Below are 52,397 nucleotides of genomic sequence, written 5' to 3' on the forward strand. Positions count from 1 at the left end.
CCCGATTGCACTAGAAAAAACGACCTAACTATCGAAAAAATAAACCCCACTTAAAAAAGCAGGGTTTATCATCAATCTGAAAAGCCCCTAACGGGGCTTTTGAATTTGAGTTAGTAGTTATTTGATCTGTGGATCAAGTTCACCTGACAAATAACGTAAATACATATCATCTAAAGATAACGGCTTGATCTTGCTCGCTTGACCTGCGGTACCAAATGCTTCGTAACGCGCGATACAGATCTCAGTCATCGCCTTAGTCGCCTCAGCTAGGAACTTGCGTGGATCGAAGTTCGAAGGATTAAGCGCTAAATGACGGCGAATCGCACCAGTTGACGCTAAACGTAAGTCAGTGTCGATATTCACTTTACGCACACCGTGTTTGATCCCTTCCACGATTTGCTCCACTGGCACACCGTAAGTTTCTGGGATCTCGCCACCGTATTGGTTAATCACAGCCAACCACTCTTGTGGTACTGATGAAGAACCGTGCATTACTAAGTGCGTGTTTGGAATACGCGCATGAATTTCTTTAATGCGGTTAATCGCTAAGATATCGCCTGTTGGTGGACGTGTAAATTTGTATGCACCGTGTGAAGTACCACACGCAATCGCCAGTGCATCGACACCGGTTTTGCGTACGAAATCAGCCGCTTCTTCTGGGTCAGTTAGCAGTTGATCATGGCTTAGGATACCTTCTGCACCAATTCCGTCTTCTTCACCAGCTTGCCCCGTTTCTAATGAACCTAGTACACCCAGTTCACCTTCTACCGACACACCACAAGCGTGTGCCATTTCAACAGTGCGACGAGTAACATCAACGTTGTATTCATAGCTTGACGGTGTTTTACCATCATCAAGTAAAGAACCGTCCATCATCACTGAAGAGAAACCTAGCTGAATTGAACGCTGACAAACCGCTGGCGACGTACCATGATCCTGATGCATAACCACTGGAATATGCGGCCATTCTTCAACAGCTGCCAAGATCATGTGGCGGATAAACGCCGCCCCAGCATACTTACGAGCGCCAGCTGAACCTTGCACAATCACAGGACTGTTAGTGCGGTCAGCTGCTTCCATAATGGCACGCATTTGCTCTTGGTTGTTTACGTTGAAGGCAGGAACGCCGTAACCATGTTCGGCGGCATGGTCAAGTAACTGACGCATACTGATTAAAGCCATGTGTTTTTCTCCACAGTGCGATAACTTTCGTTATCTTATTTTGAACGGATAAATTTCATTTTGGCGTTTGCGAAACACCAGATCAGGCAAGTGGCTAGGTGAGAGAGCGCCACCTGCTTGATAATACGCTTATTTTGCGCGCGCTTGTAACATTGCTACTGCTGGTAACGTTTTGCCTTCGAGGAATTCCAAGAATGCACCGCCACCAGTAGAGATATAAGAGATCTTATCAGCTACGCCATACTTATCAATAGCCGCTAGCGTGTCGCCACCACCAGCAATAGAGAAAGCTTTAGAGTTGGCAATCGCTTTAGCAATGGCTTCTGTGCCATTACCAAACTGATCAAACTCAAACACCCCAACAGGGCCATTCCATACAATCGTGCCCGCATTAGCGATGATTTTTGCTAACGTATCAGCTGTGTTTGGACCAATGTCAAAAATCATGTCATCGGCTGTGACTTCGCTCACATCTTTAATGGTTGCTACTGCGCTATCTGAAAACTCATTGCCTACCACCACATCGGTCGGCACTGGAATATCACCGCCAGTTGCACGTGCAGCCGCTGTTAACTTATTCGCTTCAGGAATTAAGTCAGCTTCGTATAAAGACTTACCAACTGGGTTGCCTGCGGCTGCGATAAAGGTGTTAGCAATACCACCACCAGTTACTAACTGGTCAACAATCGTTGACAGTGACTCTAATACCGTCAGTTTAGTCGATACTTTAGAGCCACCCACAATCGCAACTAACGGACGCGCTGGGTTTGCCAGTGCTTTGCCTAACGCATCAAGCTCAGCGGCCAAAAGTGGTCCTGCGCACGCGATATCAGCATAAAGACCAACACCATGAGTAGAAGCTTGAGCACGGTGCGCCGTACCAAACGCATCCATGACATAAACATCACACAACGCCGCCATTTGCTTAGCTAGGGCTTCGTTGTCTTTGCCTTCACCAACATTAAAACGTACGTTTTCGAATACCACAACTTCATTGTCAGCAACCTCAACACCGTTTAGGTAATCAGACTCAAGGCGCACAGTTTGTGGTAACACCTCGTTTAAATAATCGACCACAGGCTGCATGGAATACTCAGGGTTAAACTCACCTTCTGTAGGGCGACCTAAGTGTGACATCACCATCACTTTTGCGCCTTTCTCAAGTGCTAACTGAATGGTTGGCAATGAAGCGCGAATACGCGCATCTGATGTGACTTTGCCATCTTTAACTGGAACGTTAAGATCTTGGCGGATCAATACACGTTTTCCTGCCAAATCTAAATCCGTCATCTTAATGACTGACATGGACTTCTCCTTAGTGAACGATACTTTACCCGCAACGGGCAATACTAACTCAATGATATTATTTATAATTTAGGTGCTACGGCCATAGCCGCGGCAGTGTCGAGCATACGATTGGCAAATCCCCACTCGTTATCGCACCACACCAATAATTTTACCAAGCGTTTGTGACTGACCCGTGTCTGCGTGCCGTCGATAATGCACGAATGCGGATCATGGTTAAAATCCACCGACACCAAAGGCTCTTCAGTGTAACTTAAGATCCCCAGCAAACGGCCACCCGCTGCGTTTTGCAAAGTCGCGTTGACCATCGCAATATTGACATCACTATTAAGCGTCACGCTCAAGTCCATCGCCGTCACGTTAATAGTCGGTACGCGCACCGCAATGGCTTCAAAGCGGCTATGGAATTTCGGTAAAATACGCTCAATACCGCGGGCAAGTTTAGTATCAACCGGAATAATCGACTGACTGGCCGCGCGAGTACGTCTTAAATCACTATGGTACGCATCAATAACCTGTTGGTCGTGCATAGAAGCATGAATGGTAGTAATGGCACCAGACTCAATGCCAAAAGCATCGTCCAACACTTTAATCACAGGTACGATACAATTGGTGGTACAAGAACCATTCGATACTAAAGTGTGCGAGGCTTGTAACTCATCATCATTAATACCATAGACGATAGTCGCATCAAGGTCATTGTCGGCTGGCTGAGAAAACAGCACTTTTTTCGCCCCAGCTTGCAAGTGCAAATCGCCATCGGCGCGGGAATGAAATACCCCAGTACACTCCAACACCACATCGACATCCAGCGCAGCCCACGGCAATTTGCTTGGGCAAGCCTCAGCAAACAGCGCAATAATGTCGCCTGCGACATTTAACGCTTTGTTTTCTAGACTAACTGGGAATTGAAAGCGACCGTGAGAAGTGTCGTATTTAAGCAGGTGGGCAATGCCTTCTGGTGCGGCAAGTTCATTAATGGCGACTAACTGGATCTCAGTCTGTCGGCCTGATTCATACAAGGCGCGCAGAATATTGCGACCAATGCGCCCAAATCCGTTAATTGCTACTCGAATTGCCATTAACCCTGTGGTTCCACCTTAAAATGCGGGAAGTTCCCGAAAAGATGGCGCTATTGTAATCGACCACAAGCAATTGTGTAAGAGATCCTAGTAACTTTTTACAACAATTTCGCCAAGCGCAGTGAATCCGCGCTGCCCATTGTTACGGTTTGCGCCAAAAACAACTCTGCTGTGGCAAGTGCATCACTAAGTGCATGATGTTCTTGATAGGGTGGTAATTGATAGCGGGCACGACAAGCTGCTAGAGTCAGATCATCTTGACCAATTTCCTTACCTTGTTGCAGCAATCGCCGGCGCTCCAGCCACATACTATCCAACACTAAACGAGGCTCAGCAATGCATTGCTGGCTACGCAGAAGATTGCGAATAAAACTTAAGTCCAAATGGGCATGATGGCATAACACAATGCGGTTATGCACAGCGCGCCGCAAGGCCTCTACAAACTCTTCCAGCGCGCAGCCCGCTGCTAAATGAGCATGCGACACCCCATGATAAACTGGACTTTGCGCCAACTGTTTCACATCTCGATTAAGCCAATGCTCGGCGCCACCAAGCTGAATGCGCCCTGCTTTAATTGGCACCCAAGCTGCTGACACGATTTCATGCTGGCGCGGATCTAACCCCGTAAGCTCGAGATCTAACACCAAGATCTCTACTTCGCTGAGCGTTTGCTGGGCACTCTGCCAACGCCGCCACTGGCGCTTTAAAAACCGCACACATTGGCTCACAAACTACCCCGCGCAAATTTAAACGCACAGGCTTGTTGGGCTTGTTTGATCAAGTAAAACGCTTCTTTAAGTTGATGTTTTTCAAGCGAACTCAGCTGTTCTGGATTGATACAGTTGCCAGGTAAACCTTCTTGATTGATCTGCGGACGTAAACGCAACTGAGTCAAAAAGCGCCAGCAATCTTTGAGATCAAACAAATCTTTCTTACTGATCAAATTAAATTTCGCCAAGGCCTCCAAACGTTCCATGGTATTAGCACGGCGGATCCCCGCCTTCAAAGCATAAAGACGTGCGATGTCGTTAATGATCACCACCCCACGTTTTTTCAGATCTAAATATTTGTGCTGAGCTTTATCTTTTTCTAATTTAAATTGATTAAATAAGCCAATCGGCACTGAGTTGTTACTGATATCCGTTGCCATCGCCGCATAAAAGAGATCATTACGGGAAATTTGCGTTAAGCCTTGTACTAAACGAGTATACAAGTGGCTAGATCCTTCAATAAAACGCAGATCAAAATAAATTTTGCAGTTCAGCATCGCCTCAGGTGTCGGCGCAGTGATCCAACGATTAAACCTCGCCACCCAATCGCCTAAGGTTGCGCGACAATCCGCATTGCTGGCCATGATATTCCCGGGGCACAGCGCAATGCCGCATTCATCAAGATGACGACACACGTACTCACCAAGCCCAGCAAAATACGCACGCGCAGACTCGTCAATGTTGTCGGGTAACACTAAGCCATTGTCTTGATCTGAATGTAAGGTTTGTTCTTCGCGCGCTTGCGAACCAAAACAGATCCACGCAAAAGCACTTGGCGCATCACCGTATTCTCTTTGATAGAGCTGGATCAAACGGCTAGTCAGCGCATCACTTAAGCCGCTAAGTAACTTTCCTATCAAGGAAATATCATCCATATTGTTGGCAAAACGTCGCAGTAGATCTGGGATCTCCGCTGCCAACAGCTTTAAACTCGAGACATTTTCAGCTTTATAAATTCGCCCGATCAATTGCACCGGATCGCTTTTTTGCTGGCGAAGTAAGTCTGTACTGGTGATCATACCAAGTGGCCGACGTTCTTCATCTAACACCGGTAAATGGTGAATATTGTGCTTTAACATCAAATGCAGTGCTGAAAACACCCGATTGTTTTCAAAGATAAACTTAGGTTGCGCTGACATGATCTCCGCTATCGGCTGTAACGGCGATATATCCGCAGCCAATACTCGGTTACGTAAGTCACGGTCGGTCACAACGCCCAGCAGCTGCTCATTGGCCGTCACCATCAGCGATGACACACCCGCTTCTGACATTTTCTTTGCCGCTTCGCGAATGCTCGCATCAGGAGGTAAAGTGACCGCACTACGGGTCATCAGCTCGGTAATTTTGCGTTCCGACCAACTGTCGTTGTTCTGCCGATAATGAGAAGACAGCAGACGATTGGCATGGGCACGGACAAAATACTGCTCAAACGCCTTGTACTCACGACGTAAAAAGTCAAAGTCGGCTTGGCTCAACACATAAACTAAACCTGGGGTTTGTACTTCAAGACGGTTTTGGATCTGATCGCCAGTTAGTAAAGAGGGATAACCAAAATAATCACCGGGCGCGAGCCGAGTGATAAGTTCACCTTTGGCCGAGATCAGATCAAAATGACCTGAGCGCACTAAATACAACTGCGGTGCTTGCGCTTGTAACCAACTTTGTTGGTTTTCTTGAGCAAGATAGATCACTTCTAAATGGCGGGCAAAATAGTGCGTGGCACTTTCTTGTAATTCATTAAAAGGCGGCAGTCCAGCCACAAACTGTACTACATCTTGAACCTCAGCTTGCATCACACTCTCCTTTACTCATCCATTGAGGTTTTGCAAAGACAAACAGCCCGGCGAAGCCGAGCTGTTTTATTTCACCTCACGCTTAGTGCGCGTGGGCAGTACCTGAACCTTTCGGGTTACGGATACTTTCAACCATAGCTTGTACATCAGCTGGGGTTTCTTTGGTTAGTTTCAACACAACCGCAGCGACCACAAAGTTCACTATCATACCAACAGTACCGATACCTTCAGGAGAGATCCCGAACAACCAGTTTGCCGGCGTATTAAGCTCTGGGCTAACAAACTTGAAGTAGATGATATAAGCCGCAGTGAACACAATACCTGCCACCATACCTGAAATCGCCCCTTCTTTGTTCATCCGCTTAGAGAAGATCCCCATGATGATCGCCGGGAAGAAGCTTGATGCCGCCAAACCGAAGGCAAAAGCCACCACCGACGCCACAAAACCGGGCGGGTTAATACCAAAGTAGGCCGAGATTGCGATTGCCACCATCGCGGCCAATCGGGCTGCGAACAGTTCTTGCTTATCACTAATATCAGGGTTAATGGTACGTTTTAACAAGTCATGGGATACCGAGGTTGAAATAACCAAGAGCAAGCCCGCTGTGGTTGATAACGCCGCGGCGATACCACCAGCTGCAACTAACGCCACCACCCAAGCTGGCAAATTAGCAATCTCAGGGTTTGCCAATACCATGATATCACGGTCAATATTCACTTCGTTTGCGCTTTTCGGGTCATTAATGTTACCCGCCGAGTAGAACATTTTGCCGTCGCCGTTTTTATCTTTGAACGTGATTAGGCCGGTTCTTTCCCAGTTTTTCACCCAAGCCGGCGCTTCTTCGTAAAGTGTGCCGTTGCCGTCTTTACCGTTGATAGTATCTATCATGTTTACTCGCGCAAAAGCAGCAACTGCTGGTGCGGTGGTGTATACGATAGCGATAAATACCAGCGTCCAAGCCGCTGAAATACGGGTATCTTTAACGCGTGGCACAGTGAAAAAACGCACGATTACGTGGGGTAAACCAGCAGTACCAACCATAAGTGCAGCAGTGATGGCGAACACGTCAATCATACTCTTGGAGCCTTCGGTATACTGCGCAAAACCAAGCTCAGTACTGAGTCCATCGAGTTTATCCATCAAATACATGCCTGAGCCGTCAGCTAAAGTGCCACCGAAACCAGTTTGAGGAAGAAGGTGACCTGTCATCATCAGGGAGATAAAGATAGCAGGCACCAAGTAAGCGAATACCAATACGCAATATTGTGCTACTTGCGTGTAAGTGATGCCTTTCATGCCGCCGAGTACAGCATAGAAGAATACAATCACCATGCCGATGTAAACACCGGTTTCAATATCTACTTCTAAGAAGCGCGAAAACACCACACCTACACCACGCATTTGGCCTGCAATGTATGTAAAGCAGATAAAGATTGCACACAGGATAGCCACTATCCGTGCTAATTGAGAATAATAACGGTCACCGATAAAATCAGGCACAGTAAACTTACCAAACTTACGTAAGTATGGCGCCAAACAGAGCGCTAACAATACGTAGCCACCTGTCCAACCCATTAAGTACACGCCACCATCGTAACCCGCAAACGAGATGATCCCTGCCATCGAAATAAACGAGGCCGCACTCATCCAGTCAGCCGCTGTTGCCATACCATTGGCCACTGGCGGTACGCCACCACCGGCAACATAGAACTCTTTAGTTGAGCCAGCTCTGGCCCAAATCGCAATGCCGATATAGAGCGCAAAGCTCAAACCGACTAATAAAAAGGTATAACCTTGAACATCCATTGCTGTGCTCCTTATTCGTCTACGCCGTATTTTTTATCAAGCGCATTCATTTTGTATGCGTAGACAAAAATCAAAGCCACAAAGGTGTAAATCGAACCTTGCTGGGAGAACCAGAAGCCCAATTTAAACCCAAAGAAACGGATCTCGTTGAGTACATCAACGAGCATTATTCCAAAGCCAAATGAAACCAAGAACCAGATTGCGAGTAGTTTAAATACTAGACTCAAGTTCTCGGACCAATATGCTTTTGCATCTTCTTCATTTTTAAAAGCCATTTATTGTCCCCTATCACGTTACCTAAAAAGGCTGTGTTGGTATGAGTTGTCATCATTGACTCTAGCAATCGAATAACAAGATGAAATTGAGACCTTAGTCGTAACGGAAAGTTAACGTTTACGTTAACTGCTTACCAAAACGCCAACAAAATATATTAAATTATTATTTTTCAAATAGTTAAATAAATAGCCAATTTACTTTGTGATGAGGTATGACCTCTTGAGGTAATATCAGACATTAGTCGCATAAGTGTTTGCCATTATGCGTAAGGCATTAATAATATTTGAATTATTTAAAAATCTTAGCCCCCTTTAGAAAATCCTCAGCTACAACTTGGACAATTTTTGATAAGGTATAGCTAGAGATAAAAAGAAGAATCGACCATGACCGCTGCCCTACTGTTTGTTGCGCTTAGTTACATTGGCTTATTGTTCTGGTTAGCTAACTGGGGCGATAAAACCACACCGCTTGCCAAAGCCATTAGCCACCATCCATTTGTTTATGCCTTTTCATTAGGTATTTATTGTACTTCATGGACTTATTACGGTTCAGTTGGTACCGCCGCAAGCAGCAGCTGGCATTACTTACCTATCCTCCTAGGACCGGCATTATTATTTGTATTTGGCCAAGGTTTTTTACGTAAATTGGTGTTGGTGAGTAAAAAGCAAAACATCACTACCATTGCCGACTTTATTTCCGCCCGCTATGGCAAACGGCAAACCACTGCGATTATGGTGACGCTCATCGCTCTACTTGCCACTATCCCTTATATCGCTTTACAACTGAAGGCTCTCAGCACCAGCTTTTTACTGCTACAAAAAAGCGACAGCGAGATCTCCGGTACTATGCTCGCGTTTTCTGGCACTGTGCTGATGGCATTATTTGCGATTTTTTTCGGCACCCGCAAAGTGGATGTCACCGAGTACCGTTCAGGCTTGATGTTAGCAGTCGCGTTTGAATCTATCGTCAAGCTAATTGCACTTAGTGCCGTAGCCATTGTCGCGGTTATTGCGCTTGCCAGAGTGGAATATCAAGACGTTTTTTTGCATTGGCAGGCGTTTGATTTCACCAACTTTAACTTTGTCGGCCAAACCTTGATGGCCGCAGCTGCAATTATCTGTTTACCACGGCAATTCCACGTGACAGTGGTCGATAATCAGGATATTCGCCATTTACGCACCGCTCGCTGGGCTTTTCCACTGTATTTGATGTTAATCGCCGCCATGATAGTACCGATTGCCTCGGCTGCTATTCACCCAGGGATTGGCCTTGGCATCACCGCCGACAGTTTTGTGCTAGCGCTTCCGCTAATGGAAGGGCACCCAATTCTCACCACTTTTGTATTTATTGGCGGGCTTTCTGCCGCCACAGCCATGATAGTCGTTGCGACTTTAACGCTCAGCACCATGATCTCCAACGACGTAGTATTGCCACTGTTGTTAAAACGCAAATTTCGCCGCAACCTCATCAATCGTGACTATAAAAGCCAAATTTTATTGGTAAGACGTTTTACTATCGCAGCGATTTTAGTTTTATCTTACTTCTATCAGCAGTGGTTTGGTCATGGCGAAGCCCTCGCTAGCATGGGGTTAGTGGCGTTTTCCTTGGTAACCCAATTACTACCTGCCATAGTAGGTGGACTGTATTGGCGTAAAGGTCATGCTTATGGTGTGTATGCCGGTCTCTTGGCTGGGTTTATTTGCTGGTTATTGTTTTTGCTCTTGCCTGTGGTTGAATCAAGCTACAGCCTTGATCCTGAAACTCGCCAAACCCTGATCACTCGCGGCACTTTAATTGCGCTCTTTGCCAACGCCGCCTGCTATATTAGTTTTTCACTCGGTGCCAGTGAGCGTTTGATTGACCGTATTCAAGCCGCAGCTTTTGTTAATCCTAAGGACCAAGGTGGGGTCAACAAACGTCTGACCAAACAAGTCAAAGCCACAGTGAATGATTTTGTGGTGCTCCTCCAAACTTTCCTTGGTGCCCAACGTAGTCAACAAGTGCTCGCGATGTACAGTAGCAATCACGAGCTTGCAAACAGTAACGCGCACCCTAACGCTGACTTTATCGCCTACTGTGAGCGGGCACTGGCTGGGGTGCTGGGTGCCTCTTCCGCACAAGCGCTAGTGCATACCGTATCATCGGGCAAACATATGGCGTTTGAAGAGGTTGTAAACTTCTTTGACGAAACCACTCAAGCACTACAGTTTAATCAAAACCTGTTGTTCACTTCTTTGGAAAATTTAAGCCATGGTATTTCGGTGGTTGATAAAGAGCTGCATTTGGTGGCATGGAATAAACGCTATAGCGAAATGTTCCATTATCCAGCCGGATTTTTACAAGTTGGTATGCCCATTGAGAGCGTGATCCGTTTTAATGCAGAGCGCGGTGAATGTGGTCCCGGCGAGCTCGAAAAACACGTCGACAAGCGTGTCCAACATTTAAAAAATGGTACACCTCATCACTTTATTCGCCACCGCCGTAATGGTCAGGTATTTGAAATGATTGGTAATCCTTTACCTGATGGCGGCTTTGTTACGAGCTTTTCTGATATTACAACTCATATCGCCACACAAAATGCGCTAGAAGAGATCAATATGGATCTTGAAAATCGCATTGAAGCGCGCACACAAGAGATCCGCAACATCAACCTAGATTTACAAGCCCAGATCTTAGGGCGGATCGAAACGGAAAAAGCCCTTACCGAAGCGAAGAAAGAAGCAGAGCGCGCCAACGCCAGTAAAACTCGCTTTTTGGCGCTCGCCAGTCATGATATTTTGCAACCACTCAATGCCGCCCGTCTCTATTTGGCTGCCATTGACGGCCGTAGGCTGGATGAGCAAAATCAGGATTCATTGCAAAAATTAGGTGATAGCCTAGATTCAACCGTACATTTGATGTCAGCCTTGTTGGATATTGCCAAGTTAGAACAAGGTGCAATGTCGCCTTCGCCACGGCATTTTTTAATCGCTGATATTTTGCAACCACTGGCCAATGAGTATGCCATCCTCTCTGAAGAAAAAGGCCTACAACTCAAAATTCGCTGCCAACCCGCTGTGGTGCATAGCGACAAAACCTATTTGCGGCGTATTATTCAAAACTTAGTTTCCAATGCCGTTAAATACACTGAACATGGTCAAGTGCTGGTTGCTTGTCGCAAGCGTCGTCATAGCCTACGCATTGAAGTGTGGGATACTGGCCCTGGGATCAGTGAATTTGAACAGCAAAAAATATTTCATGACTTTTATCGCATCCAAACGGGTGATAATAAAGGCGTGGGACTTGGCCTTGGGGTCGTAAAGCGATTGTGTGAACTGCTCAGCATTCCTCTTGAAGTCCACTCAGTACTTGGCAAAGGTAGCCGTTTTGCTATCGAAGTGCCTTTTGGTGATGCCGCACTAGTTCAGCAAAAAAATCAGTTGGCCAGCGTAGTTGACGCACATAAACAGCTGAATGTGATTGCTATTGATGACGACCCGAAAAACTTAGAAGCCATGGCAACCTTACTGCAAAAATGGCATAGCCAGTATCAGCTTTTTGCCAGCGCTGAAGACACCATAGCCCATGCCAAGAGCAATAAAGCCCCTGATGTATTGCTGGTTGACTATCAATTAGGTGGCCAGTGCGATGGCGTCACTTTGATCAAAACCTTGCGGGAGATTTGGCAAAGCAAAGTACCTGCGGTTTTAATCACCGCTGTGCGCGATGATGGACTGAAAATGCAACTCAAAACGCTGGATATTCACTATCTATCCAAACCCGTTAAGCCTGCAAAATTAAAAGCATTACTGAATTATAATGGCTAAATGGCTACCGTTTCGGTTAACTACTGACAAATGACCTCGTCTGTTGCTGTTCAGTCGTATTATAACTCAGTATATTATTTGACGACCCACTTGGGGTAACGACAATAGGAATGAGGAAATGTCGATAGTATTAACCGCAGAGTGCCCAGATGATGTTGGCTTAATTGCCAAAATCACCGGCTTATGTTTTGAACACCAGCTCAATATCACCCGCAATCAAGAATTTGTCGATAAAGAAGGGCAACGCTTTTTTATGCGTACTGAATTATCTTCAGAGCCAGCCCCACATTTTTTACATGAATTAGAGCGCCGCTTACCTGCAGGCAGTAAATTGACCTTACACCGCGGCGAAAAAACCAAAGCGGTACTGCTCGCCACTAAAGAAGCACATTGCTTAGGTGGGGTGCTACTTAAACAGTTCGAACAAGCAATGAACATTGAGATTTTGGCGGTTATCGCCAATTATCCCGATTTAGAGCCGCTGGTTTCAGGGTTTGGCGTACCTTTTCATGTGGTCTCCCATGAAGGCTTATCCCGTGCGGCGCATGACCAACTTGTGGGTGATTTAATCACTCAATATAATCCAGATATTATTGGCCTTGCCAAGTATATGCGGATCTTAAGCCCTGAGTTTGTCGCCAGATTCAGCAACCGTATTATCAATATTCACCATTCATTCTTACCCGCGTTTATTGGTGCTAGACCTTATCATCAAGCGTTTACTCGTGGCGTTAAAATCATTGGTGCAACGGCGCATTTCGTCAACGATGAGCTAGATGAAGGGCCAATCATTTTGCAAGATGTGACCCAAGTCACTCACGCCGACAGCGCGGAAGAAATGGCCAAAATTGGCCGAGATATTGAAAAAACCGTATTTTGCAAAGCACTGCATTTAGCTTGCGAGCAAAAGCTGTTTATTAATGGCAATAAGACCGTAGTGTTCGCTTAATCACGTAATTGCGAAGAGTACGCTTAGGTACTCTTTGTTACTTTGCAGGTTCGATAGGTTCAAGTTGCAGTTTCGACGCAATCAACACCGCTTGGGTGCGGTTATAGACCCCAAGTTTGCGAAATATCGCCGTAATGTGCGCTTTTACTGTCGCTTCGGAAATATTGAGCTCATAGGCGATTTGCTTATTGAGCAAACCTTCGTGCAAATATTGCAGTACTTTGTACTGTTGCGGTGTGAGTGACGCTACTTGCTGCGCCAATTCTTTATCTTCTCCGGTAATCGTAGCTACTTTGTCTTTTAAATTTTCTGGTAACCAGTTTTCACCGTCTAAGATAAGGCCAATGGCACTGGCAATCGCATCCGACGAGGAGGCTTTAGGGATAAATCCCATTGCCCCATAACCCATTACTTTAGAAACCACACTGAGGTCTTCACTGCCTGACACAACAGCGATAGGTAAGCTTGGATAATCTTCGCGAATACGAATAAGGCCGTATAAATCGCCATTACCAGGCATATGCAAATCGAGTAACAACAAATCTAATTCTTCTTGTTGCGCGAGCACCGTCAAGGTACTGTCAAAGTCACTCGCTTCAAATACCTTTAAATCGGGGATCCGCGCTAGCAACGCTCCCTTTAAAGCTTCGCGAAATAGAGGATGGTCGTCCGCAATTAAAAACTGACTCATGGTTTACTCCTAAAAAATCGGCTGCCCTTGGGAGCAAGGACAGCCGCTACATACCCGCTCCACTTGAAGTTACTGAGTGATGGTCTGATATATGCCGCGTGCCCTAATTAGCTAAGCTTGGCATAAATATCACGACCAGCCACCACTTCGTTCCTTCAAGTGATAAGCTATAGTACGTTTATAACTCAATGAGAATCAAGTTTTTAACGCTAAATTAACGGTTAAGGCGATGCTCAATAAGCTCCTCAACCACACTTGGATCGGCAAGTGTTGAAGTATCACCTAACTGTTGATGCTCGTTAGCCGCAATCTTACGTAAGATCCGACGCATGATTTTGCCTGAACGCGTTTTCGGTAAACCCGGTGTCCACTGAATAAGATCCGGTGAAGCAATTGGGCTCAGTTCTTTACGCACCCAGTTACGTACCGCTTTGGTCAATTCCTCAGTTACTACCACACCTTCATTTGGGGTGATGTAAACATAAATACCTTGGCCTTTAATATCGTGCGGATAACCCACCACAGCCGCTTCTGCTACTGCTTCGTGCGCCACCAAGGCACTTTCAATTTCTGCAGTACCAAGGCGATGACCAGATACGTTTAATACGTCATCGACGCGACCTGTGATCCAGTAGTAGTCGTCTTCATCACGGCGACAACCATCTCCAGTAAAATATACGCCTGGGTAGGCTGAGAAGTAAGTTTGCTCAAAGCGGTCATGGTCGCCGTACACCGTACGCGCTTGTGATGGCCAACTGTCTAAAATCACTAAGTTGCCTTCTACTGCGCCTGCTAAAGTATTCCCTTCTGCATCAAACAAGGCTGGCACTATGCCAAAGAAAGGACGTGTTGCTGAGCCTGGCTTCATATCAATGGCGCCCGGCAGTGGCGTGATCATAATGCCGCCAGTTTCGGTTTGCCACCAAGTATCCACAATTGGGCAATTGCCGTTACCCACGCGCTCGTGATACCAAGTCCACGCTTCTGGGTTAATTGGTTCGCCTACTGAGCCGAGTAAGCGCAGTGATTTACGATGCGAAGAGGCCGTTGGCTCATCACCTTTGGCCATTAAAGCACGGATTGCGGTTGGTGCGGTGTAAAGGATGGTTACTTGGTGTTTATCCACCACATCACCAATACGACCTGAATTTGGATAAGTCGGTACACCTTCAAAAATCACTTGTGTACAACCATTGGCAAGTGGGCCATAGGTCATGTAACTGTGGCCTGTGATCCAACCCACATCCGCAGTACACCAATAAACATCGTTTTCTTTTAAATCAAACACATATTCATGTGTCATCGAGGCATAAACTAAGTAACCACCCGTAGTATGTACCACGCCTTTTGGTTTACCGGTTGAACCTGAGGTGTAAAGAATAAATAGTGGATCTTCAGCGTTCATCGACTCTGGTTCGCACTTAGCAGGTAAATCTGCCACTAGTTCATGCCACCAAACATCGCAGCTGTTCCACTCAACTTCACCACCTGTGAGTTGATGCACAATCACATGTTCAATTGTGGTTACCGCAGGATTAGCCAACGCTTCATCGACATTGGCTTTTAAAGGTACTGTATTACCACCACGACGACCTTCATCAGAGGTGATCACCACTTTGGCACCTGAATCAACGATACGATCAGCAATTGCAGTTGGCGAAAAGCCACCAAATACCACAGAGTGAATCGCACCAATACGCGCACACGCTTGCATGGCGTAAATGGCTTGTGGTGTCATCGGCATATAAATCGCAACGCGGTCGCCTTTCCTCACACCCAATTTCTTCAAACCGTTAGCCAGTTTTGCCACTTCGTCGTGCAGAGTTTGGTAGGAAATATGTTCGCAGCTGTTCGGATTATCGCCTTCCCAGATCAGTGCTGTTTTGCTGGCTTTGGTCGCAAGGTGACGGTCAATACAATTATAAGAAACGTTTAATTCACCATCTTCGTACCATTTGATGCTGATATGACCTTTATCAAATGAGGTGTTTTTAACTTTGCTGTAAGGCTTAAACCAGTCAAGGCGCTTACCTTGTTCTGCCCAAAAACCTTCCGGATCGTCTATTGATTGTTGATATAGTTGAGAATAGCGATCGTTATCGACTAGCGCGGTGCGTTTAAACGCTTCAGGTACGGGATAAATACTCTGTGACATAGTCATCTCCATATTAAATAGTTGCCAATCGGCTTTATGCAAGGATCACCCACCCACAGCCCATTAAGTATTAGACCTTAGTTGTAAGTTGGCGATATTTTAGGCGAATTGATTTTCACCTCAGCAAATTTGACTAAGCTGGTTGCAGCAAAGCGATATTGCAGCAAAAGATTTACCCAATTTACATTAGCCTTACCTATTTTGCAGCCAGTTTCGCCAAAACTCGACGTTAGTCTAATAGACCAATGGGTAATTGAGTAAAAAGCAACCATAGACAAAAGTGAAACTGACGAACTAAGCCTAAATTTTATTTAGGCGTACAAAGGAACCCGAATTATGACAACCAAAACAATCAATTCACTCTCATTATGTGCGTTGGCCGTCGCCAGCGTGATCAGTGCGCCTGGTTTTGCGGCAAGTTTAGACAGCACTCAAGTAAGCTATGGTGGCTATATTAAGCTGGATGCCATTTGGAGTGACTTCTCCAATGGCACGTTAGGCGCACAAAACATTGGCCGCGATTTTTACGTGCCAAGTACCACTCCTGTAGGCGCAAGCAGTAATGAAGACGCAGTATTCGATATGCATGCGCGCCAATCACGCTTTAACTTCGGCACCAAAACTGCTCTTGATGACGGCAGCTCAATTGATACTAAAATTGAACTTGATTTTATCGCCTCAACGGGCGGTAACGAGCGCGTGACTAACTCTTACTCACCACGTATTCGCCAAGCTTATGTTACCTATAAAGGTTGGCTGTTTGGTCAAGCTTGGTCCAACTTCCAAAACGTTGGCGCATTGCCTGAAACCTTAGACTTTATCGGCCCTGCTGAGGGTACTGTGTTCGTACGTCAAGCTATGGTCAAATACACCACAGGCAATTGGTCTTTCTCAATGGAAAACCCTGAAAGCACCATCACGGTGAATAAAGCTATGGTGGTAACAGACGATGCCAGCATGCCAGATTTTACCGCACGCTATACGCATAAAGCGGATTGGGGTGATTTTGTGGTAACCGCACTTGCCCGCCAATTAACTTATAAGGCCGGCGCCGCTGATGAAAGCGAGTCTTCGTTTGGTATCAGTGCTTCTGGTACAGTAAAAATGGGTAAAGACAATCTGAAGTTTATGCTTACCCAAGGTAGTGGCCTTGGCCGCTATATCGGCGTAAATGCCACTCACGGTGCCGTGTATGATGGCAATTCATTAGACGCCATTGACTCGACTTCTGGTTTTATTGCTTATCAACATCACTGGAATGATACGCTACGTTCGACTTTCCTGTATTCATTCTTTAAAGCTGATAACAATACCGATTTACTTGCCTTCTCGGGCGATCCAACCAAAAGCATCTCGAGCTATAGTGCCAACTTGTTGTACTCACCTGTGAAAAAACTCACCTTTGGGGTTGAATATAAAGTCGCAACACGCGAAACCGAAAGCGGTGCAGATGGTGATTTAGACCGCCTACAACTCTCTGCGAAATACGTGTTCTAAGCTAAGTAAACACGCCTATGACTCGCTGCTGTGTAGCACTACATGGTAGCGAGCAAGTAAAAAATCCACCTTCTGAAGAGGATGCTTTGTATTAGCTTCCTAAAAGAGTACTTAGTAATTAAAATAAAAACGCCATCACAGTGTGATGGCGTTTTTATTTAGTCTATTTAGTGCGCTTAGGTTGGTCACATTCCGATATTGAGTATCGGATCATCTCAATTTGTGTGAACGCGGGGCTTATAGCTCAAGCTCGCTTTCTGCAGCAAGGCCTGCATCAACACCTTCTTCAGGTTTAATAGTGGCTTGCAGCAATAGCATGTCGCGCAGCTTCTTCTCAATTTCGCCCGCAATTGCAGGGTTTTCTTTCAAGAATTTAATTGAGTTTGATTTACCTTGGCCAATCTTGTTGCCGTTGTAGCTGTACCAAGCGCCTGACTTATCGACCAATTTGTGCGTTACGCCTAAGTCAATCAGCTCACCTTCTTTAGAGATACCTTCACCATACATAATGATAAAGTCGGCTTGTTTAAACGGTGGTGCTACTTTGTTTTTCACGATTTTCACGCGGGTTTCGTTACCTACGACTTCATCGCCTTCTTTTACTGAACCTACACGGCGGATATCAATACGTACTGACGCATAGAACTTTAACGCGTTACCACCTGTGGTGGTTTCTGGGTTACCGAACATTACGCCGATCTTCATCCGGATCTGGTTAATGAAGATACATAACGTGTTTGAACGCTTGATGTTCGCAGTCAGTTTACGCAGTGCTTGCGACATTAAACGGGCTTGCAAACCTACGTGGGTATCACCCATTTCGCCTTCAATTTCTGCTTTTGGAGTAAGAGCTGCAACCGAGTCAACGATAACTACATCAACCGCACCTGAGCGCACTAACATATCGCAAATTTCTAGTGCTTGTTCACCAGTGTCTGGTTGAGACACTAAGAGTTCATCAACATTCACGCCAAGTTTTTGTGCATAAACTGGATCTAACGCATGCTCAGCATCAACGAAGGCACAAGTTTTACCTTGCTTTTGCGCTTCTGCGATAACTTGTAATGTTAAAGTTGTTTTACCTGAAGATTCTGGGCCATATATTTCAACCACACGACCCGTTGGCAAGCCACCGATCCCAAGCGCAATGTCGATACCGAGAGAACCGGTTGAGATAGCTTCGATATCTAAAGCTTGGGTATCACCCAACTTCATGATAGAACCTTTACCGAATTGACGTTCAATTTGCGACAGTGCTGCGTCTAACGCTTTTTGCTTGTTATCGTTCATTTAGCTTCTCCAATCTTGCTTAATGAAGTCAGTATACTGTATAGAATTACAGTATCAAGTTAAATTTTAACTTTCACTAACTCAACAAGATTTTTTAAAGCAAAAGCAATAGCTTGGCTTCTAACTTCGGCTCTATTACCAGAAAATTGCTGGGCTTGACTATAAGTATCAGTGCCAATTTGCCAGCCAAACCACACTAATCCCACTGGTTTTTCTGGGCTTCCTCCGGTGGGCCCAGCTACGCCCGAAACCGCAATCGCCACCTGCGCATTAGCGCGCTTTGCTCCACCTTGTGCCATTTCTTCCACTACCGCCTGACTCACTGCGCCATATTGCTGTAAAGATGCTGCGGACACATCCGCTAAAGCCATTTTGGCTTCATTGCTGTAAGTGACAAAACACTGTTCAATATAAGCTGAGCTGCCTGGGGTATCCGTAAGCGCGTAACTAATTCCACCACCAGTGCATGATTCAACAGTAGTGATCGTCCAGCGCTTATCCGTTAGAATAGCGCCCACTTGTGCAGCAAGGGTGGTAATCTCTTGATGTAAGTCCATAGTCAACCTTTAGGTAACGGCATGCCAATTGATCTCTTTTCAGAACATACTATAAATCAACAAACCCCCATGATGCAGCAGTATCTGCGGATTAAAGCAGAGCACCGGGATATTTTGCTGTTTTATCGTATGGGCGACTTTTACGAGCTGTTTTTTGACGATGCCATTCGCGCTGCACAATTATTGGATATTTCCCAAACTCATCGTGGTAAAGCAGGTGGTGCGCCGATTCCTATGGCGGGTGTGCCATATCATGCAGTTGAAAACTACCTCGCACGCTTGGTACAAATGGGCGAATCTGTGGCGATTTGCGAACAAATCGGCGACCCTGCCACCAGCAAAGGCCCGGTTGAGCGTAAAGTAGTGCGTATCGTAACTCCTGGTACGGTCACGGACGAAGCCTTGTTGCAAGAACGCCAAGACAACCTCTTATGCGCAGTATGGCAAGATAAATTGGGTCGTTTTGGCGTGGCTTATCTTGATATCAATTCTGGTGCTTTTATCATCGCTGAGCAAAATACTGAAGAAGCCTTACAGTCTACCTTACAGCGCTTACAACCTGCTGAGTTGTTGTACCCTGAACAATTTGCCGCACTACATTTAGTTGAAAATCGTAAAGGCGCACGCCGTCGTCCGGAATGGGAGTTTGACTTAGATACCGCCAATCACCTGCTGTGCCAGCAGTTTGGTACCCAAGATTTGATTGGCTTTGGCGTTACCCAAGCAGAGCGCGGCCTCATTGCAGCAGGCTGCGTGATGCAATATGTCAAAGACACCCAACGTATTGCACTGCCCCATATTCGCGCGATTCGTTTAGAAAAAAACGAGCACGCAGTCATTTTAGATGCCGCCACACGTAAAAACCTTGAGCTAACTCAAAACCTCTCTGGCGGCATTGAAAATACCTTAGCGCAAGTGCTCGACAAAGCGGCCACCGCAATGGGCTCACGGCTGTTAAAGCGCCGTATTCACACTCCAATTCGTGACCGTGCCGAGCTCAACGCACGCTTAAATGCGATTGCCAGCATTATTAACGACCACTTGTATCTTGAGCTCTATGATGAACTGCGCGACATTGGCGATATCGAACGTGTGGTGGCACGTTTAGCACTGTGTAATGCCAGACCACGCGATTTAACCCGTTTACGTAGCGCCTTAGCCGCTTTAGCGCCATTACATCAGGTGCTGGCAAATAGTCGCGATCCGCGTTTAACTCAGATCCGTCAGCAAACCCCTGAATTGCCTGAGTTACTTGCGCTATTACAACGCGCTATTATCGACAACCCGCCAGTGCTGATTCGCGATGGGGGGGTTATTGCCCCCGGCTATAACGCCGAGCTGGACGAGTGGCGCGCACTCAGCGAAGGTGCCACAGATATTCTTGAGCAAATGGAAGAACGTGAGCGTATTCGCACTGGCATTAGCACGCTTAAAATTGGTTTTAACAAAGTCCATGGCTTTTATATTGACGTTAGCCGTGCCAATAGCCATCTTGTTCCTGCTGACTATATTCGTCGCCAAACGCTCAAAAATAACGAACGCTATATTATTCCTGAACTCAAAGTGCATGAAGACAAAGTGCTTGGCAGTCAAAGCAAAGCCTTAGCGCTCGAAAAACAATTGTACGAAGAGCTGTTTGATTTTATCGCGCCGCACCTAGAGCAATTACAACAGATGGCCGCCGCGTTAGCTGATTTAGACGTACTAAATACCTTTGCGGAACGTGCGCAAACGCTTGATTACATTAAGCCGGAGCTGAATGACGGCGATACTATTCATATTGAGGCGGGCCGCCATCCGGTAGTGGAGCAAGTCTCAAAAGAGCCGTTTATTGCCAATCCGGTATTGCTCAACCCTACCCGCAAAATGCTTATCATCACAGGGCCTAATATGGGCGGTAAATCGACTTATATGCGCCAAACCGCACTTATCGTGTTGATGGCCCATATTGGCTGTTTTGTCCCAGCAGATAGCGCCGTAATCGGTCAAGTTGACCGTATTTTCACCCGTATTGGCGCTAGTGACGACTTAGCCTCAGGCCGCTCAACCTTTATGGTAGAGATGACAGAAACCGCCACTATCCTCAATAATGCCACTGCGCAATCTTTAGTGTTAATGGATGAAATCGGCCGTGGCACCAGCACCTACGATGGCTTATCACTGGCCTATGCCACGGCAGACTATTTAGCCGCAACCTTGAACGCCAAAACCTTATTTGCCACCCATTATTTTGAACTGACAGAACTGACTGAACAGCAACCGGGTTTGGTAAACGTGCATTTAGATGCAGTCGAGCATGGCGACACCATAGCCTTTAAACATAAGGTATTAGAAGGTCCAGCCAGCAAGAGTTTCGGCTTACAAGTGGCTGCGCTGGCGGGTGTACCAAAAGCTGTGATAGCAACGGCCAAACATAAACTCAGTTTACTTGAGGCACATCAGTCGGTGATCGAAAGCACAACGGCCAGCAAGACAAAAGTAAAACAAACGGCGGTTGTACAGCAACTAGACCTACTGCCACAAACCAGTGAAGTGGAGCTGCGTTTAGCGGCGCTTGATCCGAATGACTTAACGCCGAAACAGGCATTAGAACTGCTTTATGAGCTAAAAGCCTTGAGCAAATAAAGTCTTGTACCATTAGTGCCACCACGTACTTTATGGCAATCAGCTTAAGTAAGTGGTTTATTTTGGAGCGGGCGAATTTTGCGCTAACACAACGGTGGCTTTGCTATTTGCGCCCGCATTACTCTACCTCCTACATTTATGCTGTCGTAAATGAGAAACTTCCAGCAAAGTTAGGGGTAAAATTTAATCCTCCAAATTGACCAAGTATTAATGCAGATTGGAATTACTGGTGGCGAGTTGCCAAACCTGCAGCAAAAACAAAAAAACCACTATAAAAGTGGTTTTTTCAGCTCTTACGTTGACTTACAACTGCTCAAATAAACTGTCAGTGCTCAGTCCTTCATGCTGCAAAATATCTTTTAAGCGGCGCAGCGCTTCAACCTGAATTTGTCTTACTCGCTCACGGGTTAAGCCAATTTCACGACCCACATCTTCAAGTGTCGATGGCTCATAACCGAGTAAACCAAAACGGCGTGCTAGCACTTCGCGTTGTTTTGGATTCAACTCACCTAGCCAATCAACAATATGCTTATTAATATCATTGCTTTGGACTTCGGTTTCAGGGCCAAAACCACGCTCATCTGTTAGTACATCTAACAGCGCTTTGTCATTCTCACCGCCAATCGGTGTATCGACTGAGGTGATCTTTTCGTTGAGTCGCAACATCCGACTCACCTCTTCCACTGGCTTATCTAAGCACGCTGCAATTTCTTCCGCAGTAGGCTCATGATCCAGCTTCTGAGTGAGTTCACGTGCAGTACGCAGGTAAACATTCAATTCTTTCACAACGTGAATTGGCAAACGTATAGTACGCGTTTGATTCATAATCGCGCGCTCAATGGTTTGACGGATCCACCAAGTGGCGTAAGTTGAAAAACGGAATCCACGTTCAGGATCGAATTTCTCAACCGCACGGATCAAACCTAAGTTACCTTCCTCAATAAGGTCAAGTAACGCTAACCCACGATTGTTGTAACGACGAGCAATTTTCACTACTAAGCGTAAGTTACTTTCAATCATGCGTTTACGCGATGCCTCACAACCTCTTAATGCTTTACGAGCGAAGTACACTTCCTCTTCCGCACTCAACAAAGGTGAAAAACCAATTTCGCTTAGGTAAAGCTGAGTGGCATCAAGATTTTTTACCGCTTCATCTTTGATGAAAATCTCTTCTTCAGCGTCCTCTTCTTCGACGAGCAATTCATCCTGCAGCTCTTCGTCTAAGCTCACATCTTCTTCAAATTTGTCTTCAAAATCGCTCGTTTTCTTTGATTCAAGTTTCGCTGTTTGACTCATACCGTCCTCCCAAGCAACTTAATATTCAAGATCCGTCCAGCTGGTTACATTAAATTTTTGGCAAATACCGCACTGGATCGACAGCCTGCCCTTGAAAACGGATCTCAAATCTGAGCGCCGATATTTCAGCATCTGTATTACCCATTTCGGCAATTTTTTCGCCAACTTTAACTTGCTGTTGCTCTTTAACAAGCAATTTTGAGTTGTGGGCATAGGCACTAAGGTAATCATCATCGTGTTTCAAAATGATTAAATTACCGTATCCCCGCAGGGCACTCCCCGCATACACCACAACACCACTCGCAGCAGCAACCACGCTCGTCCCTTGTTTGTTACTAATCTGCAAACCTTTGTAGCCATTTTCCTTAGTCGAAAAGCGTTGGGCTAACTTCCCCTCCGCAGGCCAAATCCATCGTACCTCTTTACTATCCAACTGTTTGGTAACATTAGATTTTTTATCGGCTTGATTTTGAACATACTCTCGTTGATTTTGCTTAGCAAGCTCTTTTTTTACATTTTTGTTAGCTTTTGGCCGCTGGTTGCTAGACTTATTGCTCAGGTTGGTATATTTTTTGCGCTTTTTATTTTCATTTTTGAAATGTTCTAAACGCAGACTTTGACCGGGAAAAATGGTGTAAGGGGCTGCGATTTTATTGAGTTTGGCTACTTCGCGATAATCTTTATTGGCGCTGAAAGCTATCGAGAAAAGCGTGTCGCCTTTCTTAACCGTATAAGTGTTACCAGTTATGTGAATTTTTTGTTTATTAGTGGTCTGACTAGTTGAAAGGTTTTTTACCGGAGCGGGAGCCGTGCGAGTTGCACACGCAGTTACCAGCATGCACATCATGGCCAAACAAATTGGGCGTAAATGTGCCATCAAGTCGTCCTCACATCACGCGGCTAGTTGCGGTAAAATTAAACAAAATCATGATAGTATAATTAAAGCACAATATCGCCAGCAACCAAAGGCACAAAACGCACTGCAGCTAAACGTTCGGCTTTAATCCCTTCTGCGGTTTTGCTGTAGCGCATTAAGGTTTGTTCTTGCTCACCGATGGGCGCAATCATCACCCCCCCTTCAGCCAATTGCGCTAATAAAGCTTCAGGTACAGTTTTGGCGGCAGCCGTCACCAAAATTCCAGCAAATGGGGCCTTACTTGACCACCCTTGCCAGCCGTCGCCGTGTTTCATCGCTACATTATATAAATCTAGCTGATGCAAGCGCCGTTTTGCCTGCCATTGCAGTGACTTAATGCGTTCAACTGAGCACACTTCGCTAAATACTTGGGCCAGCACCGCAGTTTGATAGCCAGATCCAGTGCCAATTTCTAGCACTCGCCCTGTCACACCTGCCTGCTTTAGCAGCTCAGTCATTTTTGCAACAATATAAGGCTGAGAAATTGTTTGTCCTTGTCCAATCGGCAATGCGGTATTTTCATACGATTTATGCTTCAAAACATCATCGACAAATAAATGCCGTGGTGTTTTTTCTATCACATCGAGGATAGTGCTATCACTTATCCCTTGCGCTTGTACTTGCGCTCTTAGCGCCGCGGCACTGCGATTGTAATTTGCTAACACTTAGTCCACCTGTAGCCAAGTTTTCATTGCCGCGATACTGCTGTGGGCAGTCATATCAATTTGCAACGGAGTGACTGACGCATAGCCGTTATTAATGGCATGAAAATCAGTTCCTTCACCGGCATCACTTTCATTACCAAGCGAACCGTACCAGTAAATATCACGACCCCAAGGATCTTCACGCTTAGTCATGGTTTCGGCTTTATGGCGCGCACCTAAACGCGTCACTTTAACGCCCTTAAGTTCATTGAGGGGAATGTCTGGCACATTGAGATTAATGATCTGATCTTTTGGCAACGGATGAGCATGAAGCTGCTTGATGATATCAACCGCAACCGCCGCGGCAGTTTCGTAATGCGCTTCATATTTGGAACACAACGATACTGCAATTGCAGGTAAGCCCATGTGCCGCCCTTCCATCGCTGCAGCCACTGTGCCTGAGTAGAGCGTATCATCACCCAAGTTTGCGCCATTATTAATACCAGCAACGACCAAGTCCGGTTTTTCTGCCAGTAACTGGTTCACACCTAAGTGCACACAATCAGTTGGGGTGCCATTAACTGAGATAAAACCATTGTCTAAGGTGGTGGCACGCAGTGGGTTTAAGAGTGTCAGCGAGCTGCTCGCGCCGCTACAGTTTCTATCTGGGCCAACCACAGTGACAGTCGCAATTTGACACAGCGCTTGATACAAAATGGCAATGCCTTTAGCGTGGACGCCATCATCATTACTAAGCAAAATATGCATTATTCATTTTCCTCTGTGCTGCCTTTACTCACATCCTGATATTGCACCAGCTCCCTGAGTACCGCAGTCGCAAAAGTGCCTTTTGGTAAGCTGAAACTCAATTCTAAACTGTGTTCGTCCAAGGTTTTTACCGCAAAGTCGCGTGGTAACAAGCGCAGTGCCCGACGCTCCATTTTCAACCCCAATTGGCACAGCCCTTCACACCATTTCTGGTAGCATGACAGCCATTGTTGTTCTTGTGCTACTATGCCTTTGTCGCCTTTACCATACAAGGGGGCAGACAAATGTATATCCCCTGCTAAAAGACGCGCCACATTACTGTCGTTGAGGTCTTCTTCAAAAAACGCGTTACTACCTTCAAGTAAAAAGATCTCTCGTGGCCAACTAACGGCTAAACCATGAGCCTTCACGCGCTCGCTCACCACAAAGTTAAATAGCGCTGAGCGAGCAGCAGAAATCACCAACCCACGCAGCTTTTTATCGCGAATAGGCTCACCGTCGAACATCCGCTCTGCCATAGTCAAATTGTGGCCATTAAAGCCAAAGCGCTGTTCCCCAAAGTAATTAGGTACGCCTTGGCGCACTGCATTTACCCGTGAAAGTACAGCGCGAATGTCCGACACTTTGCGCAGCGTGATCTTAAAGCGATTACCACGATGGCAGCCTGTACGCAATTTCCGATTGTGGCGAAGTTGCTGCAGCACAAAACAGTGGTCGTTATTGAGCGCGCTAAAATCAATGTGCTTTTTAATTGCGACCGGTACGCTAAACCATTGCGTACAAACGCCATGACGATCTTTTAAGCCCGCATAGCTGACATCGCGCAGTTGCACGCCCGCCAGCTTGGCAATCGCTTTTGCAATTGTGAGGGTATTTTCGCCACGTTTAACAATTTGCAAGCACACATGCTCGCCTTCCCCGCTGAACTCAATATCCATCAGCTCGTCGACCATAAAGTCTTCAACTTGCGTTTTAAACTCAGCCGTTGCGCTTGGCTGGCCGTAAAGATATGCCAGTTCCATTACGCTTTTACCAACAGCACTACAGCGTGACTAGAGATCCCCTCTTTACGCCCTTCAAAGCCCAACTTTTCTGTAGTGGTGGCTTTGACGTTTACTTGGTCTACTTCACACAAACAATCAGCGGCAAGAATTTCCCGCATGCTTTGAATATGCGGTGCCATTTTTGGCGCTTGCGCCACTATGGTGACGTCCAAGTTACCTATTTGATAACCTTTGGCTGTCACTAAACTCATAACATGGCGCAACAAAATCCGACTATCGATATTTTCGTATTCACTGGCGGTATCAGGAAAATGTTTACCAATGTCGCCCAGTGCCAACGCGCCAAGGAGTGCATCGCACAGCGCGTGAATTGCCACATCACCATCAGAATGCGCAATAAAGCCTTGCTCGTAAGGGATTTTTACGCCGCCTAAAGTAATTGGGCCGGCGCCACCAAATTTATGCACATCAAAGCCGTGACCGATTCTCATCATCATACTTTTCCTGTTTTGGTTAGTAGAAAACACGCTAACTCGTAATCTTCTGGTGAAGTGATTTTAATATTGTCGCTACGCCCCGCGACTAAGCGTACTGGATAACCCAACCGCTCCATAGCCGATGCCTCGTCGGTGATTTCGCTCCCTGCTTGTTTGGCATCTGTAAGTGCTTGTAACAGCTCATTGAAACGGAAAAACTGCGGAGTTAAAGCTTGCCACAGCGTATCACGCGGTACTGTGGTTTCAATATGGCTAGTACCGCGCTTGATGGTGTCTTTGACCTTAGCAGCTAAAATCCCACCTTCGTCGGCAGCCAAGCAGCTTTGCACTAAGTTATCGATATCAGCCACTGTCACTAATGGTCGCGCCGCATCGTGTACTAGCACCCAGTCGGGCGCATCAGCTTGTAATGCACGTAACGCGTTAAGTACCGAATCAGCACGAGTTTCACCACCGATGACTTTAACGATTCGCTCATCTTGCAAGTTAAGCGTGGCAAAGTAAGGATCATCTGCACTGACAGCAATGGCCAAATGCGACAAATAATTAAGTTGGCTGAGTTTTTCCTGAGTGTGTTGCAGCACGGTTTTTTCGGCAATTTTCAGGTATTGTTTGGGGTAGCTTAGCTGCATACGGCTGCCAACCCCAGCTGCGGGAATAACCGCAGCAATTTTTAAATCTTTATTCATGGTTGTTTTGCAGGTAAAACGCGGATAAAGGTTTCATTGGTTTTAATCATTCCCAGCTCATGACGGGCACGCTCTTCTACCCCTTCTAGGCCAAGTTTCAAATCTTCAATATCTGCTTTTAGTAACTTATTGCGCTTGGTGAGCCCTGCGTTTGCATCTTGATGAGCTTGCACCGCATGCTTAATTTGTACGTAATCATGAATACCGTTGCGACCAAACCACAACTGGTACTGAATATAGCCGGCTAGGCAAAGTAAAATAAGTTGAAACAGTCGCATGCTTGCTCCAAGGTACTTCTATCGCTGGGACTGGGCGGTTTTGCGGCGTTTTACATCGCGCCAATTTATACTGCTGGCCAGCAGCATTTCACGCAAACTGAGTAATCGTGGTGTATTAGCTTTTCCTAAACGCCATTGATGGCCGCAACATGCGGCTGTCATCACAGCTTTAGTGGGTTTCAATAACACCAAACCGGATTGCGACTGGCTCTGACCATCACGCGCAAACCAGCCAAACTGATTGCAATGCAGACTATTGTCGCCTAGTTGATCTAGACTGTCTATGAATAGCTGACAATAAACCTCATCCCAACGTAGCACGGGCACCACTAAACCAATTTGCGCATATTGCTGATAAAACCCTGTGGCAGCATCGGTATCGACTAGGGGTGGCTTTTTGATTGGGCTTAACCAACAGGCATTTTGTGTGTCTAACGGGATGGGAATATCACCTTGTACTATGTGCCGCGCGGCGCGCTCTACATAATACGGCAAGCTACCTAGCAAACGGCGCATACGTTCGGCATCTGGCTGTAGCACTAACTGCTTAATTTCACGGGCATAAAACACATTCGCCAGCTCAGCAAATGCTAATCGCTCCGCCTCATTGTGCCAAATGGTGGTTTGTTGCTCCGCTGCACTTGCCGCTCGTTTCAAAATGACCCCTGTGTCAACCAAGCCTTGCTTAGATATATACCCTTGTTATTTGCAACAGCAGTGTTCCGTCCTCCCAATTACAGAGCACATCTTTGCTCATGGGAGTTTGCTTTCTTGCCGCCGACCTGCAACGTCAAATAATATGGGTATACGAGGTTAACAATAACTTGGGCTAGAGCAGAATTTATAGCACGTCAGGGCGGACAAATAAACGCCAAGTGGCTGATTTATGTCCGAAGTGGGCAGTTTGAGCGTTAAGCTTTGGGCTTATTTCCCAACTTAACCTTACCATCTGCCATAAACTGGGCTACCGAGTCACGTTTTTTACCGAGCAATAAGCTGCCGTCCGCCAAAAACATAAAATTCTGCCAACAACGTTTAAACACATCAAAGCGTGTTTCTATGATTTGATCCCGTGATAAGCAGAAATACACTGTGGTGTTATTTTCCCACTGTAAAAACTCGCAGATAGCGTCTGGTAATTGTGTTTCGCCTGCTTCCCAAGCACGTTCCCAGTCCAAGCTTGTCGACCAAGTTTTGTTATCGCCAGTCCATTCAGAGGCAACAAAAAAATCAGGATGGTCTTTTTCTTTACTGATAGAGGATGCCCACAAGGTCGCTGCGCGCGATGCACTCATTGGCTTAATCAAGGCCAAATCTTCTGGCACAATTGGCAAATCCTGATGGCGAAACACCCAAGCTTTTTTAAAGTCATCAAGCGCAATATAATTCATCTTTACTAACCCAGTATCAAAAACCGCCGCATTATACTCGATCCTGCTGAGCATGTATCTGCTCTGGCGGGTGTTTATGGAGCCATTATGACAACTCTACTCAAACCCGGGATATATCAACATTATAAAGGCCCGCTTTATAAAGTGCTGATGGTCGCGAAACACAGCGAAAATGAAGAACTCCATGTGGTGTATCAAACCCAATATGGTGATTATGATTTTTGGCTGCGACCGCTCACTATGTTTACAGAAATGGTCACCGTTGATGGTCAAACTGTGCCTCGCTTTCGCTACATCGGCCCTGCTGATTGAGCCAAACCAGTGACTGTGGCAAGATAACCACAACAGCTCTGACCAGGACTTAATTATGTTTTTTACTGGCACCGATTCTTATATTGCCACCGCAGCTTTGCAGCAAGCCGTTAACGCCGCTGTAGTGTTAGAAAAGCCCCTGCTCATTAAAGGTGAGCCGGGCACAGGGAAAACTTTGCTGGCCGAGGAGCTGGCAAAAAGTTTAAATACTGACTTATTACAATGGCACATTAAGTCGACAACCAAAGCGCAGCAAGGTCTATATGAGTACGATGCGGTTTCGCGCTTACGCGACAGCCAGCTTGGCGACCCGCGCGTGCATGATATCGCCAACTATATTAAGCAAGGCAAACTGTGGCAGGCCTTTACTGCCGATAAACGCCCAGTATTATTGATTGACGAAATTGATAAAGCCGACATTGAATTCCCTAACGACTTGCTGCTTGAGCTAGATAAAATGGAGTTTCATGTTTACGAAACCGGCCAACAAGTTAAAGCGCAAGTGCGGCCGATTGTGATCATCACCTCTAACAACGAAAAAGAACTGCCGGATGCTTTTTTACGTCGTTGTTTCTTCCACTATATTGATTTTCCAAGTCAACAAGAAATGGCGCAGATCATCGCGGTGCATTATCCCGATATCACCCAGAAGCTGGTCAAAGAAGCGCTTGAAGTGTTTTTTAAACTCCGTGATGTACCGGGTCTAAAAAAGAAACCCAGCACCAGCGAATTACTAGATTGGCTAAAACTCCTGATGGCCGACGATATCAGCCCAGATACGTTACGCGATAAAACTCACCAAGGAGGATTAATGCCGTTATTTGGCGCGCTGCTTAAAAACGAGCAAGACGTGAGTTTAGTCGAAAAACTGGCCTTTATGGCGAGACGCTAGCATGCTGCTGTCGTTTTTCTTCACCTTAAAACGCTACGGAGTCAAAGTCAGCCTACGCGAGTGGCTAGATTTAATGAAAGCACTGCAAGCGGGGCTAAGCTTTGCGGATTTAGATGGGTTTTATCACCTTACGCGCACTATCGTGGTTAAAGACGAAACTCAGTTTGACAAATATGACCGCGCCTTTGCCGACTATTTTGCTGGCATTGAAAGTATTGATTTACTTGAGGCGCTACGCCAACACAGTTTGCCTGAAGAATGGCTACGTAAAGAGTTTGAAAAACACTTAAGCGAAGAAGAAAAACAACAGCTCAAAGCCCTAGGCGGTTTAGAGCAATTGCTAAAAACCCTGCAAGAGCGCTTACATGAGCAGCAAGGTCGTCATGCTGGTGGCAATAAATGGGTTGGTACGGGCGGCACCTCACCTTTTGGTGCCTACGGTTACAATCCCGAAGGTGTGCGCATTGGGCAAGAAGATAATCGCCAACGCCGCGCGGTAAAAGTGTGGGATAAACGCCAATACCGCAATTTAGACGACAATGCCGATATTTCTAGCCGCACCATGAAATTGGCACTGAAAAAACTACGTAAGTTTGCCCGTAGTGGTGCCAGTGATGAACTCGACTTAAACGCCACCATTAAAGCCACAGCTCAACAAGGCGGCATGCTGGATGTAAAAATGAGTCCAGAGCGACATAACGCCGTTAATGTGATTATGCTATTTGATATTGGTGGATCGATGGACGATTACATCCATATCTGCGAACAACTCTTTAGTGCCGCACGAAGCGAATTTAAGCACCTAGAATTCTTTTATTTCCATAACTGTGTTTATGAGCAAGTTTGGCAAGACAATGCGCGTCGGCATAGTGAAGCCATCGACACGTATCAGCTGATCCACCGTTTTGGAAAAGATTATCGGCTGATTTTTGTTGGCGATGCGACTATGGGGCCGTACGAAATCGCCTATCCCGGAGGCAGTGTTGAGCATTGGAATCAAGAACCCGGTAGCGTTTGGCTAAACCGCTTAACTCAGCATTTTGAAAAAGTCGCTTGGCTTAACCCTCAGCCAGAGCAATATTGGTCTTATTATCAATCAATTGGCTTTATTAAAGAGTTAATGCAAGCGCGCATGTACCCACTCACCTTAGATGGTATTGGCAAGGCAATTAAGGGACTGAGTTAAATATACCAGCGGGGTGTAAAACCCTGCCTACAATGCAGGAACAGCTGATACTCTGTGGGTGCGATGTTATATCACGCCACATCGGCTAAACCAGCGGAGTATAAAACCCCGCCTACAATGCAGAAACAGGTGATTCTCTTTGGACGCGATGTTATATCGCGCAATATAGCGGAAGGTAAAAAGTTTCTTTTCTGCGTTTACTCTAGAACTCAAACTAGGCTGCTTTATTACGCAACTGATTTTTTAAGTTATGTTGATAAATAATCTGCGCGCCCACTAAAATCGCAACCATAATACTACGACCGATAATATTGACGTAATCAAAACTATAGTAAAAGAAAATATGACTGCGGAAAAACTGCACAAACTCCTTTGATGCGCCAAACTCATGGGCATTCATCAGCAGGTGCTCGATAAACGTTAGAATGGTTGACACTATTAAGATTAAATAGACAGTTATCAGCGGCGCATCCGCCACACAAGGACCGGTTTTATTAATATAAGCCTGTTGATCTTTGGCAAAAAATGGCGCAAAACGCAGCATAATTTCCCAACGGTATTTAAGTAAAAAAACTGAAAGAACAGAAAAAAATATCGCCACTGTATATACAGCCCCATTAGAATAAAGAATAGGAACCTTCTTTATTAGATGAGCTGTTATGAAAGAATCGGATAACGCCTCAAAAAAGGAGACCAACAACAAAATACCAGCAACCACATTCAAGTTTAAATTCTTTCTCGTTGCAACCCAAATTAACACCAGCCCAGATATATAATATTGCCAATGTGCTTTTGCCTCAAATGCCATAAAATAAAACACTGAAAAGGCAATCACGAATAATAATAGTTTATTAAAGTTACTCATAATTCCAAAATCCGTTGAAAGACGCTACTGAGCCACAACAAACCGTCCTGAAAGAAGTATCAGGTTAAGGTTTTTTTTCACATTCCATTTCTGCCTTTGTTATTTGTGCAGATTTTGCTTGGGGAAATGGTTCGTCTCGATTGTAAGTGCCGCCTTTTATAAAGCCACATACTGATAAAGAAATTAATTTACTAGATTTCAATCTGGTTTTCATATTTTTACCTTTCGCAACATCAGCCAATTGTCCAAATAAAGGGGAAATTTAGACGCCTAAAATTGCTAACTGGCACCATCAGATATCCGCTTTAATTGATGCCGCTGTAGTTTTAGGATAAGGGTCATCTCTATTTTTAGGGGCGCCACCTTTTACTAAGTCACATAATTTTGAAGAGATCATTTTTCCGGAGTCAAATCTGCAATTCACTTTATTCACCTTTAACTATCAAGCGATTAGCGTTCGCTATCCGATGCTTTAGAAGTAGATTCGGCTTTACAATTATCCGCATCAGACTCTTTTAGTTGCGCAGCAAACTGGCCATTGCCAGTCATTAAGTCACCAATATTGACTCGGCATAATTGTGCAACTTTAAGCAAAGTACCCACTTTAAAAGAGCTAACGCCATTGAGATAATCATCCAACGTGGTGAGGCCTATACCTAATTTTTCGCTGATCACTTTTTTGGTATAACCTTTTTGCTTTTTTAGCTGCTTAAACAGCGTCGCAACTCTTTCGGTTATCTCGTATTCTTCAGGCGTTTGCATGATTCCCTCAATAACTCTAACCCACATCCTGAACGCAAGTCTATAACGCCTAGACTTACAGAAACTAAAATTTACCTAAATATAACATTTGTTACAGTTTTAGTGAAGTGGGGAACTATTGTAAAATCTATTTTCCTTGCAATGCCTGCCTAAAGTAGTCAGTTAATCTGTGCCAAGTACACTGACCAATGCGACTAAAGTCCCTTCAATCGCGCGCACATAAGCTTGAATATGTTCACCTTTTGTCACGGGTGGGGAGAATGGTTCGGCTCCAGCCGCCACTGCTCGGTCATAGCACTCAGTAACATTGTCGCATTGCAACACCAGTTCAAAGCCAAGCGCGGGTTGTTTTGGCTGGCAGCGTATATAGTTTTGCTTAAATTGCGATTGCGCGAGTGGATGAGCCGCAAACGCCAATACCACTTCACCTGTATCCAACTCACCGTAATCTCCGCTGTCATTGAGTCCTAAAGTACTTAAACCAAATGCTTGGTAGTAAAAATCTAAGACTTCTTCGACGTTGTCGACATAAATAACGGTTTTTAAAAGTTGTGCCATAGACTTGCAGTTCATTTGTACAGCAAACACATTGAATTACATAGTAACGGAATTGCAACACAGTGCAAATGTCTCTTGTCGCAATGTGTCATTTAGCGCTCTTCTTAAAGACATTACAGGTCATCATCCTTTGTTTTATCAGTAATGAATGACTAGAAATGGCACGAGAAAATAGCAGTGATAAAAACATGAGCAAAAAATAAGGAGCACTCAGGCTCCTTATTTTTGTTCGCATTATTTACTGCTTATTGCGATTTTCTTTGATGAAATTACGCAATTTACGTTTTTGCGAAATCGTCATCCGGTTGCTGCGACCAGCAAATGGGTTATCCCCTTCACGGAATTCGATTTTAATCGGCGTTCCCATAATATTCAGGGCTTTACGGTAATAGTTCATCAGATAACGCTTATAGCTGTCTGGTAAATCATGAACTTGGTTACCGTGAATAACAAAGCGTGGTGGATTATAACCACCCGCGTGCGCATATTTCAGCTTCACGCGACGACCACCGACTAATGGCGGCTGGTGATCGGCCTGTGCCATATCCATAATACGGCGTAGCATCGCAGTGCTAACACGACGCGTTGCTGAATCATATGCTTCATCAACCGACTCAAACAGGTGACCTACACCTGTACCGTGTAGTGCTGAGATAAAGTGAATACGCGCAAAATCAATAAAGCCTAAACGGCGGTCTAATTCCGACTTAATACGCTCTTTCACGTACTCGTCCAAACCATCCCATTTGTTCACCGCCATCACGATTGAACGGCCAGCATTGAGCGCAAAACCAATTAAGCTTAAATCCTGATCTGAGATCCCTTCACGGGCATCGACCACAATCAACACCACGTTGGCATCTTCAATAGCTTGCAAAGTCTTAATAACAGAGAACTTTTCAACTACGTCAGAAACTTTTTTACGCTTACGTACCCCAGCCGTATCAATCAGGATATATTCCCGCTCGTTACGCGTCATTGGGATATAAATAGAGTCACGCGTCGTGCCTGGCATATCGTAAACGATAACCCGCTCTTCACCTAAAATACGGTTGGTGAGCGTGGATTTACCGACGTTTGGACGACCAACAATCGCCAGTTTAATTGGCTTATCACTGAAGTCTTGAACTACCTCTTCGTCTAGCTCTTTGCCTTCGTCGTCATAGATGTCCAGCAGCGCTTCGTCATCTTCGTCCAAAGCTTCTTGCTGTGGGTTCATTTCAGCCAAAATGGGCGTCAAAGTATATTCAAGTAGCTGTGTTACACCACGGCCATGGGCGGCCGCGATTTGGTGCACTTCACCTAAAGCTAATTGATAAAATTCAGCAGTTGCGATATCGGCGTCAATACCGTCAATTTTGTTGGCAACCACAAAACTTTTCTTTTGCTGTTTGCGCAGGTGTTCAGCGATAGCTTGATCCGCCGAAGTAAGCCCCGCACGCGCATCCACCAAAAATAACACCACATCGGCTTCTTCAATCGCTAATAGCGATTGTTGTGCCATTTCAGATTCAATCCCTTCCTCTGAGCCGTCGATACCACCAGTATCCACCACAATAAACTCATAGCCTTCATACTTAGCCTGACCATATTTACGGTCACGGGTTAGGCCCGGAAAGTCGGCCACGAGCGCATCACGCGTACGTGTCAGCCGATTGAATAATGTAGATTTGCCTACATTGGGTCGCCCTACAAGAGCGATCACAGGAAGCATAAACAACCCCTTTTATAAACAACAAAAGGCTTCGCCAAGCGAAGCCTTGCAAAACGCATTAAATGAACAGCATTAAGGCTGTGCTATGGCACTTACTTCACCATCACGCGTCACAACGATTAACTTATCGTCGGCAACGATTGGCTCCACATAAAAGCCCGAACTATCAAACTCTGCACGTGAAACAAGCTGGCCTGTTTCTTTATCCAACCAGTGCAGATTACCTTCCTGATCGCCTACGACCAGATACTTGCCAAATACCGCAGGTCCTGTGACATACCAGCCACGTAACCCCGATTGGCTCCAACGTTCAATCCCAGAATCTTTATCTAAAGCGTAGATCACACCGTTACTGTCTACTAGGTAGATTGTTTGCAGATCTATGCTCATTTCGCGATAACTACTGTATTCGCGTTTCCAAATCACATTCCCGCCACGCAGTTCAATTGCCGCTAAGTTACCATTATAGGCAATCGCATAAACATTGTTGCCACTAACTAACGGTTTTGTATCTACGTCGACTAAACGTTCGAACTCAGATGCCCCTTTAGCCACAGCTACATCAGCGCTCCAAGCTTGATAACCCGATGCAGAAATCAATACCGACAAACGGCCTGTTTCCTCACCGACCAACACACCACCGCTGGCAACCGTTGGTGAGCTTAAGCCGCGTAGCGTCAACGCTGGCATTTCTTGCTCATAGCTCCAGCGCTCTTCACCGCTATCTGGGTGCAGCGCCAGTAATTTACCTGAGCCTAAGTTAACATAGATAAGGCCATCGCCCGCTGCAGGCATTGATAATGCTTCACCAGGCACAGACTTACGCCACACTACTGCACCGGTATCACGGTCTAGCGCAACGATTGAGCCATGTTCTGAGCCGATAAACAGTTTGCCGTAAGCTTGTAAAATACCACCGGATAACTTGGCACTCGTGCTGTCTTGCCATGGCCAAAATGAGGCATTTTCACGCACGTCGGTTTCCCACAGACGTTTGCCGTCAGCAACCGCAAATGCCGCAACGTGGCCATCGCGTGACGCGCTATATACAACGTCTTTGTAGACCGCTGGCGTTAAACGCGAGAAGTAATGCTCAACCCCATCACCCACACTGTGCTGCCACGCCACTTTGGTTTCAAACTGGTTAACGATTTCTGGCAGCTTTAATTCTTCTTCATCGTCGTTAGAAGAACAACCAGCCAACACTAAAGAGCCACATAAAGCGACAACCGCAAAAGCGAGCTTTCTCATGTTATCTCCTTAGTTTACGCTGGCAGCTTTAGCAAGATCGTCCAGTTTAACCTGTAGGAGTGGATTGTTATCAGCACCACCTTGGTCAACAGCTTCTTGGTAGGCAGCACGAGCTGCTTCACTGTCACCTTGAGCTAGTTTAATGTCACCTTTGATCTCTGCCGCTTGCGCTGCAAAGCTTGCTGGCATCGCTTTTGCCAACGTTGCCAATGCTTGTTCCGCTTGACCTTGTGCCGCTTGAACACGCGCTAAACGTAGTAACGCAGTCGCTTTAAGCTCGTCGTTTTTAACGTTATCCACCGCCCAGTTCAGCTTCTCTGCCGCTTTATCGAGTTGCTTTTCTTCAACTGCTTTTTTCGCAGCAACAAATGCCGCCAACACTGCATAATTAGAGTCGGCATTGTCTTTGATAAATGCATCGCTGTTGGCTAGCACATCGTCGTTTTCAACGTATTTGTTGAACGCGTCAGAGGCTGCTTCTGCGCTTGAAATTTGATGCGCGTTGTAGGCTTTCCAGCCATATAAGCCACCCAAACCAAGCACAATACCTAATGCCAGTGATATACCATTTTCACGGAAAAATCGTTTTATCGCTTCGGCTTGTTGTTCTTCTGTTGAATAAATTTCCATGCTTACCTCTTATGCAATCAGGGTTGCGAGCAAGGCCTTAACGGCGGCAAGCTCAAGCGTGACCTGTTCTTTTTCTTCACGCAGGTATTTTACAGTGATAAGTCCTTGTGCAAGCTCATCTTCACCTAAAATCAAGGCAACTACTGCATTACTTTTATCTGCGCGTTTTAATTGTTTTTTGAAGTTACCGCCACCAGCATGCACCATCACCCGTAATCCGGCGATTTCGTTGCGTAGCTGTTCAGCAATAACTGGCGCTTGGATACTGGCTTTGTCACCCATTGCAGCAACAAACACATCCACATCACGGCGTAGTTCACCAACACATTCCAAGGTTTGCAACATCAGAATAAGACGCTCCATCCCCATGGCAAAACCAAATGCTGGCGTTGCTTTGCCGCCGAGTTGCTCAACCATACCATCGTAACGGCCACCCGCACAGACTGTGCCTTGTGAGCCTAAACTTTCGGTCACCCACTCAAACACCGTACGGTTGTAATAATCCAGTCCACGGACCAGCTTTTCGTTAACCTGATATTCGACGCCAGCTGCGTCTAATCGTTCACACAAATTTACAAAATGTGCGCGAGATTCTTCATCGAGATAAGCTGACAGCTTTGGTGCATCAACCAATACCGCTTGGATCTCGGGATTTTTCGTATCCAGTACCCGTAGTGGATTAGTATACATCCGACGTTTGCAGTCTTCGTCTAATACATCGAGATGCTGTTCTAAAAAGGCAATCAGCGCATCGCGATAGTTGGCACGTGCTTCATTAGACCCCAGAGAGTTCAGCTCTAACCGTACGTGTTTATCAATACCAAAGGTTTTCCATAAACGTGCGGTAAGCAGAATCATCTCGGCATCAATATCTGCTGTTGCGATTCCAAACGCTTCAACACCAAATTGGTGAAACTGACGGTAACGACCTTTTTGTGGGCGCTCATGGCGGAACATTGGCCCCATATACCATAAACGCTGCTCTTGGTTGTACAACAACCCATGTTCATTACCAGCACGTACGCACACGGCGGTGCCTTCTGGGCGTAGCGTGAGACTGTCACCGTTGCGATCTGCAAAGGTATACATTTCTTTTTCAACAATGTCAGTCACTTCGCCGATAGAACGTTTAAACAGATCGGTGGATTCAACAATCGGGAAACGGATCTCTTGGTAACCGTAAGACGCCACCGTTTCACGTAAAATGGTTTCTACTTTCTGCCAAATTTGCGTATCGCCTGGCAGACAATCGTTCATACCACGAATTGCCTGAATTTGTTTTGCCACAAAAAATCCTAATTTTATCTGATGCTTTGACTGTTTATGCGCATAAAAACGCCAATACAGCGCAAAAAGCGCGCTGTATTATAGCTTGTCGGACTAAAACGTAAACGATTAACCGTTATAAAATCACGCTTAAGCGCGCTATTCTACCACTTTCACCGCAATTTTGTTGTCTAAATAATCGCGGATCTGTGCTTCAAGTTGATTGACGATATCATCATTGTCGATGCGCGTCTTCTGCCGCTCACCATTGATATACAATCCAGAACGGCGATTTGCCCCTGCCAAGCCAATATCACTCACTAATGCTTCGCCAGGACCATTCACCACGCAACCAATCACTGAGACTGTCATTGGCTCGACGATATCTTCTAAACGCTCTTCCAATTGGTTCATGGTATTAACCACATCGAACTCTTGGCGCGAGCAGCTAGGGCAAGCAATAAAGTTAATGCCGCGAGAGCGAATACGCAGCGACTTTAAAATATCAAAACCGACTTTAACTTCCTGTACGGGATCAGCCGCTAATGAAATACGTAAGGTGTCACCAATGCCTTCTGCGAGCAACATGCCTAAACCCACGGCAGACTTCACTGCGCCAGCGCGAAAGCCGCCCGCTTCGGTAATACCTAAATGCAGTGGCTGGTCGATTTCTTTGGCCAGCAAACGGTATGCGCCTACGGCTAAAAATACATCTGAGGCTTTGACTGACACTTTAAACTGGTCAAAATCAAGGCGACGTAGAATATCCACGTGGCGCATCGCTGATTCAAGCAAGGCCTCTGGTGTTGGTTCACCGTACTTTTCTTGAATATCGCGCTCTAATGAGCCGCCGTTCACACCGATACGAATGGGAATATTACGCTCCCGTGCAGCATCAACGACAGCACGAATGCGCTCTTCGTTGCCGATATTGCCTGGGTTAATTCGCAAACAGTCAGCGCCGTATTCAGCAACTTTCAAGGCGATACGGTAATCAAAGTGAATATCTGCGATCACTGGGATCTCAGCTTGCTCTTTAATTAAGCGAAACGCTTCGGCCGCTTCCATAGTCGGCACAGAGACGCGCACCAAGTCAGCGCCAGCGGCAGCAATCGCACGAATTTGTGCGACTGTGGCCGCTACATCCATGGTATTGGTGTTGGTCATCGATTGCACTGCAATCGGGGCGCCATCCCCTATTGGCACATTTCCGACATAAATACGGGTCGATTTTCTGCGTTTAATGGGAGATTCTGCAAACATGACGGTTACTCAGTTAAGGGTAATTGAAATTTAGCTAAGCGGTTCTTAGGTAAAGAAGATAAGTCGACCGGATTGCCATCAAAACTGACATCGACTAAGTGGTGTTTACCAAGCACCACTGAAAATGGCGCTTGGCCTGCGACTGTCATCGTATAGCCAGCCTTTTTCACACCAAAAGCAATCCGCTGTGATGATGCGTCAAAAATCTCGACCCAGCTCTCATCACGAAATGTCATCACTATGGTGTGTTGCTCGTTGCCGTTGGCAGCCTGCAAACGCGCAGTAAGCGCAGGGCTTTGCATTGGCATCACTGTGTTTGGCGCACTATTAGCCTGTTCAGCATTGCGACTTGGCTCGGTCGGTATATCTTGGTTTGTGACTTCATTACTCAGCGGCTCGTCAAGACCAACCGCTGTTGGAAGCGCATCATTGGCGTTACTCACTGACTCATCCTGCGTCTTGGCAGTTAAGTCACTGCTTAACTCTGTGTTCGCCATTGGCTGCAAACCATCGCTAAGCGCAGCGGTGCGCTCTGGCACTACTTCAATGGCTTTATCCACTTTACTGGTTTGCCACCACCATAATGCTGACGAGCCTAACACTAGCGCCAGAATGATATAGCTGATAAGCATTAAGCGGCTATCGTGCGCTTCTTTTTCCGTACGGCGTGAAAAGCTTTTCATCCGACGCGCTTTTTCTGGCACTTTCGGGCCAACGTATAACGCCAGCACAGCGTCTTTATCAAGAGATACTGCCTGACAAAATCCTTTGATATAACCACGCACAAAGGTTTCAGGGCCAAGGCCCAAGTAATCATCAGCCTCAATGCGTTCGATTTGCACTGGGGTCAGTTTAAGTTTGGTTGCAATGTACTCAACACTAAGTTGCTTATGCTTACGCGCTGCTGCGAGTGTGCGTCCTAGCGTTGTTTCGGGTTGAGTTGATGTAGTTTCTTCGCTCATAGCTTGTAAGTATTCGGGTCCACGATTAGCAAGGTGCGACCGGCAATTAAGGCCACACCTGGAGTCAATTTATTCCAGCGCATTAAATCATCCACCATGAGGTGATAGCGGTTCGCGACCGACAACAACGTATCGCCGTTTAAAATCTCGGCGACCACTTGGGGATTATTGAGGTAAATTTTACTGCCTATTGGCAAGCGTTGCGACTCTTTAACCGCATTCCAAGCCAATAATTTTGCCATTTTCAGATTATATTTCACTGAAATGCTGAATAACGTCTCACCTAACGCCACAGTGTGTACTGGCACTTTAGGCACTTGGAGCTGCTCATTCAGTAACGGCATTTGCATTGCCAATGCAATGGGCACCGTTTCGCGCTGAGTGTGCTGCGCTGATGCAGCACTAAACTCAGGTGCAGCAGCTGGCGCTTGATTAAACACCACGCCATTGTCTTTTGGCTGATAAAATTGTACCTCAGCGACGCTTGCACTGGCTGCTGGGCTATTACTATTGCTTGTACTATTGCTTGCTGAGTTAGTTGGCACAGCAGGCGTTGCTATTGTCTGAGTTGGCACTGAATCGGCCATGAATGATGGCTGCGGTGCGGTGGCTTCTGAGCGACGCTCGTTAACAACGACTCGCTCCGGCACTTTACGGGTGATTTTAATCTGCGGCTGTTTCACCACATGTTCATCACCTTGCTGTAGTAAAGAGCTTAATTTGGCATCGCGATACTGGCGGCGTAACTGTTCAACATCGCTTTCAGTGACTTTATCTTCACGCAACCAACCTGCCTGTGCTGAGGCAGGGTAAGTCTGTTGCAAGGTTTTGGCTTGCAGCTCCGCCTGTTCAATATGACCCATTCGGGTTTCTAGCAAGTACTTTAAAAACACACTTTGCGGTGAGATAAAACCTTTGTCTTCGTAATTTTTAATAACCCCTTGCGCTTGGTGTAATTCGCTTTTGGCGTACAGTAAAGTGGCGAGGTTGATAAGAGCTGACTGGCGTTGCCCATTATGATTAATCGCACTGCGTAAGTGCTGCTCTGCCAGCTCAAAGTTATCTTCTTTGAGTGCGCACATCGCGAGGTTTTCATAGCTTTCTGCGACTCTTAAGTAGCTCGGTACAGCAATGGCCCTATGAAATTGCACCGCGGCGTCAGCATACTCACCTTGTCCACACAAAAACACCCCATAGTTGTTTAAAGTGTTTGGATCGTTTGGCGCTAACGCCAGCGCTTTAAGATAAGCCGCTTTGGCCAACTGAGGCTCATTTACTTGTTGATAATAATAGGCAAAGGAATAATGGGCTTCTGGCAATTGAGGGGCAAATTGGCTGGCGCGCTCAAGATTGAACTTTGCCTGCGTGGTGTTGCCACTTTGCAGATATTGCAAAGCCAAAGCGATGCGCGTTTTCGCCGCATTGATGTTGTCTATCTCGTTTTCAACGACGGGTTTTTCACTACCTAAATAGGTGGTTTGACTCACACAACCACTCAGGGCAAGCAAGGTAATAGGCAAAATCAGGGCTTTGCGCATGGCAATAGGCTTCTCAATTCCATTCATGGCTCTATATTACCGAATTGCCTTGGGGAATCACCCTTTTTTCAACGCGTTTTCGACGACAATCGGAATAACACAGGTTTTGCTTAGCCACAAACAACAAGCGGGATACAGATCCCGCTTGTACTAAGGTGTTAGCCAGCATTCACAGCAATGTTGATGGCGTTATCGTCTTGCTGCTTTTTCTTCAGCATACGTTTGGTACGGTCTTTCACATCACCCACCAGCTGACCACAGGCTGCATCAATGTCATCACCCCGCGTGCGGCGGACGATACAAGTTAAGCCTGCCTCTTGTAATACTTTAGAGAAACGGTCAATGCGGCTGTTGCTCGAACGTTGGTAATCACTACCCGGGAATGGATTAAAAGGGATCAAGTTAATTTTCGACGGTGTGCCTTTTAACACTTGCACCAATTCATGGGCGTGATCTGTGCTGTCGTTAATACCTTGCAGCATCACGTATTCAATAGTGACGTCTTTATTGGCTTTTGAACCATCAATATAACGACGACATGCTGCTAAAAATTCAGCAATCGGGTATTTTTTGTTGATGGGTACAATTTCATCACGCAGCTTATCGTTTGGTGCGTGCAGTGAAATCGCCAGCGCTACGTCGATTTTCTCTTTCAATAAATCCAGCGCAGGCACCACACCTGAAGTACTTAACGTAACGCGACGCTTAGACAAACCAAAGCCCCAATCGTCCATCATCAGTTCCATTGCTGGCACGACGTTGTTTAAGTTTAGTAGCGGCTCACCCATGCCCATCATCACCACGTTGGTGATCGGACGGCGGGTGCTGTCACCGTACAAACCAATGTCAGTGGCTACACGCCAAACTTGGCCGATGATTTCAGAGACTTTAAGGTTACGGTTAAAGCCTTGCTGCGCCGTTGAGCAGAAAGTACATTCCAGCGCACAGCCAACTTGTGAAGACACACACAAAGTGGCACGGTCTTTTTCCGGGATCCACACGCTTTCGACTTCCTGACCACCGTCGAGGCGTAGCGCGTATTTGATAGTGCCGTCAGAAGCGACTTGCTTGACCGCGATTTCTGGTGCGCGGATCTCACACTTTTCATGTAAAGTGGCTTTCAATTTTTTGTTGAAGTTGGTCATGTTGTCAAAGTTGTCGACACCAAAGTGATAAATCCACTTCATCATTTGATCCGCGCGGAACGGCTTTTCACCAAATGACGCAAATAATTCGCGCATGCCTTCGCGGTTTAGATCCAGTAGATTAATTTTCTTAACAGTAGTGTCCATGAACAACCCTAACCTCAGTAATACCACATGGGAACAAATGTATGGGGCCAAACCCACCTTACAATTGTACAAAAATCAAACAAACAACACCAGTTTGACTGACTTCCAAACGATTTTGTTGACTATTGCGTGCCCTTTTAAGCAGTTAAACAACGCAAAACCGTTTGGCAAGTAAGCCAAAGGACGAAAAAAGGGCCCTTAAGCCCTTTTTCCTTGGCCAGTCTCGTGATTAACGAGTACGTGGACAGATCTCTTCATCAGCGAAGAAGTAAGCGATTTCACGCGCAGCAGACTCTGGAGAATCTGAACCGTGTACCGCGTTCTCGTCGATGCTGTCAGCGAAATCGTGACGTAAAGTACCAGCAAGTGCTTGAGCTGGGTTAGTTGCACCCATGATTTCACGGTTCTTACGAACTGCGTCTTCACCTTCAAGAACTTGAACCATTACTGGGCCAGAAGTCATGAAAGACACTAGTGCGCCGAAGAAAGGACGCTCTTTGTGCTCAGCATAAAAGCCTTCTGCTTTCTCTTGTGAAAGGTGAACCATTTTCGCTGCAACTAGCTTAAGGCCAGCAGCTTCGAAACGGTTGTAGATAGCACCGATGTGGTTTTTAGCAACCGCATCAGGCTTAACGATAGAAAAAGTACGCTCTAAAGCCATCTTTTGCTCCAAAATTAGCTTGTGAATGTTAACGGGCGCGGATTATACGCGCTTTGCGGCGAAAAACCTAGGATCGTTTATGACTTTTGCGTGCGAAATTTGCGCAACTTCACTCTTGCTTGAACCCGCAACGTCCAGCCAAGTCAAGGTTTACGGCGTGTTGTCGCCTTCTCGCAAATACAACTCGGTTTGTAACTTATTACGCTACAGATCCACTTTTCAATCCTTGTTAGGTGGCACAACATGATCCAGATCAAACTCCCTTCCCTGACATTCAACTACACTACGCCGCTTTTTTTAATACGGGCAGCCACTGCCCACGGTTTGTGATCTGACACCCTTCTGTAATGGGCTGTCAGATAAACCCCAACAGCTGACTTGTACTCAGTTCAATGTAGGAGGTCTCTATGTTTACGCCTGAATTACTTTCACCCGCAGGTAGCTTAAAGAATATGCGTTACGCTTTTGCGTACGGCGCAGATGCAGTTTACGCCGGTCAACCCCGTTACAGCTTACGAGTACGTAATAACGAGTTTGACTTAGCCAATCTTGAATTGGGTATCAACGAAGCCCACGCGCTTGGTAAAAAGCTCTACGTGGTGTCCAACATTGCGCCGCACAATGCCAAAGTAAAAACCTTTATGCGTGACATAGAGCCTGTGATTGCCATGCAGCCCGATGCGCTGATCATGTCTGATCCTGGCCTGATTATGTTAGTCCGTGAAAAATGGCCGAATATGCCGATTCACTTATCAGTGCAAGCCAACGCGGTGAACTTTGCGACCGTTAATTTTTGGGCCAAGCAAGGCATAGAACGAGTGATTTTGTCGCGCGAATTGTCGCTTGAGGAGATCGCTGAAATTCGTGAGCTGTGCCCCAACACCGAGCTTGAAGTATTTGTACACGGGGCGCTATGTATGGCTTACTCCGGCCGTTGCTTGCTGTCTGGCTACATCAACAAGCGCGACCCCAACCAAGGCACTTGCACTAATGCTTGCCGCTGGAGCTATGACGCTAAACCCGCGGTTGAGACCGCCACTGGTGACGTGGTGCACAAGTTTGATCCGAATCAGATCATCCCAACCCTAGGCGAAGGTCAGCCAAGCAATGAAATCTTCTTGTTAGAAGAACAGGGTCGCCCTGGCGAATATATGCCGGCTTTTGAAGACGAACACGGCACTTATATCATGAACTCCAAAGATTTACGCGCTGTGCAATATGTTGATCAACTTACCAAAATGGGCGTGCACAGCTTAAAAATCGAAGGCCGTACCAAATCATTTTATTATGTTGCACGCACCGCGCAGGTTTACCGCCGTGCCATTGATGATGCTGTAGCGGGTCGTCCGTTTGATACCAGCCTGTTGAGTACTTTAGAAAACTTAGCACACCGCGGTTATACCGAAGGCTTTTTAAAACGCCACGTTCATCAAGAGTATCAAAACTATGAATATGGTCATTCGGTGTCTGATCAACAGCAATTTGTCGGGGAAATACTGGGCCGCAGCAATAACGGCTTAGTTGAAGTCGAAGTAAAAAATAAATTCTGCGTAGGACACAGTCTTGAGCTGATGACACCAAAGGGTAACATTCATTTCAACTTAGAACATATGGAAAACCGTAAAGGGGAAAAAATCGAGGACGCCAAAGGCTCGGGTCATATTGTACAGATCCCGCTGCCAGACGACTTAGATCTCTCCCATGCGATTTTAATGCGGAATTTAGGCGCTAATCAGGACACCCGAAATCCGTTTAACAAGGGCTAAGCCATGGCCTTGTTAATCAACGCAAAATGCATTAACTGCGATATGTGCGAGCCTGAGTGTCCTAATCAGGCAATTTATATGGGTGCAAAAATTTACGAGATAGACCCAGATAAATGCACTGAATGCGTAGGTCATTACGACAAGCCAACTTGCGTCAGCGTATGCCCGATTGATTGCGTGAAGCCAGATCCTGAACGACGCGAAAGCTTAGACCAACTCGCAGAAAAGTTTCTGCGCTTAACCCAACCAGACTAAGTCACAATCTGGGAGCTAAGCTCCCGATTGTACTTGTGCAAAGCTAACCGCTTCGCTACGCCGCCTGACCCTTTTGCGCCTGTCCTGCTCTGGTAAAATAGGCAGCTGCTGCTTACGTCTATCCTGATATTGCCGCTCTTCTAATAACTCTTCTAGTTGTTCTAAGTGAATATTTACTTTTACCATAGCCACCTCCAATAAAGGATAGCTTAGTCAAAGCTGAGGAAATTGCCAGCAAACCTCTTGAGTTATTGTTGTTGTAGCGCAGCGATGGTTTGCTCAATACCAACACGCCAATCACGGCATATTGGTAGTGCATTGTTTTGTAACACTGAATATCGTGGCCGAGGAGTTTTACTCGCATATTCGCTTGAGGAGATTGGGATAATATCAGGCGCCCTTTTTAACCGGCCTTGTTTGATTGCTGCCAGTACAATTTGTGCAGCAAACTCTGCCCAGCTCACCGCGTGGTCGCCGCAAAAATGCTGCAGCTTTGGCATAACCGCAGGATTTAAAGCCTGCCACCACAGATATTCAGCAAGGTGTCCTGCATAGGTAGGACAACCCACTTGATCAGCAACGATACGCAACGCTTGCTGTTTTTCAGCAAGACGCAAAATTGTTTTCACAAAGTTATGCCCATATTCACTGAATAGCCAAGCGGTACGCACTATCTGATAGGATTTCGCCTTTTTGGCAAGCAAAGCTTCGCCTACGGCTTTGCTTTTGCCATACTCAGTTTTTGGGTTAAGTGGTACCTCAGGAGCGTAAGGCGTAAGCGCATCGCCATCAAAGACATAATCCGTCGACAAGTGAATAATATGCGCACCAACCGCGTTTGCAGCCTCTGCCAATGCTGCGGGCCCATCCGCATTGATTGCCATGGCTAACTGTGGATTTTGCTCCGCATCGTCAACCCGTGTAAATGCAGCAGTATTGATGATCACTCGCGGCTTTACTGCGGTGATAACCGCAAAAACCTGTGTGGGGTTAGCTAAGTCGAGCTGCTCCCGTGTCATGCCAAGTAACTCAATGTGCGCAGGTTTAGTTGCTTTAAGCGCTTGCCCTAACTGGCCGTTTGCGCCCGTCACTAATACTTTCATCAAAGTGCACGAAACCAAGGTGCAGCCGCATCTTTTTGCGACAAACAAGGCACACCTTGCAACGGCCAATCAATCGCTAAATCCGCATCATTCCAACGGATCGCCCCTTCATCACGCGGGTCATAGTAATCCGTGCATTTGTACTCGACATCAGCCACTTCGCTAAGCACCAAAAAGCCGTGCGCAAATCCTGGTGGCACCCATAACTGGCGCTTATTTTCAGCGGATAGCAGGTGTCCTTCCCAGTGCCCAAAAGTGACAGATCCTGCGCGGATATCGACCACTACATCAAAAATCTCACCAGCAGTAACGCGGATCAATTTACCTTGAGGCTTACATCGCTGAAAGTGCAAACCTCGCAAAGTTCCGCGCTTAGAACGGCTATAGTTATCTTGCACAAACTGACACAAGGGACTAACAAGCTCCTGATAGCGCTGCTGCTGAAAGGTTTCGAGGAAAAATCCACGCTCATCGGCAAATACTTTCGGCTCAATAATTTTTAGGCCATCTAACGCCGTATCAAATACTTGCATAGTTTACTCATATTACTCTTCGCGGCCCGTCGCACAACCCGCCAGTCCGTCACTATTCTAAATATGCTAAGTATAACGTCAATGTGCACGTATACCCTAAGTGTTCTGCTACTTTGAGCGCATTTTCAGCCTATCCTAACGCAACAAAAGTTGGTTTTTATATGGCTTCAGACTAGGCTTAAAGCTCAGTAAAAATGCGATGAAAACAATCCGTTAAGGACACCACTCATGGAAGTCAATTCGCTCAAGTCGTTCTTTAGTAGTGCCTACATGCCACATGGCCATTGTTATTTGTGGCAAGACCACATTTTATGGACCAATGTGCTATCAGACTTGATGATAGCCACCGCTTACTTCTCTATTCCTATAGCCATAATGATCTTTGCAAAAAGACGTAAGGAAGTCGGTTATCAGGGCGTTTTTGTACTGTTTTCTGCATTCATCATGCTCTGTGGTTTAACTCATTTAATGGGGATCTACACTGTGTGGCACGGCACCTATGGGATGCAAGGCTTGATGAAAGCTGCTACCGCGACAGTCTCTATGGTGACCGCAGTGTATTTGTTTAAACTTATCCCAGAAGCGCTGAAACTGCCAAGCCCAATGCAGTATCAAGGCGTGCAATCACAACTGCGCGAAGCCAACAGTGCCAGTGAAGAGTTAAAAACGCAGCTCGCAGAGCACCAAATCACTCAGTTCATGTTGGACGTTCATCCTGCAGGCACTTTGCTCATTAATCATCAGCTTGAAATCGTCAACTGTAATCCCGCGCTACTGAACGAATTACACGTGAGTGACAAACAACAACTAATAGGTCAATCGCTCTTTGCCATCTTGCAGTTGGATGACTCAAGCGTCAATCTCTCCGCCATTTTGGCTGAGCCAAATAGCGAAACCTTGCTACACCACAATGCCCTGTGTCACGCTAAACTACAGCAGGGACAAAGCGTGCCAATGGCCTTGGAACTGGTTAGAGCCAGATACCAACAGCAAGATATGATCCTCATTACCTTACAAAATCTCTCACATCAAAGACGTATTGAGCAGCAATTACTAGACCACCATCAACATTTAGAACGAGTTATTAACGCCACCGAAGACGGTATTTGGGAGTGGGATGTAAGAGATAACTCGGTCACTTATTCCCATACTTTTATGACCATGATAGGTGCGCAACACATTACCTCGCCAAGCTTTGATGACTGGTTTGAACACATACATCCTGACTATCGCGCTAAAGTACTCACCGCAATCAACACCCACTTTGCCGAAAAGAAACAATATGAGGTTGAGTATTTAGGCCGCAATCAGGAAGGGAGCTATGGCTGGTTTCATGCTGTCGGCAATAGCCAATTTGACGCCGAGGGCAGCCCAATAGTGATGTCTGGCTCATTGCGTTATATCCACAATAAAAAACTCCTTGAGTCGCAAGTAGCAGAAAAAACTGAGATCCTAAACGCCATTTATAATGGTTCTAAGCAAGCTATCTGGCTATTGCGGGTAGAGGATGAAAACGAGTTTATCTTCACTGAATACAATGAAACTGCAGCAGAGCGAAGCGGCATCGCCGTCGACGTGATTTTGCACAAATCACTTAGCGACTTGAGCGGCACCGCGATATCGCCTGAATTGGCAGAAAAGTTTCGCCACAACTATAGCCGCTGCGTACAAGCCAAAGCACCGATTGAATATATGGAAATGCTGCCTTATCTTGGTGAGCCTCGTTGGTATCAAACCACCCTTTACCCTTTGTTAGAGCACCAGCAAGTGGTCAAAATTGTTGGAACTGCAATTGATATTACCACTCGAGTAGAAGTGGAAGAAGCTCTCGAACACAACCAGTTGTTCCTTGAAAAAATCATTAACTCTGCGGTGTGTGGGTTATATCTATACGATCTGAAAGAACATCGAACAATACGAATTAACCAACGCTATACCGATCTCCTCGGCTACGATATTCATGATTTGCATGCCATGGAACCAACCGAAAACTGTTTTCATCCTGAAGAGCAGTCTTTGATCCAGAATCATATCGCCAACATCAACGCCGATCAGAGCGGCAAGTTAATCCCGATTAAGTATCGCTACCTACATAAACAAGGTCACTGGGTTTGGTGTTATGCGGTAGACACTGTGGTCTCTTTTGATGCAAACAAACAACCGCAATTAATGCTTGGCACTTTTGTCGATGTTACAGAGGAAACCCAGTTGCTGCTTAAATTGCAAGAGTCTAATGCGCAATTGGAGCAGTTTGCCTTCGTTGCATCGCACGATTTACAAGAGCCGCTAAGAAAAATTACCGCGTTCAGCGATAGCCTACAATCCCGTTTAAAACCTATGCTTCAAACCGATGAAAAAGCTCGCTTTGAGCTTGATCGGTTATTGAATGCAGCACAGCGGATGAGGGTGATGATCCAAGACTTACTCAAATTATCACGCTTGCATTCCACCCACCTCAATCTCACCAACACTACCTTGGCCAAAGTTTTACAGGACACCCAAGAACAACTGAGCTATGCATTAGAGGAAAGTAGTGCGGTGATCCGTGTCAATAATGGCGATCTTGAATTTTACGCTGATCACTCGCTACTTATCCAAGTGATGCAAAATCTCATAGCTAACAGTCTAAAATTTAGAAATTTAGGCATACAACCAGAAATTATCTTTACCATCAGCGAGAAAGCCCGCTTTGTGCAAATAGATTACGAAGACAATGGACTGGGTATAGAAGAGAAATATTACGAGCAAGTATTCGAGCCTTTCCGCCGTCTAAATCAACAAAGCCAATATGCCGGCAGTGGTATGGGGCTCGCTATTTGCCGCCAAATCATCAAACTGCATCGGGGCAAATTACAGTGTCTTGCCCCAACTGCAGGGCAAGGTGCACATTTTTGCATCCAACTACCGCGTAAGGAGGTCACGACATGAGCGCGCAAGCCGATATTATTCTTGTAGAAGACGATCCAGACGATGTATACCTTTTTCGCACTGCATGTGAAGCTATTCGTCCTGTACCGCTAGTCACAGTGCTCAATGATGGCTACGCTCTGATTGATTATGTTGCGCAACAAGATTGCCGAGGTAAATTAATTTTGCTGGATTTAAATATGCCTGGTTTAAGTGGCCTTGAAACACTTCAACAGCTCCAGCTACAACCTAAAAATGCCACACTCACTGTGGTAGGGTTTACTACTTCTTGCAATCTGTTAGATATCAAACGCGCTTATGAATCTGGCGCACGCTCTTTTGTCACTAAGCCAGCGACTTTGCAGGAAATGATTGAACTGCTTCGTAACATGACACAATACTGGTTTGGCTATAATCGCTTTTATAAGGAAGTACGATGAATAGTTGGTTAGTTTATTTACTTGAAGACAATGAAGAAGATGCGTATTTAGTGCGTGAATACTTATCGCAGCTAAACAGCAAACGACGTTTTCGTGTCAAAGTATTCAATACCATAGAATCGCTTAAACAAACACTCGGCAGTGTTATGCCGGATGCCCTATTGATTGATCTCAACCTCCCAGAGAGCTTAGGCCTCAATACGTTAGTGACCGTTAAGCAGTTTGCCAGCAATGTGCCGATTATCGTCTTAACGGGAAATACCGAAGAACAGTTTGGTGAAAAGGCCATTCAACTCGGTGCCCAAGACTATATACCTAAACAAGATTTAAGTGGGCCGCTCTTAGGTCGAACCATAGTCTTTTCTAAAGAGCGTTTTGAGTCGCATCGTAATTTGGCGCAGCTGGTCCAGCTTGACCGTTTAACTATGCTCTATAACCGGGGCGCCTTCGATGAGCAACTTCAAATTGCGATTCGCAACGCTGGGCGGCATCAGCTCAAGTTTGCGTTGCTGTTTATTGACCTCGATAAGTTCAAACCAATTAACGATCAGTATGGACATCAAGCCGGTGATCAGCTACTGCGGTTAATTGGCGCTAAACTTAAAATGTTTAATCGGGCTTCTGACTATATCGCACGCTATGGCGGCGACGAGTTTGTCATTATTGCATCTCATGTTGAAACCAAAGAACAGCTTGAAATGTTAGTGAGAGCAAAATACGAGCAACTGGCGGACAGTTACTGCATTGAAGATCAAGATGGCGGGATTGTAGAAGTGGAGTTACAGCTCAGTATTGGCGCAGTGCTTTATCCAGAAGATGGGATAGATTCAGACGCGCTCATCGCGATGGCAGATCAGGCCATGTACGATGCCAAAAGTGCGGACTTACATTATAAAGTCGCCGCTATTTAAGTATGGAAGCGAAAAACCCGCACATTGAGCGGGTTTGCTGTGCAGGATGCACGAATGCCGTG

49 protein-coding genes are annotated in these 52,397 nt (G+C 46.0%); 12 read left to right on the forward strand and 37 right to left on the reverse strand.

Features of this window, described 5'->3' with window-relative positions; all coding sequences use genetic code 11:
• Window positions 1-117 precede the first annotated feature (117 nt).
• The 7 genes from fba to ACFOEE_RS16925 form a co-directional block, all read right to left on the reverse strand.
• Window positions 118-1,182 carry a class II fructose-bisphosphate aldolase gene (gene fba, locus ACFOEE_RS16895; RefSeq protein WP_377127003.1) on the reverse strand — a complete coding sequence of 355 codons (1,065 nt, stop codon included), beginning with the start codon at window positions 1,180-1,182 and terminating at the stop codon, window positions 118-120.
• Window positions 1,183-1,311: 129 nt separating this feature from the next.
• Window positions 1,312-2,487, reverse strand: coding sequence for a phosphoglycerate kinase (locus ACFOEE_RS16900; protein ID WP_377127005.1), 1,176 nt, complete (start codon window positions 2,485-2,487; stop codon window positions 1,312-1,314).
• A gap of 62 nt (window positions 2,488-2,549) precedes the next feature.
• Entirely contained in the window at window positions 2,550-3,569 is a 1,020-nt protein-coding gene (gene epd, locus ACFOEE_RS16905; protein ID WP_377127008.1) for an erythrose-4-phosphate dehydrogenase, read from the reverse strand.
• A gap of 98 nt (window positions 3,570-3,667) precedes the next feature.
• On the reverse strand, window positions 3,668-4,285 hold the full coding sequence (locus ACFOEE_RS16910) for an exonuclease domain-containing protein (protein ID WP_377127011.1): 618 nt from the start codon (window positions 4,283-4,285) through the stop codon (window positions 3,668-3,670).
• An 8-nt stretch (window positions 4,286-4,293) separates the two neighbouring features.
• Window positions 4,294-6,132, reverse strand: a complete 1,839-nt coding sequence (locus ACFOEE_RS16915; RefSeq protein WP_377127013.1) for a DUF294 nucleotidyltransferase-like domain-containing protein — start codon at window positions 6,130-6,132, stop codon at window positions 4,294-4,296.
• Window positions 6,133-6,214: 82 nt separating this feature from the next.
• Window positions 6,215-7,939, reverse strand: a complete 1,725-nt coding sequence (locus tag ACFOEE_RS16920; protein ID WP_377127016.1) for a sodium:solute symporter family protein — start codon at window positions 7,937-7,939, stop codon at window positions 6,215-6,217.
• Window positions 7,940-7,950: 11 nt separating this feature from the next.
• Window positions 7,951-8,214, reverse strand: a complete 264-nt coding sequence (locus ACFOEE_RS16925; protein WP_377127019.1) for a DUF4212 domain-containing protein — start codon at window positions 8,212-8,214, stop codon at window positions 7,951-7,953.
• Between the two features lie 384 nt (window positions 8,215-8,598).
• On the opposite strand from ACFOEE_RS16925, the gene ACFOEE_RS16930 reads away from it, so the two are divergent.
• Both ACFOEE_RS16930 and purU read left to right on the forward strand, forming a co-directional pair.
• The gene (locus tag ACFOEE_RS16930) at window positions 8,599-12,021 is read left to right on the forward strand and encodes a PAS domain-containing hybrid sensor histidine kinase/response regulator (protein ID WP_377127022.1); all 3,423 of its coding nucleotides are present in this window, start codon (window positions 8,599-8,601) and stop codon (window positions 12,019-12,021) included.
• Window positions 12,022-12,139: 118 nt separating this feature from the next.
• A complete protein-coding gene (purU, locus tag ACFOEE_RS16935) occupies window positions 12,140-12,970 on the forward strand; it encodes a formyltetrahydrofolate deformylase (protein WP_377127025.1) in 831 nt (276 codons plus the stop codon).
• A 37-nt stretch (window positions 12,971-13,007) separates the two neighbouring features.
• Here the strand turns inward: purU and ACFOEE_RS16940 are convergent, their stop codons facing one another.
• Window positions 13,008-13,661: a response regulator transcription factor gene (locus ACFOEE_RS16940; protein ID WP_377127028.1), complete on the reverse strand. Its 654-nt coding sequence runs from the start codon at window positions 13,659-13,661 to the stop codon at window positions 13,008-13,010.
• 214 nt (window positions 13,662-13,875) lie between these two features.
• Window positions 13,876-15,816, reverse strand: coding sequence for an acetate--CoA ligase (gene acs / locus ACFOEE_RS16945; protein WP_377127031.1), 1,941 nt, complete (start codon window positions 15,814-15,816; stop codon window positions 13,876-13,878).
• Window positions 15,817-16,152: 336 nt separating this feature from the next.
• On the opposite strand from acs, the gene ACFOEE_RS16950 reads away from it, so the two are divergent.
• Window positions 16,153-17,313 (forward strand): DcaP family trimeric outer membrane transporter, encoded by a 1,161-nt coding sequence (locus ACFOEE_RS16950; RefSeq protein WP_377127034.1) that lies wholly within the window; start codon window positions 16,153-16,155, stop codon window positions 17,311-17,313.
• Between the two features lie 237 nt (window positions 17,314-17,550).
• On the opposite strand, the gene recA is transcribed toward ACFOEE_RS16950, so the two are convergent.
• Both recA and ACFOEE_RS16960 read right to left on the reverse strand, forming a co-directional pair.
• Window positions 17,551-18,603 carry a recombinase RecA gene (recA, locus tag ACFOEE_RS16955; RefSeq protein WP_377127037.1) on the reverse strand — a complete coding sequence of 351 codons (1,053 nt, stop codon included), beginning with the start codon at window positions 18,601-18,603 and terminating at the stop codon, window positions 17,551-17,553.
• Window positions 18,604-18,662: 59 nt separating this feature from the next.
• A complete protein-coding gene (locus ACFOEE_RS16960; protein WP_377127040.1) occupies window positions 18,663-19,160 on the reverse strand; it encodes a CinA family protein in 498 nt (165 codons plus the stop codon).
• Between the two features lie 21 nt (window positions 19,161-19,181).
• Between ACFOEE_RS16960 and mutS the strand changes: the two genes are divergently transcribed.
• Entirely contained in the window at window positions 19,182-21,785 is a 2,604-nt protein-coding gene (mutS, locus tag ACFOEE_RS16965; RefSeq protein WP_377127043.1) for a DNA mismatch repair protein MutS, read from the forward strand.
• 303 nt (window positions 21,786-22,088) lie between these two features.
• Here the strand turns inward: mutS and rpoS are convergent, their stop codons facing one another.
• The 10 genes from rpoS to ACFOEE_RS17015 all read right to left on the reverse strand — a co-directional run bounded on the left by rpoS (window position 22,089) and on the right by ACFOEE_RS17015 (window position 29,268).
• A complete protein-coding gene (gene rpoS / locus ACFOEE_RS16970; RefSeq protein WP_377127046.1) occupies window positions 22,089-23,081 on the reverse strand; it encodes an RNA polymerase sigma factor RpoS in 993 nt (330 codons plus the stop codon).
• Between the two features lie 49 nt (window positions 23,082-23,130).
• Window positions 23,131-23,958, reverse strand: coding sequence for a peptidoglycan DD-metalloendopeptidase family protein (locus tag ACFOEE_RS16975; protein WP_377127049.1), 828 nt, complete (start codon window positions 23,956-23,958; stop codon window positions 23,131-23,133).
• Window positions 23,959-24,020: 62 nt separating this feature from the next.
• Entirely contained in the window at window positions 24,021-24,662 is a 642-nt protein-coding gene (locus ACFOEE_RS16980; RefSeq protein WP_377127052.1) for a protein-L-isoaspartate(D-aspartate) O-methyltransferase, read from the reverse strand.
• Window positions 24,663-25,409: a 5'/3'-nucleotidase SurE gene (gene surE / locus ACFOEE_RS16985; RefSeq protein WP_377127054.1), complete on the reverse strand. Its 747-nt coding sequence runs from the start codon at window positions 25,407-25,409 to the stop codon at window positions 24,663-24,665. It abuts the gene before it with no gap.
• Window positions 25,409-26,431, reverse strand: a complete 1,023-nt coding sequence (gene truD / locus ACFOEE_RS16990) for a tRNA pseudouridine(13) synthase TruD (RefSeq protein WP_377127057.1) — start codon at window positions 26,429-26,431, stop codon at window positions 25,409-25,411. The genes surE and truD overlap by 1 nt, the downstream gene beginning before the upstream one ends.
• Complete coding sequence (gene ispF / locus ACFOEE_RS16995) at window positions 26,431-26,907, reverse strand: 2-C-methyl-D-erythritol 2,4-cyclodiphosphate synthase (protein WP_377127142.1); 477 nt, start codon at window positions 26,905-26,907, stop codon at window positions 26,431-26,433. Before ispF ends, truD begins: the two co-directional genes overlap by 1 nt.
• On the reverse strand, window positions 26,907-27,599 hold the full coding sequence (ispD, locus tag ACFOEE_RS17000) for a 2-C-methyl-D-erythritol 4-phosphate cytidylyltransferase (RefSeq protein ID WP_377127060.1): 693 nt from the start codon (window positions 27,597-27,599) through the stop codon (window positions 26,907-26,909). Before ispD ends, ispF begins: the two co-directional genes overlap by 1 nt.
• Window positions 27,596-27,877 (reverse strand): cell division protein FtsB, encoded by a 282-nt coding sequence (gene ftsB / locus ACFOEE_RS17005; protein ID WP_377127063.1) that lies wholly within the window; start codon window positions 27,875-27,877, stop codon window positions 27,596-27,598. Before ftsB ends, ispD begins: the two co-directional genes overlap by 4 nt.
• Window positions 27,878-27,895: 18 nt before the next feature.
• On the reverse strand, window positions 27,896-28,534 hold the full coding sequence (locus ACFOEE_RS17010; RefSeq protein ID WP_377127066.1) for a hypothetical protein: 639 nt from the start codon (window positions 28,532-28,534) through the stop codon (window positions 27,896-27,898).
• A 254-nt stretch (window positions 28,535-28,788) separates the two neighbouring features.
• Window positions 28,789-29,268: a DUF2947 family protein gene (locus tag ACFOEE_RS17015; RefSeq protein WP_377127068.1), complete on the reverse strand. Its 480-nt coding sequence runs from the start codon at window positions 29,266-29,268 to the stop codon at window positions 28,789-28,791.
• Window positions 29,269-29,355: 87 nt separating this feature from the next.
• Here ACFOEE_RS17015 and ACFOEE_RS17020 point away from each other — a divergent pair, with 87 nt between their 5' ends.
• The 3 genes from ACFOEE_RS17020 to ACFOEE_RS17030 are packed head-to-tail and all read left to right on the forward strand — an operon-like array spanning window position 29,356 to window position 31,658.
• Complete coding sequence (locus ACFOEE_RS17020; protein WP_377127071.1) at window positions 29,356-29,580, forward strand: DUF1653 domain-containing protein; 225 nt, start codon at window positions 29,356-29,358, stop codon at window positions 29,578-29,580.
• A gap of 55 nt (window positions 29,581-29,635) precedes the next feature.
• Complete coding sequence (locus ACFOEE_RS17025; RefSeq protein WP_377127074.1) at window positions 29,636-30,472, forward strand: AAA family ATPase; 837 nt, start codon at window positions 29,636-29,638, stop codon at window positions 30,470-30,472.
• Between the two features lies 1 nt (window position 30,473).
• The gene (locus tag ACFOEE_RS17030) at window positions 30,474-31,658 is read left to right on the forward strand and encodes a vWA domain-containing protein (RefSeq protein ID WP_377127077.1); all 1,185 of its coding nucleotides are present in this window, start codon (window positions 30,474-30,476) and stop codon (window positions 31,656-31,658) included.
• A 214-nt stretch (window positions 31,659-31,872) separates the two neighbouring features.
• Here the strand turns inward: ACFOEE_RS17030 and ACFOEE_RS17035 are convergent, their stop codons facing one another.
• From ACFOEE_RS17035 to ndk, 13 genes are all read right to left on the reverse strand, one after another.
• Entirely contained in the window at window positions 31,873-32,523 is a 651-nt protein-coding gene (locus ACFOEE_RS17035) for a hypothetical protein (RefSeq protein ID WP_377127080.1), read from the reverse strand.
• A 64-nt stretch (window positions 32,524-32,587) separates the two neighbouring features.
• The gene (locus tag ACFOEE_RS17040) at window positions 32,588-32,737 is read right to left on the reverse strand and encodes a hypothetical protein (RefSeq protein ID WP_377127083.1); all 150 of its coding nucleotides are present in this window, start codon (window positions 32,735-32,737) and stop codon (window positions 32,588-32,590) included.
• Between the two features lie 236 nt (window positions 32,738-32,973).
• Window positions 32,974-33,285 (reverse strand): helix-turn-helix domain-containing protein, encoded by a 312-nt coding sequence (locus tag ACFOEE_RS17045; protein WP_377127086.1) that lies wholly within the window; start codon window positions 33,283-33,285, stop codon window positions 32,974-32,976.
• Window positions 33,286-33,447: 162 nt separating this feature from the next.
• Entirely contained in the window at window positions 33,448-33,843 is a 396-nt protein-coding gene (locus tag ACFOEE_RS17050; protein WP_377127089.1) for a VOC family protein, read from the reverse strand.
• Window positions 33,844-34,081: 238 nt separating this feature from the next.
• The gene (gene der, locus ACFOEE_RS17055) at window positions 34,082-35,557 is read right to left on the reverse strand and encodes a ribosome biogenesis GTPase Der (protein ID WP_377127092.1); all 1,476 of its coding nucleotides are present in this window, start codon (window positions 35,555-35,557) and stop codon (window positions 34,082-34,084) included.
• Between the two features lie 72 nt (window positions 35,558-35,629).
• The gene (gene bamB, locus ACFOEE_RS17060) at window positions 35,630-36,808 is read right to left on the reverse strand and encodes an outer membrane protein assembly factor BamB (RefSeq protein WP_377127095.1); all 1,179 of its coding nucleotides are present in this window, start codon (window positions 36,806-36,808) and stop codon (window positions 35,630-35,632) included.
• 9 nt (window positions 36,809-36,817) lie between these two features.
• Window positions 36,818-37,438, reverse strand: a complete 621-nt coding sequence (locus tag ACFOEE_RS17065) for a YfgM family protein (protein WP_377127098.1) — start codon at window positions 37,436-37,438, stop codon at window positions 36,818-36,820.
• A gap of 9 nt (window positions 37,439-37,447) precedes the next feature.
• On the reverse strand, window positions 37,448-38,725 hold the full coding sequence (gene hisS, locus ACFOEE_RS17070; RefSeq protein ID WP_377127101.1) for a histidine--tRNA ligase: 1,278 nt from the start codon (window positions 38,723-38,725) through the stop codon (window positions 37,448-37,450).
• Window positions 38,726-38,863: 138 nt separating this feature from the next.
• A complete protein-coding gene (gene ispG, locus ACFOEE_RS17075; RefSeq protein ID WP_377127104.1) occupies window positions 38,864-39,967 on the reverse strand; it encodes a flavodoxin-dependent (E)-4-hydroxy-3-methylbut-2-enyl-diphosphate synthase in 1,104 nt (367 codons plus the stop codon).
• A 5-nt stretch (window positions 39,968-39,972) separates the two neighbouring features.
• Window positions 39,973-40,929, reverse strand: coding sequence for a RodZ domain-containing protein (locus ACFOEE_RS17080; RefSeq protein ID WP_377127107.1), 957 nt, complete (start codon window positions 40,927-40,929; stop codon window positions 39,973-39,975).
• Entirely contained in the window at window positions 40,926-42,494 is a 1,569-nt protein-coding gene (pilW, locus tag ACFOEE_RS17085; protein ID WP_377127110.1) for a type IV pilus biogenesis/stability protein PilW, read from the reverse strand. Before pilW ends, ACFOEE_RS17080 begins: the two co-directional genes overlap by 4 nt.
• Before the next feature lie 131 nt (window positions 42,495-42,625).
• Window positions 42,626-43,759 (reverse strand): bifunctional tRNA (adenosine(37)-C2)-methyltransferase TrmG/ribosomal RNA large subunit methyltransferase RlmN, encoded by a 1,134-nt coding sequence (locus ACFOEE_RS17090; protein ID WP_377127113.1) that lies wholly within the window; start codon window positions 43,757-43,759, stop codon window positions 42,626-42,628.
• A gap of 229 nt (window positions 43,760-43,988) precedes the next feature.
• Window positions 43,989-44,420, reverse strand: coding sequence for a nucleoside-diphosphate kinase (gene ndk, locus ACFOEE_RS17095; RefSeq protein ID WP_377127116.1), 432 nt, complete (start codon window positions 44,418-44,420; stop codon window positions 43,989-43,991).
• A gap of 407 nt (window positions 44,421-44,827) precedes the next feature.
• On the opposite strand from ndk, the gene trhP reads away from it, so the two are divergent.
• Together trhP and ACFOEE_RS17105 are read left to right on the forward strand one after the other, a co-directional pair.
• Complete coding sequence (trhP, locus tag ACFOEE_RS17100; RefSeq protein WP_377127119.1) at window positions 44,828-46,186, forward strand: prephenate-dependent tRNA uridine(34) hydroxylase TrhP; 1,359 nt, start codon at window positions 44,828-44,830, stop codon at window positions 46,184-46,186.
• Window positions 46,187-46,189: 3 nt separating this feature from the next.
• Window positions 46,190-46,441: a YfhL family 4Fe-4S dicluster ferredoxin gene (locus tag ACFOEE_RS17105; RefSeq protein ID WP_377127122.1), complete on the forward strand. Its 252-nt coding sequence runs from the start codon at window positions 46,190-46,192 to the stop codon at window positions 46,439-46,441.
• A 15-nt stretch (window positions 46,442-46,456) separates the two neighbouring features.
• On the opposite strand, the gene ACFOEE_RS17110 is transcribed toward ACFOEE_RS17105, so the two are convergent.
• From ACFOEE_RS17110 to rfbC, 3 genes are all read right to left on the reverse strand, one after another.
• On the reverse strand, window positions 46,457-46,627 hold the full coding sequence (locus ACFOEE_RS17110; protein ID WP_377127125.1) for a hypothetical protein: 171 nt from the start codon (window positions 46,625-46,627) through the stop codon (window positions 46,457-46,459).
• A gap of 62 nt (window positions 46,628-46,689) precedes the next feature.
• Window positions 46,690-47,544: a dTDP-4-dehydrorhamnose reductase gene (rfbD, locus tag ACFOEE_RS17115; RefSeq protein ID WP_377127128.1), complete on the reverse strand. Its 855-nt coding sequence runs from the start codon at window positions 47,542-47,544 to the stop codon at window positions 46,690-46,692.
• Complete coding sequence (gene rfbC / locus ACFOEE_RS17120; protein WP_377127131.1) at window positions 47,544-48,077, reverse strand: dTDP-4-dehydrorhamnose 3,5-epimerase; 534 nt, start codon at window positions 48,075-48,077, stop codon at window positions 47,544-47,546. The genes rfbD and rfbC overlap by 1 nt, the downstream gene beginning before the upstream one ends.
• Before the next feature lie 228 nt (window positions 48,078-48,305).
• Between rfbC and ACFOEE_RS17125 the strand changes: the two genes are divergently transcribed.
• The 3 genes from ACFOEE_RS17125 to ACFOEE_RS17135 are packed head-to-tail and all read left to right on the forward strand — an operon-like array spanning window position 48,306 to window position 52,335.
• Window positions 48,306-51,005 carry a PAS domain-containing protein gene (locus tag ACFOEE_RS17125; protein WP_377127134.1) on the forward strand — a complete coding sequence of 900 codons (2,700 nt, stop codon included), beginning with the start codon at window positions 48,306-48,308 and terminating at the stop codon, window positions 51,003-51,005.
• Window positions 51,002-51,424 carry a response regulator gene (locus tag ACFOEE_RS17130; RefSeq protein ID WP_377127137.1) on the forward strand — a complete coding sequence of 141 codons (423 nt, stop codon included), beginning with the start codon at window positions 51,002-51,004 and terminating at the stop codon, window positions 51,422-51,424. Before ACFOEE_RS17125 ends, ACFOEE_RS17130 begins: the two co-directional genes overlap by 4 nt.
• Complete coding sequence (locus ACFOEE_RS17135; RefSeq protein WP_377127140.1) at window positions 51,421-52,335, forward strand: GGDEF domain-containing response regulator; 915 nt, start codon at window positions 51,421-51,423, stop codon at window positions 52,333-52,335. The genes ACFOEE_RS17130 and ACFOEE_RS17135 overlap by 4 nt, the downstream gene beginning before the upstream one ends.
• Window positions 52,336-52,397 lie beyond the last annotated feature (62 nt).

The sequence above is a fragment of the Pseudoalteromonas fenneropenaei genome (assembly GCF_042643375.1).
Taxonomy (GTDB): domain Bacteria; phylum Pseudomonadota; class Gammaproteobacteria; order Enterobacterales; family Alteromonadaceae; genus Pseudoalteromonas; species Pseudoalteromonas fenneropenaei.

What these genes read in the sequence shown, in the direction of transcription:
- ACFOEE_RS16960 (WP_377127040.1), bottom strand. Translation starts at nt 19,160, where the DNA reads ATGGACTTACATCAAGAGATTACCACCCTTGCTGCACAAGTGGGCGCT.
- ACFOEE_RS17025 (WP_377127074.1), top strand. Translation starts at nt 29,636, where the DNA reads ATGTTTTTTACTGGCACCGATTCTTATATTGCCACCGCAGCTTTGCAG.
- ACFOEE_RS17050 (WP_377127089.1), bottom strand. Translation starts at nt 33,843, where the DNA reads ATGGCACAACTTTTAAAAACCGTTATTTATGTCGACAACGTCGAAGAA.
- recA (WP_377127037.1), bottom strand. Translation starts at nt 18,603, where the DNA reads ATGAACGATAACAAGCAAAAAGCGTTAGACGCAGCACTGTCGCAAATT.
- ACFOEE_RS17045 (WP_377127086.1), bottom strand. Translation starts at nt 33,285, where the DNA reads ATGCAAACGCCTGAAGAATACGAGATAACCGAAAGAGTTGCGACGCTG.
- pilW (WP_377127110.1), bottom strand. Translation starts at nt 42,494, where the DNA reads ATGAATGGAATTGAGAAGCCTATTGCCATGCGCAAAGCCCTGATTTTG.
- ACFOEE_RS17130 (WP_377127137.1), top strand. Translation starts at nt 51,002, where the DNA reads ATGAGCGCGCAAGCCGATATTATTCTTGTAGAAGACGATCCAGACGAT.
- ftsB (WP_377127063.1), bottom strand. Translation starts at nt 27,877, where the DNA reads ATGCGACTGTTTCAACTTATTTTACTTTGCCTAGCCGGCTATATTCAG.
- rfbD (WP_377127128.1), bottom strand. Translation starts at nt 47,544, where the DNA reads ATGAAAGTATTAGTGACGGGCGCAAACGGCCAGTTAGGGCAAGCGCTT.
- ACFOEE_RS16900 (WP_377127005.1), bottom strand. Translation starts at nt 2,487, where the DNA reads ATGTCAGTCATTAAGATGACGGATTTAGATTTGGCAGGAAAACGTGTA.
- ACFOEE_RS17135 (WP_377127140.1), top strand. Translation starts at nt 51,421, where the DNA reads ATGAATAGTTGGTTAGTTTATTTACTTGAAGACAATGAAGAAGATGCG.
- fba (WP_377127003.1), bottom strand. Translation starts at nt 1,182, where the DNA reads ATGGCTTTAATCAGTATGCGTCAGTTACTTGACCATGCCGCCGAACAT.
- ACFOEE_RS16920 (WP_377127016.1), bottom strand. Translation starts at nt 7,939, where the DNA reads ATGGATGTTCAAGGTTATACCTTTTTATTAGTCGGTTTGAGCTTTGCG.
- ACFOEE_RS17125 (WP_377127134.1), top strand. Translation starts at nt 48,306, where the DNA reads ATGGAAGTCAATTCGCTCAAGTCGTTCTTTAGTAGTGCCTACATGCCA.
- bamB (WP_377127095.1), bottom strand. Translation starts at nt 36,808, where the DNA reads ATGAGAAAGCTCGCTTTTGCGGTTGTCGCTTTATGTGGCTCTTTAGTG.
- trhP (WP_377127119.1), top strand. Translation starts at nt 44,828, where the DNA reads ATGTTTACGCCTGAATTACTTTCACCCGCAGGTAGCTTAAAGAATATG.
- rfbC (WP_377127131.1), bottom strand. Translation starts at nt 48,077, where the DNA reads ATGCAAGTATTTGATACGGCGTTAGATGGCCTAAAAATTATTGAGCCG.
- ACFOEE_RS17020 (WP_377127071.1), top strand. Translation starts at nt 29,356, where the DNA reads ATGACAACTCTACTCAAACCCGGGATATATCAACATTATAAAGGCCCG.
- truD (WP_377127057.1), bottom strand. Translation starts at nt 26,431, where the DNA reads ATGGAACTGGCATATCTTTACGGCCAGCCAAGCGCAACGGCTGAGTTT.
- ACFOEE_RS17110 (WP_377127125.1), bottom strand. Translation starts at nt 46,627, where the DNA reads ATGGTAAAAGTAAATATTCACTTAGAACAACTAGAAGAGTTATTAGAA.
- purU (WP_377127025.1), top strand. Translation starts at nt 12,140, where the DNA reads ATGTCGATAGTATTAACCGCAGAGTGCCCAGATGATGTTGGCTTAATT.
- ACFOEE_RS16925 (WP_377127019.1), bottom strand. Translation starts at nt 8,214, where the DNA reads ATGGCTTTTAAAAATGAAGAAGATGCAAAAGCATATTGGTCCGAGAAC.
- ACFOEE_RS17080 (WP_377127107.1), bottom strand. Translation starts at nt 40,929, where the DNA reads ATGAGCGAAGAAACTACATCAACTCAACCCGAAACAACGCTAGGACGC.
- epd (WP_377127008.1), bottom strand. Translation starts at nt 3,569, where the DNA reads ATGGCAATTCGAGTAGCAATTAACGGATTTGGGCGCATTGGTCGCAAT.
- ACFOEE_RS16975 (WP_377127049.1), bottom strand. Translation starts at nt 23,958, where the DNA reads ATGGCACATTTACGCCCAATTTGTTTGGCCATGATGTGCATGCTGGTA.
- ACFOEE_RS16940 (WP_377127028.1), bottom strand. Translation starts at nt 13,661, where the DNA reads ATGAGTCAGTTTTTAATTGCGGACGACCATCCTCTATTTCGCGAAGCT.
- der (WP_377127092.1), bottom strand. Translation starts at nt 35,557, where the DNA reads ATGCTTCCTGTGATCGCTCTTGTAGGGCGACCCAATGTAGGCAAATCT.
- ACFOEE_RS17065 (WP_377127098.1), bottom strand. Translation starts at nt 37,438, where the DNA reads ATGGAAATTTATTCAACAGAAGAACAACAAGCCGAAGCGATAAAACGA.
- mutS (WP_377127043.1), top strand. Translation starts at nt 19,182, where the DNA reads ATGCCAATTGATCTCTTTTCAGAACATACTATAAATCAACAAACCCCC.
- ACFOEE_RS16950 (WP_377127034.1), top strand. Translation starts at nt 16,153, where the DNA reads ATGACAACCAAAACAATCAATTCACTCTCATTATGTGCGTTGGCCGTC.
- ACFOEE_RS16915 (WP_377127013.1), bottom strand. Translation starts at nt 6,132, where the DNA reads ATGCAAGCTGAGGTTCAAGATGTAGTACAGTTTGTGGCTGGACTGCCG.
- ispG (WP_377127104.1), bottom strand. Translation starts at nt 39,967, where the DNA reads ATGTTTGCAGAATCTCCCATTAAACGCAGAAAATCGACCCGTATTTAT.
- acs (WP_377127031.1), bottom strand. Translation starts at nt 15,816, where the DNA reads ATGTCACAGAGTATTTATCCCGTACCTGAAGCGTTTAAACGCACCGCG.
- ACFOEE_RS17015 (WP_377127068.1), bottom strand. Translation starts at nt 29,268, where the DNA reads ATGAATTATATTGCGCTTGATGACTTTAAAAAAGCTTGGGTGTTTCGC.
- ACFOEE_RS17105 (WP_377127122.1), top strand. Translation starts at nt 46,190, where the DNA reads ATGGCCTTGTTAATCAACGCAAAATGCATTAACTGCGATATGTGCGAG.
- ACFOEE_RS16930 (WP_377127022.1), top strand. Translation starts at nt 8,599, where the DNA reads ATGACCGCTGCCCTACTGTTTGTTGCGCTTAGTTACATTGGCTTATTG.
- ACFOEE_RS17030 (WP_377127077.1), top strand. Translation starts at nt 30,474, where the DNA reads ATGCTGCTGTCGTTTTTCTTCACCTTAAAACGCTACGGAGTCAAAGTC.
- ACFOEE_RS17035 (WP_377127080.1), bottom strand. Translation starts at nt 32,523, where the DNA reads ATGAGTAACTTTAATAAACTATTATTATTCGTGATTGCCTTTTCAGTG.
- ndk (WP_377127116.1), bottom strand. Translation starts at nt 44,420, where the DNA reads ATGGCTTTAGAGCGTACTTTTTCTATCGTTAAGCCTGATGCGGTTGCT.
- ACFOEE_RS17040 (WP_377127083.1), bottom strand. Translation starts at nt 32,737, where the DNA reads ATGAAAACCAGATTGAAATCTAGTAAATTAATTTCTTTATCAGTATGT.
- ispD (WP_377127060.1), bottom strand. Translation starts at nt 27,599, where the DNA reads ATGAATAAAGATTTAAAAATTGCTGCGGTTATTCCCGCAGCTGGGGTT.
- surE (WP_377127054.1), bottom strand. Translation starts at nt 25,409, where the DNA reads ATGCATATTTTGCTTAGTAATGATGATGGCGTCCACGCTAAAGGCATT.
- ACFOEE_RS17090 (WP_377127113.1), bottom strand. Translation starts at nt 43,759, where the DNA reads ATGGACACTACTGTTAAGAAAATTAATCTACTGGATCTAAACCGCGAA.
- ispF (WP_377127142.1), bottom strand. Translation starts at nt 26,907, where the DNA reads ATGATGAGAATCGGTCACGGCTTTGATGTGCATAAATTTGGTGGCGCC.
- rpoS (WP_377127046.1), bottom strand. Translation starts at nt 23,081, where the DNA reads ATGAGTCAAACAGCGAAACTTGAATCAAAGAAAACGAGCGATTTTGAA.